The organism is Streptomyces sp. NPDC031479 (assembly GCF_055581065.1).
In genome coordinates this window covers 1-55389 of record NZ_JBVIKC010000007.1, presented here as the reverse complement: position 1 = coordinate 55389, position 55389 = coordinate 1, and the positions used below count along the sequence as shown (strand labels likewise).

Sequence of the window (55389 nt, the reverse complement as noted above, 5' to 3'; positions counted from 1 at the left end):
TACGGCAACGAGGAGGCCGTCGGCCGCGCGATCAGGAGCAGCGGCGTCCCGCGCCACGAGCTGTTCGTCACCACCAAGCTGTGGATCTCCGACGCCGGCGAGGACAGGGCCGGCCCCGCCTTCCACACCTCGCTGCGCAAACTCGGCCTGGACCACGTGGACCTGTACCTGATCCACCAGCCGTACGGGGACGTCTACGGCTCCTGGCGCGCCATGCAGAACCTCCAGCGCGAGGGGCTGGTCCGGGCCATCGGGGTCTCGAACTTCCATCCCGACCGGCTGCTGGACCTGATGGACCACAACGAGATCACCCCGGCGGTCAACCAGGTCGAGACCCATCCCTTCCACCAGCGCACCGGCGATCAGGAACTGATGGCCGAGCGCGGGGTCCAGATCGAGTCCTGGGGGCCCTTCGCCGAGGGCCGGAACAACCTCTTCACCCATCCTGTGCTCGCCCGCATCGCCACCGCGCACGGCAGGTCGGTGGCACAGGTCGTACTGCGCTGGCTGGTCCAGCGGCAGGTCGTGGTGATCCCCAAGTCGGTGCGCCCGGAGCGGATGGCGGAGAACCTCGACGTCTTCCGCTTCGAGCTCACCGCCGAGGACATGGCGGACATCGCGGCCCTGGACACCGGGGCGTCGGTGTTCTTCGACCACCGCGACCCGGCCGTGGTCAGCCGACTCGGCAACGTCACCATCGGCACCTGAGGAACGGCCGGGCGGCCGTCCTCACGGTGCCGGCGCAGGCGCCGGCACGGGGCGGCGCAGCAGGTAGAGCGCCGCCGCGGCGATCAGGACGGCCATACAGGCGATGAACACCAGTCCGGCACCCTCCAGCCCGAGCGGGCCCGTCAGCACCCCCACGCCGATCACCGGCAGCGAGATGCCCGTGTAGGCCACCACGAACAGGGTGGAGATCACCGCCGCCCGGTGGTGCGGCGGGGACGCCCCGGCCACCGCGGACAGGGACCCCCGGAAGGCCAGCCCCTGCCCCACGCCGCCCACCAGCGCACTCAGCACCACCAGCGCCAGCAGGTCCCAGCGCAGCGCCCCCGCGAGCAGTGCCAGCCCCGCGAGGAGTACGGCGCAGCCCAGCGGCAGCGACCGCCGTACGCCCACCCGGCCGACCGCCAGCTGCCCGGCGGTCGAGGCGAAGAAGGCGAGCGCGACGACCAGTCCGCTCACCGCCGGGTCGTGAACGCCGAGGGACCCGGCGAGAAACGCCGGGCTGACCGAGGTGAACACCCCGAACAGCGCGAACCCCACGAACGAGGCGATCGCCGCCGGTCCGAACACCGGCCGCACCTGTGCGGGGAGCCGGAGCCGCTGGGGCCGTACGGTGCTCAGCGGACGCCGCTCCCGTACGGTCTCCGGCAGCCGTGCCAGCACCGCCGCCGAGCCCGCCACCAGCGCCAGGTGCACCCAGAAGGGCAGGTACAGCGGCCAGGGCGCGTACTGCGCGAGCAGTCCGGCGAGCAGCGGACCGCACCCGAGCCCGCCCATGTTGGCGGCCGTCGCCACGAACGTGGCCCGGGAGGTGCCGCCGTGCGGGGCCAGCTCCATCACGAACACCGTCGCCGCGCCGGTGAACAGCCCGGCGGAGAAGCCCGACAGGACCCGTCCCGCGTACAGCCAGCCGAGGCCCGAGGCGCACAGGAAGCAGACGGCGCTGCCGGCAGCGCACGCGAGGCCCGTCCAGAGCACGGGCCGCCGCCCCACCGCGTCCGAGGCGTTGCCCGCCAGCACGAGCACCCCGATGACCGCGAAGGCGTAGACCGCGTACACGACGGTGACGGTCAGTTCGGAGAAGCCGAACTCCTCCTGGTAGAGGCCGTAGAGGGGGGTCGGGAGCGTGGTGCCCGCCATGCACACGGCGAACACGGCCCCGGCGAGCAAGCACTGGCGCCACTGCCGGCGATCACCGTCCATGCCGCCGAAGGTAACCCCGCGCGGGTCCCCGTGCCCGGCGCGCGCCGGGCACGGGGGCAACCGGGGGCGGGGTGACGGGCGTCCCCCTGCGGGGGTGGTGTTCATGACAGAGATGGTCCGACCGGGGTGGCGGCTCGCCACCGTGGCCCTGCCCGGCCTCGCCGCCGGGGCCGTGTACGCAGGGGCGAGCTGGTGCTACGCGGCCTCCTCCGCGCCCTCGGGGGCGGTCGCCGTGGTCGGCGGAGCCGTGCTGATCCTCGGCGTCTGCGCGGCGTACTCCGTGCTCGTCGGCGGCGCCGGCGGCCTCTTCGGGGCGCTGCTGCTGTCCCTGGGGCTGCTGCTGGCCGTGGCGGCGGCCGACCAGACGGCGGCCCGCACTGCCGCCGCCACCTGTGCGGTGCGCGAGGTGCACACCAGGGTCCAGAACTCCGCGGGGGAGGGGGCGCCGCCCACGCGGACGGTGTACCGGCTCGTACTGGACTGCCCGGGGGGCTACCCGGCCGAACTCAAGGAGGACCGGCCCGTCGCCGGGCAAGGACAGCGGATCCGCGTCGCCTTCGACCCGGCGCACCGGGTGTCCCCCGAGCTGGAGGGGCGTACGCGGCCCTGGAAGGCCGGCCTGTGGGGCGCGGCCCTGATCGGCCTCAGTACGGTGATCGCCTGGGCGAAGCGGCGCCCCTGCCGGGAGGACCGGGCCTGACCCGACGCGCCCGGCGCCCCGTCCGCCGCGGGCCGGGTTCATCCGGCCGGCCGCGCAACGGATGCCGCCGGAGCGCCGTCGGTGCAGGCTGCGGGCAGGAGAGCCACCACCGCACAGACGAGGATCCGCCATGTCCCACCACCGGCGCACCGGCGTCATCACCGGGGTCGCAGCCCTGCTGCTCACCGCCACCGCCTGCTCGGGCCTGGGCCGGAGCACGGTCGGCATGCTCACCTTCCGCGGCCACGACTCCCCGGTCGCGCTCTCGTACTCCAACACGAACGTCAACGGCTGCCACCGCATCAACCTGCCGCGCGGCGCCACCCACGTCGAGAACAACACCCTCGTCGACGTCGTCCTGTACCGGACGGAGAACTGCGAGAAGACCGACCGGGCGGACGGCGTCTACGTCGCCACCACCCTCTCGAACGTGACGGCTCCGGTCTCCCTGCCCTGGCGCAGCTTCAGCGTCATCCACTGACGCGCCGTACGGGGTGCCGCCGGCCCCGCCGCGGGGGCGGGGCCGGCGGGACGGTGTCACCAGTAGATGACCACGTACCCGTTGCCGCCGTCCTTGCCGTTGCCACCGGGCCGGGCGGCCTCGCCGCCGGTGCCGCGCTCGCCGCCGTTGCCGCCGGCCACGGTGTTCGGCGGCAGCCCGACGATGCCGTCGGGGGCGACCCCGCCCGTGCCGTTGGAGCTGCCGTTGCCGCCGTTCAGGTTGACCCCGCCGGTGGAGCACCAGCCGGTGCCGCCGGCCCCGCCCGCGCCGTTGGCGCCGTCGACGACCCCGCCACCCGCGCCGCCGCCGCCCCCGCCTCCGCCGGTCGCGTTGAGCAGGAGCGTGCTGTCCGACGAACGGGTCAGCGAGGAGGCGGTGCCCGCGGTGCCGGCACCGCCGGCCGAGCCGGGGCCGCGCGTGGTCGCGGCCGGACCACCCGCGCCGCCGTCGCCGCCGTCGCCGACGTCCACCCCGTACGCGGTCTGCGGGGTCACCTGGACGGCGCACCAGGTGAAGCCGCCCGCACCGCCGCCACCGCCGTTGCCGCCGTTGTAGGCACGGGCAGAGCTGAGTCCGCCTCCGCCACCGCCGCCGCCCCCGCCACCGGCACCCCACGCCTGGACGAACACCGAGGTGACGCCCGGCGGCGGGGTGAAGGTGTTGTCGGAGGTGAACTGCTGCAGCCCGTGGATGACCTGAGGGGGCTTCTTCTTGTCCTTGTCCTTCTCCTTGCCCCAGTCGTCCCCGTCGTCGTCCCTGTTCCCGCCGTGGTCCTTGTCCTTGTCCGACGGGTTCTGCTTGTGCTGGGCGGCGGGCGCCGGCTTCGGGCCCGAGGGCCCCGGCCCGTGGGCGGACGCGGCCGGAGCCATCGCCACCACCTGGCCGGTCAGGGACGCCGCGGCGGCCAGGGAGGCGAGGAGGACCCGGGAACGGACGCGGGGCCGCCTGGTCGTTACGGGATGCTGCTTGAGGTTCATGAGTTCCTTCACCGCCGGCCGCCGAAGGGGCCGCGGGAGTGCGAGGGGACAGGTGCGTGGGCGTCTGGGCTTCCCGTGGGCCGGGCGTCCCCGCCACGCGACGCCCATCCCAGCGGTCCCCGCCCGTGAGCCGCCGTTGGCGGGGCCGGGGCTGTCGACCAGGCAGGTGAGCGGTTCGCCGGACCGGAGCAACGCTGGGCCGGCCGGGGTAGCCGGTGTCACGGAGACGACCGGCCGTCGTTGCCTTGACATGACCGACTTGATGGTGAAGATCCCCGCCGACTGGCTCGCCCGCGTTTTCCTCTCGCTGCGCCGCAGCGCCCTCGACGACGCCCAGGCCGTCGCCGCCGAGCTGTGGCCGTTCACGGAGCAGCCCGGGCAGCGGGTGCCCGTGCCCCGGGCCACGGTGATGCGTACGGAACGGGCCCTGCGGGGGGAACTGGCCCGCGTCGGGGAACCCGGACGCCGCGCCCGCCTGCACGAGGAGACCGCACAGCTGATCAGCGCCCGCCTGGGCACCGGGGACCGCTGACCCTGCGCGGGCTTCCCGGCTCCCGCCCGGGGCCTACCCGGCCGCCCGCCCGCCCCGCGCACCCGCTCCGGGCCGCCGGCCCCAGGCGGTGATCAGCCCGGGTGACAGGGCGGCGCAGTCGGGGGAGTCCAGGTAGCGGACGGCCGCGTCCACGGCGGCGTCGTCCACGAGCCCGGTCGCGGTCATCGCCGTCCGGGCCCGGTCCCAGGTGTCGGCCCAGAAACGGCTGATGGGGCTCCCCGGGAGCAGCGGCGGGACGTGGATCTCGGCGGCCACCTCCGTCAGCCCGGCGGCGCGCAGCAGCTCCGGGTACCGGGGCGTCCAGTCGACGTCGGTGCCGATGGTCGCCCGCAGCCCCTGCCACATGGCGCGCACGGCCCGTGTGTACGGGGTCGCGGGCGCCGCCGCGGTCGTCAGGTCCACGGCATCGCCGAGCACCAGCACCCCGCCGGGGACCAGCAGACGGGCGAAGCGGGAGATCAGACGCTCCCGCTCGGGCAGGTGCATCAGGACGAAACGGGCGTGCACCAGGTGGAAGCGCCCGGGATCGAAGGCGGGGTCGCCGATGTCCGCCTCCAGGGTGGCCAGGCCCGGCTGTGGACGGGAGGCCAGGAAACGGACGTCGCGGTCGACGGCCAGCACGCTCGTCACGCCGGCCCGCGTCAGCAGCCCCCGGGCGACGCTGCCGGTGCCCGCGCCCAGTTCCAGGCAGCTCCAGCCGGGTCCCGCGCCCAGGGCCGTCAGCCGGGCGAGCGTGATGTCGTCGTAGGCGAGCGCGCCGAGGTCGATGCGCTCGCCCTCACCGGCCTGCTCCGGCCGGAACACGGCCGTGCCGTAACGGCCCGGCACGTCGTCACCGGGCCGGGGCCCGTCGCCCGCCGACGCCTGTGCGCCCATGGATCGGTCACCGCCTCCCGCTCACGCCGGCCCGGCCGGCGCGTGGCGCACGGCACCGGGGCCGTGGCTCCAGTATCGGCGGGAGCCGGCGGGGCGGCACGGCGGTCACCCGGGCGTCGCGGGTCGGGCAGGATCCGGACGGGACGGCCTAGCGCGGCGCCGTGTCATCGGCCGGGAAGGCGGGGCCGTGGCCCGGGACGATCACGTCCGCGGCGTCCAGTACCCGCAGCCGGGAACGGAGCAGCACCTCGTGGTCGGGGGCCACCGGGTCCTCGACCGGGCCGTTCGGCCGCCACCACAGGTCGCCCACGAACGCCACGACCCCCGCCTCCGTGCCCGCCAGCAGCGTGATGTCCTCCGCGCTGTGCCCCGGGGTGCGGATCAGCCGCAGGGACGGGGCGAGCTCGTATCCCTCGGCGTCGCGGTCGGTCCACTGGTCGTTCCGGTAGATCGCCTTGTGGTCGTGGACGCGGGCCTCGCCGAACAGGCCGACGTTCATGGTGTTGTCCGGGTGGTGGTGACTGAGCACCACGTCGGTGATGTCGTCGGGGCCGAGTCCCAGCGCGGCGAGCGGGCCGAGGATCCGGTCACGGCCGGCCACCATGCCCGGGTCGACGATCACATGGCGGTCCCCGTCCGTGACGTAGGAGACGGTGGCGGCGACGCCGGGGCCCGTGGAAAGGGTGTAGCCGGTGGTCAGGATCGTGTACGCGGCGCTGCGGCCGAGCGGGGTGTCGTTCATGTGCCCCAGTCTTCGCGAGCCGCCGCACCGCGACGAGTGGCCGTACTGCCACCCATCGCAGGAAACGTGCCAACACGTGGCACACTCTCCCCATGCCGCCCTTCGCGACCGTCGCCGCCTACGCCCCGCCCGGAGTGGGAATGCTCGGGGCCGCGATCGTCTCCGAGGTGTTCGACCTGCGCGGCCAGGGCCTGCCCCCCTTCGACTTCGCCCTGTGCACCGAACGCCCCGGCACGGTGCGCACCGACGTCGGCCTGCCCCTGCTCGTCGAACACGACCTGGAGCGGCTGGCCTCGGCGGACCTGGTGATCGCCCTGCCCTGGGCGGACTTCCGCACCCCGCCCGGTCCGGCCGTGCTCGACGCGCTGGCCCGCGCCCACGCGCGCGGGGCCCTGGTCGCGGCCCACTGCGTCGGCACCTTCGCGCTCGCCGCGGCAGGGCTCCTCGACGGGCTGCGCGCCACCACGCACTGGCGCTTCGCCGGCCTGCTGGCCGGGCGCCACCCCGCGATCAGCGTGGAGGCGGACGCGCTCTACGTCGACGAGGGCCGAATCGTCACCGGTGCCGGCGCCGCCGCGGGCTTCGACCTGTGCCTCCACCTCCTGCGGCGCGAGCACGGTGCGGCGACCGCCAACGCCATCGCCCGCGACCTGGTCCTGCCGTCCCACCGCGACGGCGGGCAGGCCCAGTACCTCGCCACCCCCGTACCCGAGGACTGCCAGGACGAACGCCTCGCCGACGTGCTCGCCTGGGCCCGTACGCACCTCCACGAGCCCCTGCCCGTCGGCGAACTGGCCCGCCGCGCCCTGATGAGCCGGCGCTCCTTCGCCCGCCGCTTCACCGCCGCCACCGGAACCACCCCGCACGCCTGGCTCCTCGGCCTGCGGCTCAGCCGCGCCGAGGAACTCCTGGAGACGACTGACCTGCCGGTCGAGGAGGTCGCCCGCCAGGTCGGCTACGGCAGCGCGGCCGTGCTCCGCGCCCAGTTCGTGCGCCGCCGCGGAGTACCGCCCCGCACCTACCGCCGCTCGTTCACGCGCACCCCGTAGTCGGGCAGGTCGATGTTCTCGGCGGCCTTGCGGGCGATCTTCGCGGCCATGTCCTTTCCCGGCAGGTAGGGCATGAGGCGGTAGTAGCGGTTGAGGAACGCCGCGAGGAAGCGGCTGCCCGGGACCATCAGTTTCGCCACCCCGTCGCCCATCTTCTGGCAGCCCTCCGCGTACGCGCGCATCCGCTCCTCGTAACGGGCGAAGGCGACGTGGTGGTCGCCCGCCGCGGCGGCCAGTTCCCCCGCCAGGACGTACGCGCCTACGAGCGCCAGGCCCGAGCCCATCCCCGACAGCGAGGAGGGGCAGTACGCGGCGTCGCCGACCAGGCAGACCCGGTCCCGCGACCAGGTGTCCATCCGCACCTGAGCGACGGAGTCGAAGTAGAAGTCCGGCGCGCGCCGCATGTCCCGCAGCAGCCGCTCGCATTCCCAGCCGTTGCCGGAGAACTGCTCGGCCAGCACGTCCTGTTGGCGTGCCGCGTCCCGGCGGTCGAGGTCCAGCTCGGGTGAGGCGAAGTAGAAGACGGCCTTGGCCTCGGTGTTGTCGCGGGCGCTGTACATCGCCGCCAGCCGGCCCACGGTGCGGTAGGCGTGGCCCGTGCGGTCGAGGCCGAGGTGGTTGTCGGTGGTGAAGATCGCGCAGTGGACGCCGAGGTGGCGCACGAACCGGTCGTGCGGCCCGAACGCCAGCCTCCGGGTCGTCGAGCGCATTCCGTCGGCCCCGATCACCAGGTCGAACCTGCGGGGCGCGCCGTGTTCGAAGGTGACGTCCACGCCGTCCGCGTCCTGGGTCAGGGAGGTGATCGAGTCCCCGAAGACGTACTCGGTGTGGTCCTCCGTGGCGTCGTGGAGGACCCGGGCGAGGTCACCGCGGAGCACCTCAAGGTCCCCCGCGAACAGGTCGGCGGGGAGGGTGGCGCGGGTCCGGCCGTCGGTGTCCACGTAGCTCATCGAGCCCGTGTGGGTGCGGACGGCGTCGAGTTCCCCGAGGAGGCCCATCCGGTCGAGGACGGACAGGTGGGCCCGGCCGCGGAAGTCGACGGCGTAGCCGCCCTCCCGCAGGGCGGGGGCGCGCTCGACGATGGTCGGGCGGAAACCGTGCCGGTGGAGCCAGTAGGCGAGGGCGGGGCCCGCGACGGAGGCGCCGGAGATCAGGACCGTGGTGTTCTTCTGCGTGTTCGTCATGCGGGTCAGCCTGTACGGGGCGGCTCACCGGGCGCTCACATCCGGCTGACCGCCTCGGTGAGCGGCTCCGGCAGGCCCAGGATGCGCAGCGCCTCCCGGGTGTCCCGGCCGGTGAGCGTCCGGGCGTAATCGGCGGCCTCCCGGGCGCGGTCCCGGGCCGTCACCCCGTCGCCGCGCAGCCCGGCGACGAGGGAGAGGCCGGCGAGGATGCGGACCCGGTTGCCCGCGCTCTTGACCCAGTGCGGGTCGGCGCGTTCCAGGGCCTCGGCGTACAGGCGCTCCGCCCCGCCCGGATCGGCCGCCAGGAGGGCCATGTCGCCGAGTCCGCGCAGGGCGGCGGCCAGGCCCGCCGGGCTGCCGGCGCTCCGGGCCAGGGCGGCGGCCTGCGCGTAGTCGGCGCCGGCGGCCGCCGGATCCGCGTCGACGACGTGGTCGCCCCGGTTGACCAGCAGGTCGGCGCTGTCCTCCAGGGCCCCGAGCTCCTGGGTCAGCGCGAGCGCCTCGTCGGTGAGGGCGACGGCCCGCGCACGGTCCCCCTGCGCGCCCGCGAGGCCCGCGAGTACGTCCAGCGCCAGCGCCCGGCCCCACCGGTCACCCACCGCCCGGAAACCGTCCGCGGCCTCCGCGAAGGCCGCTTCCGCTCCCGCGCCGTCCCCTTCGCCGAGGGGCCCGAACCCCGCCACGTAGCGGGCGGCCGCCCGTACCCACGGGTCGCCGCAGTCGTGTTGGGCCGAGACGAGGGCGAAGGCCTCGCCGGGGTCGCTCTCGGTCGCGTTGCGCATCATCCACGACAGCAGCACCACCGGGTAGCGGCCCGTCCGGCCGCCCGGCCAGGCGGCGGCGAGTTCCCGCCCGGCCCGCGCGCGGTGGCGCCGCCACACGGCCGCGCCGCCGTCCCCGGCCGCGGCCAGCAGCACGCAGACCGCGTACTCCTCGCCGGAGCCCTCCGGCACCTGCGTGCCGACGCCCTCCAGCAACGCGGCGGCCTGCGGGGAGACGGAGGCCCAGACGCCGCGGATCCACAGGTAGGAGGAAGCCGAGGCGAGGAGTTCCAGGCCCGTCTCCCACCGGCCCGCCTCGATGGTCCAGGCCAGCGCCGCGATCAGGTTCCCGTGCTCGGCCGACAGCGCCACGAGCCGGCGCAGCTGATCGCCGCCCCTGGTGTCCGGATCGGCCGCCCGCACCAGGTCCAGGAGGAGCCGGGCGTGGACCCGCCGTACGTCCTCGTCCTCGGCCGCCGCCTCCAACTGCTCGGCGCCGTACGCGCGGATCGTCTCCAGCATCCGGTAGCGGCCGCCCGAGACCTCCAGGAGCGACTTGTCGATCAGGGACTCCAGCGTGTCGCCGTCCGCTCCGCACACCCGCCGCGCCGCGTCGGGCGCCGCGCCGCCGGCGAAGACGGTGAACCGCCGCGCGGCACGCTGCTCGGACTCGGAGAGCAGCTCCCAGCTCCAGGCGACCAGCGCCCGCAGGGTCCGGTGGCGTTCCTCGGCGCTGCGGTTGCCGCGGGCCGCGCCGATCCCGAGCCGGTCGTCCAGCCGGCCCGCCAGGTCCTCCGGCTCCAGCGTGCGCAGCCGTGCCGCCGCGAGCTCGATGGCCAGCGGCAGGTTGTCCAGGGCCGCGCAGATCCGGCCGACCGTCTCCGGGGCGGGAGCCGGCCCCCGCCGCACCGCCGCGGCCCGCTCGGTGAACAGCCGGGCGGCCGCCGTGTCGTCCAGCGGCCGCACCGGCCAGAGGCTCTCCCCGATGACGGCGAGCGGCTCGCGGCTGGTGGCGAGCACGCGCAGCCGCGGACAGGCCGCCAGCAGGCGGGACGCCAGCAGGGCGGCCCCGTCAACGAGGTGCTCGCAGTTGTCCAGCACGAGCAGCAGCGCCCGGTCGGACAGGGCCATGACCAGGCGCTCCACGGGCGTCTGCCCGGTGGGCCCCAGCTGCAGCCCGCTCTCCCGCAGGCCGAGTGCCCCCAGCACCGCCTGCGCCGGATCGGCTCCCTCGCGCACCTGGGCGAGCTCGACGAAGCACACCTCGTCGCCGCTGTCCGCCGCGACCTCCACCGACAGCCGGGTCTTGCCGACCCCGCCGGGGCCGACGAGGGTGACCAGCCGGGCCGCCCGCAGGAGGGAGGACACTTCCTCGACCTCCGTGGCGCGGCCGACGAAGGAGGTCAGCTGGGCCGGGGGAGCGGTGGGGCCCGACGAGGGGCTCGCGCTCAGCAACTCCCGGTGGAGTGCGGTCAGATCGGCCGACGGGTCCGAGCCGAGCTCGTCCGCCAGGTGCCGGCGGGTCTCCTCGAACACGACCAGTGCCTCGCCCTGCCCGCCCTCGGCGGCCAGGGCCCGGATCAGCAGCCCCGCCAGCCGTTCCCGCAGCGGATGACGGCCCACCAGCTCGCGCAGTTCGGCCGCGACCGCCCGGTGTCCGCCGAGCCGCAGCTCGGCCTCGATGCGGTCCTCCAGGGCGGCGAGCCGCCCCTCCTCCAGCCGTGCGGCGGCGGCCCCGGCCGTCCGGCTCTCGGCGAGGTCGGCCAGGGCCGGCCCCCGCCACAGGTCGAGCGCCTCGCGCAGGAGCGGGACCGCCCGCGCGGCGTCGCCGGCGTCGAGCGCCTCCCGCCCCTCGCGGGCCAGCCGCTCGAACCGGCAGGCGTCCACATCTTCCTGACGTATCGTCACCCGGTAGCCCGCACCGGTGCGTTCGATCGCCGCCGGGCCCAGGACCGCGCGCAGCCGGGACACCTGGGAGTGCAGCGCGTGCGTCGACGTCGCCCCGTGCGGGGCCGTCTCCTCGGCCAGCAGGTCGGCCGAGACGACCTCCCCGGGCCGCACGAGCAGCAAGGTCAGCAGCGCCCGCCGGGCCGGCCCTCCCAGGGCGACCTCCGTGCCGTCGTCGTGCCGTGCCAGAGTCTCGCCCAGGATGGAGAAGCGCATGCGGGCGATTATCCACGAGCGGAGATCACCCCAGGGGGCCGAGGTAGGTTCCGCCGGAGACGTCGACGGTCTGCCCGGTCACCCACCGCCCGTGCGGACCCGCCAGGAAACCGACGACGTCGGCCACGTCCTCGGGCTCACCGAGCCGTCCCAGCGCGGTGATCGACTCCAGTGCGGCCACCACCTCGGGAATGGCGGTGTATCCGGCGGTCATGTCGGTGCGCACCGCACCCGGCGCGACCGTGTTCACCGTGATCCCGCGCCGGCCCAGTTCGTTGGCCAGCGAGGGCGCCAGGGCCTCGATCGCCGCCTTGGTGACGGTGTAGCCGATCTGCGTGGTCACCGCGAACCGGCTGGCCGTCGAACCCATGTTGATGATGCGTCCGCCGCCGTTGAGCAGCGCCAGCGCCCGCTGGATCACGAAGAACGGCGTGACCACGTTGACGGTGAGCAGGTTCGCGAACTCCTCCGGGCCGAGCGTGTCGACCGAACTGCCTGAACCCACACCCGCGTTGTTGACCAGGATGTCCAGCCCGCGGCCGGCCAGCCCCTCGGTCAGCCCGTCGAACAGCCGCTCCACGGCGTCCGCTTCACCGAACCGCGCCCGTACCGCGAACCCCTGCCCGCCCGCTTCCTCGATCAGGGCCAGGGTCTCCCGGGCGGCGGACTCGTTGCCGCCGTAGTGGACGGCGACCAGGGCGCCCTCGGCGGCCAGCCGCAGCGCGATCGCCCGTCCGATGCCCCGGGATCCGCCCGTCACCAGTGCCGTCTTGCCGTTCAGCGTGGCCATGGTCCGCTCCCTCGTCCAGTGGCCGGCTCTCGGTCGATCCGGCGACGAGGACCACAGTGGCGACCCGGGCTCACCGCCGGCTCACCGTCCGCTCACCGTGCCCCGGGCGACGGGCCGTGATCGGGGGAGCGGTGCGCACACCGCTCCGCCGGCCGGGGGAACGCCCACATCCGGCCGACCCGGCCGACCGGGTCGGAGCGCCGCGCGTTTTGGCTCGGAACGAGCGGCCGACGCGCCCCGACGACGGCAGACTGGGCAGGTCAGCAGCCCCGTACGAGGAGGACCGCCCGTGCCCGTCCCGATCATCATCGACTGCGACCCCGGGCACGACGACGCCCTCGCGATCATGCTGGCCGCCGCCGACCCCGCGGTCGACCTGCTCGCCATCACCACGGTCGCCGGCAACCAGACGTTGGAAAAGACCACCCTCAACGCCCGCCGCGTCTGCACCATCGCCGGGATCACCGACGTGCCCATCGCCGCCGGGTGCGCACGGCCGTTGCTCCAGCCGCTCGCCGTCGCCGAGGACGTGCACGGCGCGTCGGGGCTGGACGGCCCGCGGTTCCCCCAGCCCACCGTCGACGTGGTGCCCGAGCACGCGGTCGACCTCATCCACCGCATCCTCCTGGAACACCCCGAACCGGTCACCCTGGTGCCGACGGCCCCACTGACCAACATCGCCCTGCTGCTGACGCGCCACCCCGACAGCGCCGCGCGGATCCGCGAGATCGTGCTCATGGGCGGGTCCACCGAACGGGGCAACCGCACCCCGGCGGCCGAGTTCAACATCATGACCGATCCGGAAGCCGCCGACATCGTCTTCCGCAGCGGGGTCCCCCTGACCATGTGCGGGCTCAACGTCACCCACCAGGCCCTCGCCACGCCCGAGATCCGGGCCCGCTTCGACGGCCTGGGCACCGAACTCGGCCGGGTCTGCTCGGAGCTGCTGGCCTTCTTCGCCTCGACGTACAGTCGCCTGTTCGGCATGCCCCACCCCCCGCTCCACGACCCCGTCGCCGTGGCCCGGGTCATCGATCCGGCGATCGTCGGCGTCAAGGACGCGAACGTCACGGTCGAACTGCACGGCCGCTACACGCGCGGGGCCACGGTCGTGGACCTCCACCGCTACCTGGACCGCCCCGTCAACGCGCGCGTCGCCGTGCACCTGGACGCCGAACGGTTCTGGGACCGCATGGTCACGGCCGTCGAGGTCCTCGGCTCCCGCCGCACGACGTAGCGCCGGGACACGGCCGCGCCCCGCACGGGACGGCGGGGTACGGCCGGACCGCCGCGCCGGGATCGGACCTGAGGGCTTTCGCGCGGACCCCTTGACCTGAAGCCCGGTCGAGGTTTTAGGCTCGACGCATTGATCATCATCTGGCGGCAGGGGGACGACACGGTGAATCTCGATACCGGAGCCACGTTCGACCGGGCACTCGTACTGGGCCCGGGAGGGCTGGTGGGTACGGCATGGATGGCCGGGCTGGCCGCTGGACTCGGCCGCGAGGGGGTGGACCTCGGGGACGCCGATCTGACCGTCGGCACGTCCGCCGGTGCCATCGTCGCCGCGATGCTGACCACCCGTCAGGATCTGGATCGGCTCGGCGTCCCGGCGAGCCGGCCCGCTCCGGCGGCCCCGCGGCGCGCGGTGGACCCGGCCGTGATGGCTTCGGTGTTCGCCGTCCTCGGCGATGCCGCGCTGGAACGCGGGGAGGCCCGGCGCCGGGTGGGCCGGATCGCGCTCGACCACGCCGACCCCGACGCCGAGGAGGCCCTGCTCGCGGGGCGCGGCGCCCTGATCGGCGCGAGCGACTGGCCGGACCGGCACTTCCTGGTCACGGCGGTGGACGCGGTCTCGGGCGAACCCGTCGTATGGGACCGCACGAGCGGCGTGCCGCTCGTGCACGCGGTGGCGGCGAGCAGCGCCTTCCCCGGGGCCGAACCGCCCGTCGGCATCCACGGGCGGCGGTACATGGACGGCGCCCTGCGCGCGGGGACGAACGCCGACCTGGCGGCCGGAGCCCGCGCACTGGTCGTCGTCGAACCGCTGGCGCACCTGTTCCCCGGCGAACCGCTGGAGCCGCAGTCGGCAGACGGTACGGGGCGGACCGTCGTGTCCGTCGCCCCCGACCCGGACGCGGTCCGGGTGTTCGGCTCCGACCTGTACGACCGGGCCAACTGGGAACCGGCCTACCGGGCGGGCCTCGGCCAGGCGGCCGCCACCGCCGAACGGCTGCGCGCGGTGTGGGTGCGCGGACAACACGGCTAGGCCGTTCCTCGGCGATCACCTCGCGGCCCGGACGTGAACGGCCGCGAGGTGGTGATCGCGAATCTGGTGGGCACCTGTGGGGGGTGGTCACAATCGACCGGTGCGAGTCACCGCCCTGGTGGTACTGATGGGCGTCAGTCAGAGGGCGGTTGTTCCTGCTCGCGCCGCGCAGTGTTCGCGAGCGGATCGGCCGGACCCCGCTGACCGGATTGGCCCCGGGGCGTAAGCCCGTGGGCTGATGTTGCGCGAGAGGGGTACGTGACAGGGTCGCCCTGTGCCCACGGAATGGCCGTTGCGGCACGGTTGACGATAGGGGGAGGGCTCTTGATCACTACGCCGTTCATCAGCCGGAAGGGCATGACGCGCCGCAGCATGCTGGGAGCCGCGCTGGCCGCCGGGACCGCCGTGCCGCTTGCCGCCGGTGCCGGCCGCGCGTGGGCCGCCCCGGCCGCCCCCGCCGCTGACCCGGCTGCGGCGCGGCTCACGCTGCCCGTGCCGACCGGGCCGTATCCGGTCGGTACGGTCCAGCTCCACCTCGTCGACCGGTCGCGTCCGGACGACATCGCGGGCCCAGGGCACTTCCGCGAGCTGATGGCCACCGTCTGGTACCCCGCCCGTGACGTCGCGCGGTACCCGGTGGCGCCCTGGATGCCGACCGGCGCGTTCCAGGCGTTCCTCGCCGACGTCGGGTTCAGTGATCTGGCCCCACTGGGGCCGCTCACCGTCGGCCGCGTGGGTGCTCCGGTGCGGCGAACGGGCCGACGGCTGCCCGTCGTCGTGTTCTCCCACGGCGCGCACAGCCACCAGGGCGACCACACCGTCATGGTCCAAGAGCTCGCCAGCCACGGATACGCGGCCGTGACGATAGCTCACCAGTACGACACCTACACCGAGTTCCCCGACGGCAGGCTCGCCGTCCCGCTCCGCGACAGGCCGGCACCGACGCTGCCCGGGGACTTCGCCGCCGACGTGCGCTTCGTCCTCGACTGTGTCGAGCAGCTCGCCGCCGGGCGCAATCCCGATGTCGACCACAGGGAGCTGCCGGCCGGGCTGCTCGGCTCCCTCGACCCGCGGCGCATGGGCGCGTTCGGCTGGTCGAAGGGCGGGACGGCCACCGCCTGCGCCACGCTCGCGGACGAGCGCATCCGGGCCGGGCTCAGCCTCGACGGCCCGATGCAGATGAACCCGCCACTGGCCGGCGACTTGGACCGGCCCTTCATGATGATGTCCGCCGCGTTCACCCGGGCCACGACTCCCGAGGCCGCAGCCTTCTGGTCGCACCTGCGCGGCTGGCGGCTGAACATCGAGGCCCAGGGCGCCGTCCACATCTCGTACGGCGACAACGAGGCGCTGTTCCCCCAGGTGGCGAAGCTGTACGGGTGGAGCGGACGGCAGCTTCAGGACGTGATCGGCACCCTCGATCCCGACCAGGCGGTGAAGATCCAGCAGGCGTTCCCGCTCGCGTTCTTCGACGAGCACCTGCGCCACCAGCGGCGGCACCTACTCGATGGGCCGTCCCCTGCCTTCCCGGCGGTGACGTTCCTCCCCTGAGCGCTCGGGGGACGGCACCAGTGGGCAGGAGCGAGGTGGGTCCGGGACCCATGGGTCCCGGACCGATCGGCGGGCTAACATCCGTCGCCGAGGTTGATCCCCGCCGCGGCGGCCGAGTGCACGGCCCAGAGCTGGATCAGCTCCATCGGGATGGCCGGGACGCTGAACCACACGGTGGTGCCGGCGAGCAGTCCGGGCCAGGTCTGTCCGAGTCGGAGGCCGTACCGGCCGCGCAGTCGCCTCGCGAGGAGCACGCACACCGCCACCGCTGCCACGCCGAGGGCCGCTCCGGCCCAGCCTGCGGCGTACTCCGTCGTCGGGAAGGGCAGGTGCCGGCAGGCTTCCCGCTGCCGGTCGGCCCACTCGTGCTGTATCTCCTGCGTGTGCAGGGAGGTTGCCACCCCGGCCGCGATCAGGAGCGGCACCATGACTGCCGCCGTCACGGTGCCGAGGGTGACGGCGCACCGGCTTGCGGGGTGGTCGCTCGTGGCGGGGGACGGGGAGGTTGGGGTGGTGGCCATCAGTGCCCATCCGGTTCCGGTCGCACACCGCTTCAACGCCGAGGCGGAGGCCCAGCCGTGGTGCGCTTCGGCCGCCGTATCGCTCGAATCAAGAGACTTGCGGAGGTTCGCCAGTGCCCTTCGCGGCGGCCGACTCTGCACTTCCGCCCTCTGCCGCACGTAGTACGTCTTGATATCTGCGTCCACGAAATCCCTCATGAGCGGTTTTGAGGAACACCCTAACCTCGACTGCGTGTTCAGTTCACCGGCGACGGGACGGAGCCTCATCCCGATCGGTGGACACGTCGACCGGTCGGGGAACCCGTGCGCAGGGCTTCCCGCCCGACATGAGGGTGAGCAGTCAACGAAACGCACATCGCATGCCCGTCAGAGACCCACCCGCCAGAGACCCGTACGGCTCCACTGCATCCACGGCCCGCGAGAAGTCGCACCACCACCTCGTCGGACCACTCCTCCCGCCACACCGTCGGCCGCCGTCGGGGTCGATGAAGCCGCATCCCTGCGGGGCAGGTGCTTCCTCGGCAGCCCGCCAGGACAAGGCGACCACCCTGCGCCGACGCGGCGCACCCCGGCGGCCGGCCTGGCCGCATGAGGCCAGGCACCTCCGTGCCACCCCGAACCTCTGGAACACCCCCGGGCCCGGACGACATGATCCTCTCAACGGCGCAGCAGTGGAGCGCCGGGGGGAACCGGGCCGGCGCCGATGGGCGCGCACCTGGAGCGCCACGTCATCACGGGTCAGTGCCCTGCGCACACGTGGCCCGTCTGCGTCCGAAATATGGGGGATTGTCATGTCTGTTCGCCGTCGACTGACCACGCTCGCGTCGGTCACCGCCACCGTGGCCGTCAGCTCGTCCGTGCTGCTGTCCCTGGGCACCGTCCCGGCCTCCGCCGCCAGCGTGGCGACCTGGGACAAGGTCGCCCAGTGCGAGAGCTCCGGCAACTGGGGCATCAACACCGGCAACGGCTACTACGGCGGCCTGCAGTTCTCGGCGTCGACCTGGCGGGCCTACGGGGGTACGGCCTACGCGGCCTACGCCCACCAGGCCACCAAGAAGCAGCAGATCCTGATAGGCGAGAAGGTCCTCGCCGGACAGGGCCCGGGCGCTTGGCCGAGCTGCGGCCGCCTCGCCGGACTCGGCAGCGACCACGCCGACCCCTACCCGGACGCGCCGACCCCGCCGGCCCCCGCGCAGTCGTGGAAGGCGCAGGTGCTGATCGGCTCCGGCAACGGCATCTACCACGCCACCCGCTTCGACAACGGCACCTGGACCCGCTTCGGGGACGTCGACAGCCAGGCGAGCGCCGTCCCTGGTGGGGTGCGCACCATCGCCGAGGCGGGCATCAACGGCGACACCCACGTCCTGGCCGTGAGCAACGAGGGCAGGCTGTACCACACCATCCGCAACGCGGACCGCACCTGGGGAGCCTTCGGGGACGTCCACGCGGCCGCCGGCGCGCTGCCCAACGTGACGCAGGTGGCGGCCGTTTCGTCGGGTACGGAGCTCCAGGTCGTGGTGGTGGCGGACGGGAAGGTCTACCACACGGTCCGCCGCGCGAACGGGACGTGGGCGCCGTTCGGGGCCGTCGGGAACCCGGGCGGGGCGCCGGTGACGAAGGTGGCGGTCTCCCAGACGGGCACCGACACCCAGGTGGTCGCGGTCTCGGGCGGCTCCCTCTTCCACACGGTCCGGCACGCCGACGGGACCTGGACGACCTGGGGCAACGCCTCCGCCGAGACCGGGGTTTCCGGCGTCGATGACGTGGCCGTGGCCGGTACCGGTGGTGACCTCCAGCTGGTGGTCACCACCGAGGGTGGCGCCAAGCGCTACCACGGGGCGCGCTTCGCCGGCGGCCAGTGGGTCCTGAACGACCTCTCCGCCGTCGTCCCGGCCGGCGTCACCGTCACGGACGTCGCCGCCGCGGCCGTCGACAACGAACTCCAGGCCGCCTTCGTCACCACCGACGGCCGCGTCCTGCACACCCTCCGCCACACCGACGGGACCTGGACGGGCGCCGCCCCCATGGACCTGAACGGCGTCGGCGGCGACCACACCGGCGTGTCCATCACCGCCACCTTCAACTGACCAGCGCACGACACCCGCGACACCCCTGACACATCCGAGGAGCCACCATGTCCACCATCACCCGTCGTGCGCTGACCTCCGCCACCGGCCTCGCCCTGGCCGCCTCCGGCCTGGTCGCCTTCGCCGCCTCCCCGTCCTACGCCGCGGGGCCCGCCTACGAGATGCCCTTCAGCTGCAACCAGGCCTGGCTGGGCAACACGTACAGCGGCCACAGCCCGTCGATCCAGTCCATCGACTGGACGCACGGCAGCACCACCGCCAACCAGCCCGTGCTCGCCAGCGCCGACGGCGTCGTCAGCACCGCCACCACCCTCACCAACCCGGACGGCTCGTACCGCAGTTACGGCAAATACGTGGTCATCGACCACGGCAACGGCTCGACGACCCTGTACGCCCACCTCAACGGCTACGACGTCAGCGCCGGAACCCGCGTCGTACGCGGCCAGAAGATCGGCATAGTGGGCAGCACCGGCAACTCCTCCGGGGCCCACCTGCACTACGAGCAGCGCTACAACGGCACCGTCAAGCAGTCCGTCTTCGACGGCGCCCCCTTCCAGATGGGCTCGACGCTCACCAGCCGCAACTGCTCCGACACCACGACCCCGCCGGCTCCGACCGGCCAGTGGCGGGCGCAGGTCGTGGTCGAGTCCGGCGGCGGGCTCTACCACGCGGTCCGCAACGCGGACCGCACCTGGACCGGCTTCGGCGACGTCCAGGGCGTCACCGGCGAGGTTCCCGGCGGGGTGCGCACCACCGCCGAGGCGGGCATCAACGGCGACACGCACGTCCTCGCCGTGACCAACGAGGGCAAGCTCTACCACTCCATCCGCTTCGCCGACCGTTCCTGGTCGGACTTCGGCGACGTGTCCGGCGAGGCGGGAACACTCGGCAACATCACCCAGGTGGCGGCGGTCTCCTCGGGCACCGAGGTGCAGGTCGTGGTGGTGGCGGACGGGAAGGTCTACCACACGGTCCGCCGCGCCAACGGGACCTGGGCGCCGTTCAGCGCGGTCGGCAACCCGGGCGGGGCCCCCGTGACCAAGGTGGCCCTGTCCCAGACCGGCACCGACACCCAGGTCGTAGCCGTCTCGAACGGCTCCCTCTTCCACACGGTCCGGCACGCCGACGGTACCTGGACGACCTGGGGCAACGCCTCCGCCGAGACCGGGGTTTCCGGCGTCGACGACGTGGCCGTGGCCGGTACCGGTGGTGACCTCCAGCTGCTGGTGACCACCGAGGGTGGCGCCAAGCGCTACCACGGGGCCCGTTTCGCCAGCGGCCAGTGGGTGATGAACGACCTCTCCGCGGTGGTCCCGGCCGGCGTGACGGTCACGGACGTGGCGGCCGCGCAGGTGAACAACGAACTCCAGGCGGCCTTCGTGACCACCGACGGGCGGGTTCTCCACACGATCCGCGCCGTGAACGGCACCTGGTCGCCGGCCGCCCCGGTCGACCTGACGGGCGTCGGCGGCACCCGCACCGGCGTCTCCATCACCGGCACCTACAACTGACGCGGCACCAGCACCCCGCCCCCCTTCTTCTTCCGGACTTCCTTCCACAAAGGACACCCACCCCATGTTCAAGACCCCGAAGTCGGCCCGCGTCCGTTCCTTCCTGCTCGCCACCGCCCTTCTCGCCCCGGTGCTGGGGATGGCCTCGGCGGCACCCGCCGCGGCGGACGCCCCCTCGGTCGCCGACATAGCCCGCTCGCAGGTCGGCAACGACTGCACCCCCTACTACGGCTGCATCTACCCGAACGCCTGGTGCGCGGAGTTCTCCCGCTGGGTCTGGAAGCAGGCCGGCGCCAACACCTCGGGCCTCAACGCGGCAGCCGCCTCCTTCTACAGCTACGGCCAGCGCAACGGCACGCTCCACACCAGCGGCCCCCAGGTGGGCGACGCCGTCCTGTGGGACGACGACGGTTCGGTCAGCGGAGAGGCCAACCACGTCAGCCTCGTGGTCGCGGTCTCCTCCGACGGCTCGCAGATCCAGACCGTCGGCGGCAACGAGAGCCACAGGGTCTCCGCCAAGGGCTGGTTCAACTGGCGTACGTACGTCAACCCGGGCGCGGGCCGTGCCCTCGCCTTCGTCTCCCCGGTCGGTGTCCCCGGCACCCCGCCCCCGAACACGACCCCGCCGGCTCCGACCGGCCAGTGGCGGGCGCAGGTCGCGGTCGAGTCCGGCGGCGGGCTCTACCACGCGGTCCGCCAGGCGGACCGTACCTGGACCGGCTTCGGCGACGTGCAGGACGTGGCCGGCGAGGTTCCGGGCGGGGTGCGCACCACCGCCGAGGCGGGCATCAACGGCACCACGCACGTCTTCGCGGTCAACAACGAGGGCAAGCTGTACCACACCGTCCGGCTGGCGGACGGGACCTGGGCGGGCTTCGGCGACGTGCACGGTGAGGCCGGCCCGCTCGGCAACATCACGCAGGTGGCGGCGGTCTCCTCCGGTACCGAGGTGCAGGCCGTCGTGGTGGCGGACGGGAAGGTCTACCACACGGTCCGCCACGCCGATGGGACGTGGGCGCCGTTCGGGGCCGTCGGGAACCCGGGCGGGGCGCCGGTGACGAAGGTGGCGGTCTCCCAGACGGGCACCGACACCCAGGTGGTCGCGGTCTCGGGCGGCTCCCTCTTCCACACGGTCCGGCACGCCGACGGTACCTGGACGACCTGGGGCAACGCCTCCGCCGAGACCGGGGTTTCCGGCGTCGACGACGTGGCCGTGGCCGGTACCGGTGGTGACCTCCAGCTGGTGGTCACCACCGAGGGTGGCGCCAAGCGCTACCACGGGGCCCGTTTCGCCAGCGGCCAGTGGGTGATGAACGACCTCTCCGCGGTGGTCCCGGCCGGCGTGACGGTCACGGACGTGGCGGCCGCGCAGGTGAACAACGAACTCCAGGCGGCCTTCGTGACCACCGACGGGCGGGTTCTCCACACGATCCGCGCCGTGAACGGCACCTGGTCGCCGGCCGCCCCGGTCGACCTGACGGGCGTCGGCGGCACCCGCACCGGCGTCTCCATCACCGGCACCTACAACTGATCCGGTACTGCTGATCCGGACCGACCACGGGCCCGGGACGACCACCGTCCCGGGCCCGTTCCCGTGCGCCTCAGCCTAGGCCGTCTCTTTCGGATCTTGCCTGGCCCGACACGATCCGGACGAGACGGCCTAAGCCCTGTCGGGCCGTTCCTGGTCGACGAGCACGCCGCCGGCCCGGGTGACGGCGTCCAGCGTCTCCGGGTCCAGGCCGCAGGAGCGCGAGAAGCGGGTGCCGCGGAGGCGGCCGCCCAGCACGGTCCGCGACAGGATCTCGCCGCTGCGGAAGTCGCACACCCACAGCTCGCCCATCTTCGTCGCCACGAGGAGCCGGTCGCCCCGCTCGGAGCACCACAGTGAACGGGTGCCGCCGGGCACCTTCAGCACCCAGCGGGCCTCCAGGGAGGAGGACACCCGCATGCTCCACCCGAAGAGCCGGTCCTGGGCGGCCAGGGCCAGCAGCCTCGACGAGGCGCGGAAGGCGAAGGCGTCCACCAGGCCGTCGCCCGGGACCATGATCGGCAGCCCCTTGCTGTCGATCCTGGCCTCCTGGCCGGCGGCGTCCACGATCGCCACGGCCCGGCCGTCCAGCATGAGCAGGGCGTTGTCGCCGGACGCGCTGATGTACGTGTCGGCGGCCTCCCGGGAGTGTTCCTCCCCCTTGAGCGTGCGCCAGTGGCCCTCGGCGTTCTCGTCGGCGACGGCGTAGCGCAGGGAGTCCTCGGTGTAGACCAGGGCGCTGATGCCGTGCCGGCCCGCCAGGAAGCTGATGATCCAGTGCCGTAGGGCGGGGAAGGGCACCTCCGCGACGGGGCGGCCCGCGGCCGGCTCCGTCAGCCGCAGGCACTTGCCCGCGAAGTCCCACTCCACGAAGGCGTGCCGGCCCTTCCAGATCACCGGGGAGTGTTCCTGCGTGGCGGCCGTCCTGCCCATCACCCGGCCCGTGCCGGCCTCCACCAGCAGTCCGCCGTCCGTGTCCCCGCACCACCAGGTCGTCGCGTCCCAGTGGTCGACGGCCGCGGGGCCGGAGCCGCCGCCCGCCGCCAGCCGGCCGGGAGGGGAGTCCACCCGGCCGTCGGGCCAGTGGAGCACCTCGTTCCCGGAGGCGATGACCACCGCTCCGCTGGGGTGGAACAGGCCCCGGCGCGACCGGCCGTCGTCCAGCAGGTTCCCGTCCCCGAGCCGGGCACCCGTGAGATCGGCCCCGGACAGGTCCGCACCCTCCAGGTCCGCCCGGGAGAGGTCGGCCCCACGCAGGTCCGCGCCCGCGAGGGAAACCCCGACCCCCCACTGCCGGGGCGCGAACCCCGCCAGATCGAGCCCCGCCAACCGCGTGCGCTCCAGGCTGCCGCCGCACAGGACGAGCAGGTTCAGGCAGTTGCCCGCCAGGTTGCCCGCCTCCGCCTCCAGTCCGGCGGTCGAGCCGGCCAGGGCGAGCAGCCGCTCCCGGTGGTCCGGGCACTCCCGCACCATCGCGGACAGGAACTGGTACACCGCCTCGTCGCGCCCGAACGCCCCGAACGTGGTGCCCAGCGCCTCCACCGGTTCCGCCACGAACTCGCCGAGGGGCGGGAGCGTTCCGTCCTCCGCGCGCGCCGCGAAGTACCGGGACCACGTCCACTCGCGCGTCACCGCCTCCGCCGCCCCGGCCGCCGGGATCACCTTCATGAAGTCGCCGCTCAGCAGCCCCAGTTCGGCCGCGAACTTCAGGGCCACCAGGAACTCCAGCAGCGACTTGTGCGAAGGCCCGTAGTCACCCTCGGCGTTGCGCACCAGCATGCCCTGGTTGCGCATGTCCTGCTCCCAGTAGTCCAGGTCCTTGGCGCTCTGCACGGTGGACCCGAAGCAGGACCGCAACCGGTCCGGGAAGTCACGGTAGTTGAGGGTGAGCCGGTTGGTGGAGAGCATCTCCCAGGCGACTTCGCACAGGAAGAGCAGCTTGTCCCCGCGCGAGGTGAACGTGCGCTCCGCGCTGACGTCGCGGTCCATCTTGCGCTGCACGGCGTAGAGGTAGATCCGGGCCAGGTCGATCTCGGCGCCCTGCTCGATCTCCGGGAGCGCGTCGATCACCAGCTCGGACATGAGGGGGCGCCCCATCAGCTCGCGCACCTCGTCATGGGCCATCACCATGCGGACCTTGTCCTCGGACAGGTCGTGGCGGAGCATCCGCTCGATCTGCTCGTCGTCGAAGCGGACCAGCTCGACGATGTCGAAGTTGGGGCCGTCCTGGGGCACCTTGGATCCGAGCGCGGACGCGCTGACCTTCGCGCCGAAGAGGTTGCGCGCCTCCTGGGCGTTGCGGAAGTGCTCCTGGCGGCTGCTGAGCAGCACCTTGGAGCCGGGGTCGACGGCGTTGGCCAGTTCCCAGAAGTTGGCGACGACCGTGTTGCGGTCGGCCCGCGCGGCCATCTCGTCGAAGCCGTCGAAGATGAGGAGCAGCCGTCCCATGCGGTTCAGGACGCGGAAGACGTCGTAGCTCCGCAGGTCGATCTTGTGCTTGTTGAAGAAGAACTCCGAGAGCAGCCCCTGCACCGTGGTCTGCTTGGCGTAGTCGCGCAGCGGGATCAGCAACGGTATCCGGGGCCTCGGCACCCCCCGGCGCCTGGCGTCGCGCCAGCCGCGCGCCATCTCGCCGGCCAGGTGCAGGGCGAACCACGACTTGCCCATCCCGAACTCGCCGAGGACCGACAGGTGCCGCTTCGCGGGCTCCTGGAGCCAGCCCGCCACGTAGTCGTCCAGCCCGCCGTCCCGCCAGTGGTAGAGGCTGGTGTCCAGGGGCCGCCCGGTGGCCGGGTCGATCTCCTCCTTGCTGCAGGAGATGGGCACGTAGCGGGTGTCGATGCCGCGCCGGCGCACCTCCTCCTCCACCCAGGCGATGTAGGGCTCGAAGTTTGCTTCGAGGTCGACGAGTTCGTCGAAGGAGTAGCAGAACAGCACGTCACCGCTGTCCGCGGCCCGGCGGCGGGCGGCCTCGCTGACCCTGAGCCGGGCCAGCCCCCAGCCCTCCAGGGCCCCTTCGGCGGCGACCAGTTCGCCGACCAGCCGCATGTGGTGCGGCAGGAGTTCCCCCTCGACGCAGAGCACCACGGTCCGGTCGAAGCGCCCGGGGCGGCGCTGGGGGATGTCCACCAGCAGGGCGACGCACCCGCCGGCCGCCTCCCACGTGCGCCGGATCTCGTAGCCGACGGCGGTGAACCACTCGTGGACGTCGTCCATCAGGCGCTGCGCGGGAGAGAGTTCGGAACGGCCCGGTTCGGTACGGGTGCGGTGGCTCTCCTCCTCGACCCGGGTCTGGCTCACCCGTTCCAGGAACACGTCGAGCTTCTGCTCCAGCCGTGCCTCGTGCGGTGCCCGGCTGCGGTCCACGAGGCCCTGGAACGCCGCTGTGAACCCGTCGACGTGCTCCTCGAACCCGTGGCCGAGATGCCCGAACTCGGCCGTCTCCCGGTTGCGCTCCACGGCTTCCGCCGCCTCCGCGCGGAACGCGGCCCAGTCGCCTTCCGAGAAGGAGCGCCGGAAGGACTCCAGGACGTAGGGGTTCCGGAAGAAGGCGAGCACGGGCTCCGGGCGGCCGAGGCAGTACTCGATCAGCGCGTGCGCGTAGAGGCTGCCGAAGTCCTGCGGCGGCACCGTGGGGTTGAGCCGGACCGCCCGCAGGGCCCGCAGCACCGCCTCCTTGCGCAACGCGCCGTCCGCCAGCGGTTTGGACGCCAGCTTGCCCAGGATCCCCGCGGCCGCCGTGACGATCTCCATCGCTATCGCTCGCCCCCGAACTCCGTTGTCCGTCAGCCCCCTCGGGGAAGCCTAGCGGCCCCAGACGCCCGGCAGCGGGTCAACGGGCTCACCCGGCGACCGGGTACATCAGGCCGCGCCGCCCCTCCGGCGAGGTCAGCCACTCCAGCTTCTCGGCCGTTTCGGTGCCCGGCAGCGGGGTGTGGAGCACGATCGCCAGGTCGGGGCGGGCGGGGACGCGCAGCTGGGTCGATTCCACGTGGAGCGTGCCGACGACGGGATGCTCCATGCGCTTGCGCAACAGGCCGCCCGGCCGGACGTCCCGCTCCGTCCACAACTCGGCGAACCGCGGACTCAGTTCCCGGACCTCCTCCACGACCGCCCGGAACCCCTCGTCCCGCGGATGCTCCGAGCAGGCGGCCCGGAACTGCGCCACCACCTCGCGGGCCACCTCCTCCCAGTGCCCCGAGCGGGCCCGGTAGATGGGGTCCGTGAAGAAGGCGATCAGGCAGTTCTGCACGATCTCGGGCCGCATCCCGAACACCAGGGCGGCGGCGTCGTTGTACATCACCGTGTTCCAGTACACGTCCATGATGTGCGCCGGGAACGGCATCCAGGCGTCGATCAGCCGCTTCAGGCCGTCGCACATGTCCCGGTCGCCCGGCTCGACTTCGAGGGCGGGCGGATTGAGCCCGGCCAGTACGTACAGGTGCCGGCGCTCGGCGCTGGTCAGCTTGAGGACCCGGCTCACCGAGTCCAGGACCTGCGAGGACACCGAGATGTCACGGCCCTGCTCCAGCCACTGGTACCAGGACACCCCGACCCCCGCCAGCACGGCGACCTCCTCCCGGCGCAGCCCCGGAGTGCGGCGGCGGGCCCCGCCGTCCGGCAGTCCGGCCTCCATGGGCGAGATCCGCGCGCGCCGGTTCATCAGGAACGCGCGCAGCTCGCTCCGGCGGTGATCGTCGATCGGCGTGGCCACTGGTATTCCCCCTGTCGGCTGCCTGGTGGTGGCGACAACAGGATAAGTTCCCGCTCTTCACGGGCATTCCCGCGCGGCGAAGGTGGTGTCCATGACGATCGATACACAGACGGCGGTCAGCGCACCGTACACGGTGGCGCCCGAGGGCCACCGGCTCACCGGGCGGGCCCGGCTCGTCCTCTTCGTGCTCTGCGCCGCCCAGTTCATGGTGGCGCTCGACTTCTCGGTCCTGAACGTGGCCCTGCCCGTCCTCGGCAAGGACCTGGGCCTGAGCCGGTCCGCCCTCCAGTGGGCGGTTACCGCCTTCGCCCTGCCCTCCGGCGGCTTCCTGCTCCTCTTCGGCCGGATCGCCGACCTGTACGGGCGCAAGAGGCTCTTCCTGACCGGCCTGGCCCTCTTCGGCGGGGCCTCGCTGCTCGCCACCCTCGCCTGGGACCCCGCCTCCTTCCTGACCGGACGCGCCCTCCAGGGGCTGGGCGCGGCGGTGGTTGTGCCGACCGGCATGTCCCTGCTGACCACGACCTTCCCCGAGGGCCCGCTGCGCGACAAGGCGCTCGGCATCTCCGGCACCCTGCTCTCCCTCGGCTTCACCGTCGGCATGGTGCTCGGCGGCGTCATGACCGACACCCTCGGCTGGCGCTCCACGATGGGCCTGCTCGCGGCGGCTGCCGTGGCCGTCCTCTGCCTCGCCCCCCGGCTGCTGCCCGAGTCCCGCACCCCCGAGCGGCCGCGGCTGGACGTGCCGGGCGCCGTCACCGTCACCGGCGGTCTGCTCGCGCTGATCTACGGCCTGTCCACCGCCGCCGAGCGCGGCTTCGGCGGCACGGACGTCCTCGTCTCGCTGGTGGCCGGTGTCCTGCTGCTCGCCGCGTTCGTGGTGGTGGAATCGAAGGCGCACGCGCCGCTGGTCTCCCTGCCGATGCTGAAGCGCGGCACCGTCGCCTGGGGCAACATCGGCGGACTGGTGACCTTCTCCATGATGTCGACGGTCGTGTTCGTCCTGACGCTGTACCTGCAGGAGACCCTGCGCCTGTCCTCGTTCCTGACGGGGCTGGTCTTCGGCGTCCAGGGCGTCGCCTCCGCCGTCGCCGGCTCCTACGCCCCCCGCTTCATCGGCCGCTTCGGTGCCCGGCGCACCCTGGTCGGCTCGCTGCTCGGCCAGGGCGTGTTCACCGCCGCCCTGCTGGCCGTGGGCACGGAGTCGGGTGCCCTGGTCGCCACCGTCGCCGTCTCGGTGGCGAGCATGTGCCACCTCGGCGCGATCATCTCCTACGGGATCATCGTGACCAGTGGTGTGCCGGACGCGCAGCAGGGGCTGGCGACCGGCCTGGTCACCACCACCCAGCAGGTCGGTCTGACCGTCGGCATCCCGCTGCTCGGCGTCCTGGCCACCACGGGGACCTCGCTCTTCGACGGGGTCCGGACGGTGCTGGCGCTCGACGCCGCCCTGGTGACGGTGGTGGCGCTGCTGGTCGCCGTCGGCCTCGGCCGACGCACGAGGTGACCGGGCTCCACCACCCCCGCGAGGGCCTCGACCGGGGCGGGGAGCGCCGCGTGCCGAACGGCGTCGCGTGCGCTCCCCGCCCCGGTCCATGAGGTCCTACGGGTGTGTACGGGTCATCCGCCGGGCTGGAGGACGCCGTTGACGGTGAGCCGGTAGGGGGCGGGGGCCAGGACCGTCTCGGTGGGCTCGTAGTGGTCGACGATCGCCGCGACCGTTTCTGCCCTGGTGTCCAGCAGGCGGCGCAGTTGCTCCCGGCCCAGCGACGCGTGGTGGTCGGCGTCGAGGGGCACGTCGGCGGCCCAGGCCTGCTTGTGGTCCGCGGTGTAGGCCACGAGGCGGAGGCTGATCCCCGGGATCCGCTTGATCTGGTAGGAGCTGATGGTCTGCCAGCCGGTCAGGGTCGAACCGTCGGAGACCGGGGTGGCGCCGGCCCTGAGGTTGTCGATCCACAGGCCCGGCCGGGTCACGCTGCTGTCGGTCACATAGCGGAAGGCCACCAGTACGGTCCGGCCGGCGAGGTCGGAGAGGTCGATCGTCTGGTGGGTCCAGCCGCCCGAATCACCGTTGAATCCCGGTGCCAGCGCGACGATGTCGGCGGCGGCGTCCGGGAACGCGGTGGTCATCCCGGCGCTCCGGCGGGAGGTGAAGGTGGCGCCCCCGTCGGTGGACACCTGCACGGCACCGATGTCGTAGCCGGGCTCGATGTCCCAGCGGGCGTCGAAGGAGAGGGTGGGGTCGGCCGGGTCGACGGTGACCGACCGCACGATGCTGCGGTCGACGCTGACCTCGTCGCCCAGCGGGCCGGAGTAGAGGGCGGGGTCACCGGCGGCGTGGCCGTCCGGATCGACGCTCCACTCCACCGGGCGCGTCGGGTAGACGGCCGGTGCGTCGAAGCCCAGGGAGCGCAGCTCGCCGGCCTTGAGGTACCCGCCCGCGCCGTCGCGCAGGCGTACGTAGTCGGCGCCGTTGGAGGGCGCGCCGGGGCGGGAGTAGGCGAACGGCGTGTCGAAGTTCACCGTGGAGTGGAGCGCCTCCGCCCGGAAGCGGCCGGCCCCGGAGTGCCCGGCCAGACGTGCGCCGTCGTCGAGGACGCCGTCGAGTGCCGCCGTGGTGGACCAGTCCTTCAGGAGGTCGAAGGGGGTCTCCTTGGCGTGGTGGCGGGCCAGGGTCCTGGAGAGCCGGTCGAAGCCGGAGCCGCCGCCCGCGAACAGCAGGTCCTTGACGAAGCCGGGTCCGTAGCGCTCGTTGAGCGTGTGGATCATGATCTCGGCGCCGCCGTAGTCACAGAGGAAGCTCTGGCCGGGATCGGGCCAGACGGAGAGGGAGTTCTCGGGGCCGCCGTTCCGGTCGCCGTACGGGTCGGTGTATCCGGGGGGCATCATCGCGTTCTGGCGGCCCTGGAAGCATCCGACCTTCAGGTTCTTCAGGGCGTCCTCGCGGCGGTCGTCGTAGCCGACCAGCCACCTGGCCCATTCGGCCGTTCCCTCGATGATCCAGTTGGGGCCGGAGACGTCCTCGGCCCTGCTGTGCCAGATCGCGTGGTTGTACTCGTGCGCGAGGAGGCCCTCGATGTAGTGGGGGAGGGGGAAGCCCTCCCAGACGCGGCACAGGTCCGGGCCGAGGGACGGGGGCTTCGGGCCGACCATGGTCTTCCACCCCGCGGCCTCGATGACGACGAAGTTGCGGTCGACCGCGTCCACGGCGTCCGAGAGGAACTCGCCGCCCGACGCGATGTTGTCGACGAGTACGACGAGCCGGCCGCCCGGCCCGCGCCAGGCATCCGCCGGAATGCTCGGGTCCAGCAGTTCCGGTTTGGCGTTGCTCCCGTCACGCGGGGTCGGGGAGCCGAACACCCGGCCTTCGCGCGGGCGGATGACGTGCTCGAACTGTTCGGCCACGTAGCGCAGCTGCCGGTCGGTGACGACGAGGTCGTCGGCGTTGGAGCTGCTGCAGTCGTCGCTGTCGACCCGCATGTCACCGGTCCGCACCCAGAGCTCGACGTGCGGGGAGACCTCGCGCAGCTCGAACTCGCGCAGCACGGTCTGGAACGACCAGTCGATGGTCGGCCACGTGCGGCGCGTGCCGACGGTCGCGTCCCCGCCGTAGCGGCCGGTGCGCGCCTGCTCGTGGATCCGGGGGGACTTGCGCCACTGCCGGTGTACGGAGTGGGTGCGGGACGGTCCGTCGGACCGCTGGTGGGCCGGTTTGTCCGGTGGGCTGCCGGGGCCCGGGTGCCCGTACGCGGGCGAGACCCCCAGGGACAACGCGAGTGCGGCCAGGAGGGCGGTCAACCACGGGACGTGTCGACACACTCCGGCCTGGAGGGGCTGGCGCATCGGATCTTCTTCCAAAGAAGCGGATGATGCGTCAACGTAGCGAAACCGTGGCGCTGACCAGGGGATCTCGCGCGAGGCGTGTCGGGGCCGGACCGCCGGGCCGGGCCGCGCAGGCCCGCGGCTCCGGTCCGGGGCCGGGCCTCACGGACGGGTCTTCAGGCCGTCCAGGGTGAGGTCGAGCAGGCGCTCCGCCCGCTCTCGCTGTCCGGGGCTCGCCGAGGTGAGGGCGATGCCTTCGAGGGCGGCGCCGATGTCGGCCGGGCCGATGTCCGTGCGGATCGTCCCGGCGGCCACGCATGCGTCCATGAGGGAGCCCAGGGCGGCGTGGATCATTTCGCGGCTGTGGCCGTACGGGCTGTCGCCCGTGGCGGCGATGGCGCGCAGGGCGTCGATCATGCCGTACTTGGCGGTCACGTAGTCGAGGAAGAGGCGTGTCCAGGCGCGCAGGGCGTCCAGCGGCGGTTCCGTCGCCAGCAGGGCGGGGGCCGCGTCGCACAGCCGGGCCACCTCGTTGCGGTAGACCGCCTCGACCAGTGCCTCGCGGGTGGGGAAGTTGCGGTACAGCGTGGCGCTGCCGACTCCTGCCTCTTTGGCGATGCGCTCCAGGTGGGCGTCGAGCCCCTCCGTCGCGAATAGGCGCACCGCGGCCGTGAGGATCTTCTCCCGGTTGCGCCGTGCGTCGGCCCTCAACGGCCTTGGTGCTGCCTCGGACATCAGCGCTCGCCATCCCCTCTCAGGTTGTCCGCCTTGCTAAGTGGGGGCGTGCCCACTTAGCCTGAGGCAAGTGGGGGCTCCCCCACTTCCACTGTAGGCCAAGGCGCGGGCGCAGGCATCGGCCGAGGCGTCGGCCTGCGCGCACCCCTCACGGAAGGACCGGCCATGTCAGGCATCGAGGGCAAGGTCATCGCACTCACGGGCGCCAGCAGCGGCATCGGGGAGGCGACGGCGGTCCATCTCGCCGAAAGGGGCGCCCACCTGGTGCTCGGAGCCCGGCGGGAGGACCGGCTGAACGCGGTGGTGGACCGGATCACGGCGCGGGGCGGATCGGCCGTCGGGGCCGTGGTCGACGTGTCGCGCCGGAGGGACCTCGAACGGCTGACCGGCGTGGCGCTCGACCGTTTCGGCCGGCTCGACGTCCTGGTCTCCAATGCCGGCACCATGGCGGTCTCGCCGTTGGACGAGTTGCGCCAGGACGACTGGGACGCCATGGTCGCCACTCACATCACGGGCCTGCTGAACGGCATCGGGGCGGCGCTGCCCGTCTTCCGGCGGCAGCGCTCCGGTCAGTTCGTCAACGTCGCCTCCACCGCCGCCTACGTGGTCAAGGCTCCCCAGACGGTCTACGCGGCCACCAAGACGGCCGTGAAGGTCCTGACCGAAGGGCTGCGGCAGGAGGCCGGCCCCGACCTCCGCGTCACCCTGGTCTCGCCCGGCTTCACCCACACGGAGGGCGTGGGCAAGGGGGCGAGCCCCGAGGTGGCGGCGGCGATGACCCGGCAGCGGGACGAGATCGCCATGCCGCCCTCCGCCATCGCCTCCGCCATCGGTTATGCGATCGGGCAGCCCGACGGCATCGACGTCAGCGAGATCGTCGTCCGTCCCACGGCGCAGGCCTGACGGCCGGCCCGGAGCGGCGGCCCGCCTCCCGGGAGGTCACCCCGCGTTGACGCGGGCGCTGACCCACTCCAGGGACGGCGGGATCTCGCGCCGCCAGGTGTTGAAGTTGTGGCCGCCGTGGTCGAGGGTGATCGACGAGACGTGCGCGGGGGCCTTCACCTTCCGGATGAACTGCTGCGTCGGCTTGAGGTTCGGCTCACCCTGCAGGGAGCTGGTGACCAGGAAGGAGGACTTGCCCTGCGGCAGGTGGTCCAGGCTCCACAGCAGGTCCGCCCGCTTCTCCTCCTCCTTGTTGCCGTGGAACAGGTCGCCCGAGTCCGCGTCGATCTCCGGCTTGTAGTCGGCCGACAGGCCGACCCCGGCCGCGTAGCGCTCGGGGTGCTCCAGAGCGATCTTGAGCGCGCAGTAACCACCCGTGGAGTCGCCCATGATGGCCCAGCTCGACGGCACGTTCTTCACCCGGTACGTGCCCGACACGGCCTGCGGGAGGTCGGTGGCGAAGTAGGTCTCGCTCTGCGGCCCCCCGGGGACGTCCACGCACTGGGTGTTGCGGGTGGGGATCACCGACGGCCGCATCATCACGAGGACCATCGGCTGCGTCTTCTTGTGCTTGGCCAGCTTCCAGGCCGTCTTCGGGTAGTCGAGCCCCTTGATCAGGTTCTCCGACGTGCCCGGGAAACCGGTGAGGACCACGGTGGCCGGGAACGTCCTGTGCTCGTTGCCCTTCTGGAAGTACTCGGGCGGCAGGTACACGTAGGCGGACGTGGCGGTCTTGGACCGCTGCCCCTGGATGGTCACCTTCTCGATCACGCCGCCCACGCGCGGCGTGGCGCCGCCGGGCACGTCGACCGGCTGCCGGCCGAGGATCTTCACGCCCGACGCGTCACCCTGACCCGGGTCGAGCGCCGGCGGTGCCTGCGCGTGCCCGGCCAGCTCGGCCCATGAGCCGTAGATCAGGAAGCTCCGGTTGGCCGCCAGTCCGATCGAGGCCACGAGCAGCAGCTGGAGCACGACGACCAGCGCGACCCGGCCGAACACCTTGCGCGGGCCGCCCTTCGACAGCCGTGGCCACAGCCAGACCGTCAGGGCGAACAGCAGGAGCGTGCACAGCAGGGCCAGCACGAGGGGGGCACCACTCGTCAGCTTCATGGATCGGTGAAACCTTCTGTCGGCTATCGGTCAGGACCCGCGGGTCCGTCGGCCCGCGTCGGCGTGCCAACCAGGGAGAGGGCAGAGCGGAGCAAAAGGTTGCGGACCTTGAGGTGATCTTCGAACACCCGCTCCCGGAACCCGGCGTAACGTGGGCGTGAACTCACTTGCGCACGACTTGTTATGGGAAGGAATCCATCCATGCAGGAGCATTTCGACGTCGTCGTCCTCGGGGCCGGCCCCGGCGGATACGTTGCCGCCATCCGTGCCGCCCAGCTGGGCCGCAGCGTCGCGGTCGTCGAGGAGAAGTACTGGGGCGGCGTCTGTCTCAACGTCGGCTGCATCCCCACCAAGGCGCTCCTGCGCAACGCCGAGCTGGCGCACCTGTTCACCCACGAGGCCAAGACCTTCGGCATCAAGGTGGACGGCGAGGTGTCCTTCGACTACGGCGAGGCGTTCCGGCGCAGCCGCCGGGTCGCGGACGGCCGGGTCAAGGGCGTCCACTACCTGATGAAGAAGAACGGGATCACCGAGTTCGACGGCCGGGGCACCTTCCTCGACGACCGGACCCTGCGGGTCGCCGAGGCGGGCGGCACCACCCGGGAGATCTCCTTCGACGACTGCATCATCGCCACCGGCGCCACCCCGAAGCTGCTGCCCGGCACGCGGCGCAGCGACCGCGTGGTCTCGTACGAGGAGCAGATCCTCGCCGAGGACGTGCCCGGGTCCATCGTGATCGCGGGCGCCGGCGCCATCGGCATCGAGTTCGCGTACGTCCTGCACAACTACGGCGTGAAGGTCACCATCGTCGAGTTCCTGGACCGGATCGCCCCGCTGGAGGACGCGGACGTCTCCGCCGAACTGGCCAAGCGGTACCGCAAGCTGGGGATCGACGTCCTGACCTCGACCCGCGTCGAGTCGATCGACGAGTCGGGCCCGCAGGTCCGGGTGACCGTCACCGGTGCCGACGGTGCGACGAAGGTGCTGGAGGCCGACAAGGTGCTCCAGGCCATCGGCTTCGCGCCGAACGTCACCGGCTACGGGCTGGAGGCCACCGGCGTACGGGTCACCGAGCGCGGCGCCATCGATGTCGACGGCCGCTGCCGCACCTCGGTTCCGCACATCTACGCCATCGGCGACGTCACCGCCAAGCTGATGCTCGCGCACACCGCCGAGGCCATGGGCGTCGTCGCCGCCGAGACCATCGCCGACGCGGAGACGATGGAGCTGGACTACCCGATGATCCCGCGGGCGACCTACTCCCAGCCGCAGATCGCGAGCTTCGGCTGGACCGAGGCGCAGGCGAAGGAGAAGGGCTTCGACGTCCGCGTCGCCAAGTTCCCCTTCACCGCCAACGGCAAGGCGCACGGCCTCGGTGACACGGCCGGCTTCGTGAAGCTGATCAGCGACGCCACGCACGGCGAGATCATCGGTGCCCACCTGATCGGCCCCGACGTCACCGAACTCCTGCCGGAGCTGACGCTGGCGCAGCAGTGGGACCTGACGGTGCACGAGGTCGCGCGCAACGTCCACGCGCACCCGACCCTCGGCGAGGCCGTCAAGGAGGCCGTCCACGGACTGGCCGGCCACATGATCAACTTCTGAGTCCCGCCGCGGACCGCTCCCTCGGCGAAGGGGGGGGCGGGCCGCCGGCGCGCCGGGCGTGGTCAGAACGCCGAGTGGGTGAACCAGAGGTCGAGCAGGGCGGCGTCCCCGGTGCTCTCCACGCCCGGCGCCGTGCGCGCGGTGCGGCCGTAGAGGACCAGCAGCAGATCGGCGGCCGGCGCGCTGACGGTCGCGTCGGTGGCTTCGGCCCCGGCGACGTCCTCCGCCCCGTCGGCGACGAGGCCGAAGCCGTCGGGCCGCAGGCGGACCAGCCACGAGCCGTCCGTGTCGGTGCACCGGAAGCGGATCGTCCGGCCCGTTCCGCGCAGCCGGGCCACCCCGGGCGCGAACGGGGTGGCGTAGGGCAGGTTGACGAGGAACTCGTCGACGCCGTCCCGCGCGAGCGGGGCGTCGACGGAGGACGCGAGCCCCAGGGCGCGCTCCGCGTCGACGCGGTGGACCAGGGTCTCGAACAGCATCCGGCGGATCCAGAACCGGGCGTGGCCGTCGGCTCCCCAGACCCACATGGGCGCGTCGGGGTCGGTCGCGGCGAACACCTCGGCCGCCTCGGCGGCGCCGGCGGCCAGCCAGTCGGCGTAGTCCTCCTCGCGCTCGGGAAGGCGCAGGTCCACGTCGCGGCTCGTCGGGCGTTCCTGCACCTTCTGGAGCAGCAGCGCGGAGAACCAGCGGTGCACGCCCCCGCAGTGCCGGACCAGGTCGGCGAGGGTCCAGCCCGGGCAGGTGGGTACGGGGGCCGTCAGGTCGGCGCCGCGGACCAGGTCCACGAACCGTGCGGTCTGCGCGGCGACGGCCGCCGCGTGATCGGGCTGCTCGGCTGTGCTCATCGGGTGGTGCCTTCCTGACCTGGGGGTTCGCCTCTTCCGGCACTCTTTCACAGGGCCCGGGAGGTGCGGGCACGGGGGGCGTCAGGGGTGTGGGGACGTCAGCAGGCCCGTTCGTACTCGACCTGGTCGAGGGGGTTGCCGTCGCCGAAGTCGTGGGGGCGCGAGGCGCCGGTCTCGGTGAAGCCGCACTTGACGTAGAAGCGGCGCGACTGCGGTGTGCCGCGCAGCGTCCACAGGTGCACCCGGGCGAATCCGTCCTCGCGCAGCCGGCTCAGGGTCGCGTCCATCAGGGCGGTGGCGATGCCGCTGCCCCAACCGTCGGGGTGGCCGTAGACGGAGAAGATCTCGGCGAGGCCGGCCCGGTCGGGGGAGGGGGCGAAGAAGCTCAGGGCCAGCGGGCGGCCGTCGAGCGCGGCGAGCAGGACCGTCTCGGAACCCCCGCCGACCCGCGCGTGCCAACGGTGTCGCCGCTCCTCCACCGCCCGTGCGGCGAAATCGGGGGCGAAGAAGGGCGCGTAGACGGCCTCCCAGGCCGCGGCGTGGATCTCACCGAGTACGGTCCCGTCGGGCGGGCCCGCGCGACGAATTTCGATCATGCGGAGAGCCTACAGGGCAACGGGCCGCGCACGCGGGGATGTTGAGGGCGCCGCCTCGCACTGCCTCGCCTCGCCCTGACGTCGCCGCACGCCGGGCTACGGCGCCTCGTGGAGCCGCGTCAGCAGGGCGATCAGCTGCCGCTGTTCGTCCGGGTCCAGCGGAGCCAGCAGCGCCGCGTTGGCGGTGCCGGCGAGCCGTGCGCAGCGGGCGAGGGTCGCCCCGCCCTCCGGGGTGACCGTGACGGCGTTCTTGCGGCGGTCGGCGGGGTCGGGGGTGCGCAGGACGAGTCCGCCCTGCTGGAGGTGGTTGAGGAGGCCCACCATGTCCTTCGGGTCGACCGCCAGGAGGCGGCACAGGTCGGCCTGGGCGACGGGTCCGTGTTCGGCGGTCGCGGCCAGGACCGCGTGGTGCATGAGGCCCAGCCCCTCGGCGGAGAGGGCGTCGGCGACCAGTCCGCGGCCGCGTGCCGCGACGCGGCCGACGAGCCAGGTCGGCAGGGACCGGATGTGCGCGAGGGGGGACGTCATGGAGCCAGCCTAGCGAAAGCCGTTGGACATCCCCACGATTTTCGGCTTATCGTTGGGGCATCCAATGAATCCGGATCGGGGAGGTCCTGTGCTGCGCATCCGTCACGAGGTCAACGGCGGCCCCGAGGTGCTGTTCGCCGAACACGTCGACCGGCCCGTCCCGGGCCCCGGTGAACTGCTGGTCCGGGCCGGGGCCGTCGGCGTGACGCTGCCCACCGTGCGCAAGGTCAGGGACGGCGACGGGCCCGTTTCCTTCGGCGGCGAGATCGCCGGAGAGGTCGTCGCCACCGGCCCGGGGGTGAGCGGCTTCGCCGTCGGGGACCGCGTCACCGGACTGTGCTTCACCGACGCCTACGCCGAGTTCGCGGTCCTGGGTGCCGCACTGGCCTCCCGCGTCCCCGACGGCGTCAGCGCGGTCCAGGCCGTCGCGCTGGTGCGCAGCGGCCTCGTGGCCCGCGGCGCCCACGCGGCCGCCCGCGTCGAGCCCGGCGAGTCGGTCCTCGTCACCGCCGCGGCCGGCGCGGTGGGCGGCCTCGCCGTCCAGTACGCCAGGGCCGCCGGGGCCGGGCGCGTCGTCGCCGCCGTCAGCAGCGCCGACAAGGCCGATTTCGTCCGCGGCCTGGGCGCGGACCGGGTCGTCCTGTACGAGGACGCCGACTGGGGAGCCCCGTACGACGTGGTCCTCGACGGCGTCGGCGGAGACCTGCTCGGCCCCGCCGTCCGCGCCCTCGCCACCGGCGGCCGCATCGTGGCGTACGGCTCGGGCGGCGGTACGGTCGAGGCCTACGAGCTGCTCGTCCGCGGCGCCTCGATGATCGGCTTCCAGATGCGGGCGATCGCCTTCGGCAAGCCCGAACTCTACGAGCGCTGGCAGCGCGAACTCTGGGAGCTGCACGCGGCGGGCACCCTGCGCCCCGCCGTCCACGAGGAGATCCCGCTCGCCGAGGCGGCCCGTGCCCACGCCGTCATCGAACAGCGCCGCAACCTCGGCAAGGTGGTCCTGGTCCCGTAGCGGACGGACGGGTCGCCCGGCGCGGCTCCCTCCGCGGCCCGGCCGGCTCGGCCGTCCGGGGGGACACGCCGCCGCCCCGGAGGCGGTGCGTGCCGCGCCTACGACGGCGTCCGCGGGCGGTGTGGAACGGTTCGAGCCGGTCACGCAGAGCAGCGATCGGAAGGACTTCCCATGTTCAGAACGGTGTTCATCGCCGGCGCGGCCGCGGCCCTCGCCGCCTCCGCCCTCACGCCGTCCGCGGGGGCCGCCACCGCCACCGCCCCGGCCCCCGCACCCTCCGACAAGATCACCATCGACGTGGTCCAGGTCAACGGCTCCGGCTGCCGGCCCGGCAGCGCCACCGTCGCGGTCTCCCCCGACAACACCGCCTTCACGGTGGCCTACAGCGAGTACACGGCGCAGGTCGGCAAGGACGCCAAGGCGACCGACTTCCGCAAGAACTGCCAGCTCGGCCTGAGCGTGAACGTTCCCCAGGGCTACACCTTCGCCATCACCCAGGCGGACTACCGGGGCTTCGCCAGCCTGGCGCCCGGTGCGAGCGGCGAGCAGAGGGCCAACTACTACTTCCAGGGCATGTCCGAGACCGCCCGCCGCAGCCACACCCTGCGCGGCCACTACCAGGACAACTGGCAGGCCACCGACCAGGTCGCGATCGAGGCCCTCGTCTACCACCCGTGCGGGGCGAAGCGGAACCTCAACATCAACACCGAGCTGATCGCGCAGGCCGGCACGTCCGACACGGCCAACACCACCAGCTTCCTGACGATGGACTCCACCGACGGCAGCATCAACACCAAGTACCACTTCACCTGGAAGGCCTGCCCGCAGCGCTGAGCCGCAGCCGCGGCCGATCGGGTGGCGGGGCGCAACAGGCACTGTCCGGCCGCGCGAGGGCGATGTCCGGCCACGTCTGCGCCGCGTCACGCCGGCTCCGCCGTCCCGCCCCACCCCGGGCTTACGATCTCGACGGACGGTCCCCTCCCGTGACCGCTCCCACCCCGCATCCGTGGAGGTCAACCGTGTTCCGGACGGCCGCAGGACACCGCAGTCAGCGCAGCAGTCTCCGTATCCGCGCCACGGCCGGCCTCGCCGCCGCGGCGGGCGTGTTCCTCGCCGCGGGCTGCTCCTCCGGCGGCAGCGGCCCGGGGGAGGCGGCCGGAGGCGTCCCGGTCGTGGAGAAGGGCAAACTGACCACCTGCACCCATCTGCCCTATCCGCCCTTCCAGTTCGAGCAGAACGGCAAGGTCGTCGGCTTCGACGTGGCCCTGATCGACCTCGTCGCCCGGAACCTGAAGGTCGAACAGAAGATCCTCGACACCCCGTTCGAAAACTTCAAGACCGGGGCCTTCCTGAACTCCGGCCAGTGCGACCTCGCCGCGGCCGGCATGACGATCACCGACGAACGCAAGAAGAACGTGGATTTCTCCGTCCCCTACTTCGACGCGACCCAGGCCCTCCTCGCGAGCAAGAAGAGCGGTGTCACCACGCTCGCCGAGCTCAAGGCCAAGGGCGGGAAACTGGGCGCGCAGGCGGAGACCACCGGGGAGAGCTACGCCAAGGCACAGGGGTTCAACCCGGTCTCCTTCGAGAGCTCGGACGCGGTGCTGAACGGACTGCGCACCGGCCAGGTCGACGCGGTCGTGATCGACTACCCCGTCGTCCAGGGCTGGCTCAAGGACAAGGCGAACGCCGCCGAGTTCGTCCTGGGCCAGAACATCGACACCGGAGAGAAGTACGGCTTCTCGGTGAAGAAGGGCAACGCCGCCCTCCTCGCCGCGATCGACAAGGCGATCACCACCGCCAAGGCCGACGGCACCTACAAGAAGCTCTACGAGCAGTGGATCGGCCCCCTGCCCCAGGCCACGTCGTGACCTCTCGGCTGACCCGGCGCCAACGGCGCCGGGTCTGGCAGTGGATCCAGTACGCGGTTTTCGTGGCCGTGCTGGTCCTGGTGGTCGTCCTCGCAGACTGGGGCCGGCTGGCGAACCAGTTCGCGCAGCCCGGCCTGGCCGCCCGGCTCTTCCCGGACATCATCACCGTCGCCCTGCGCAACACGGTGGTGTACACCTTCTCCGGATTCCTCTTCGGCCTCGTGCTCGGCCTGGTCGTGGCCATGATGAGGCTGTCCTCGGTGGGCCCCTACCGGTGGGTCGCCGGTGTCTACATCGAACTGTTCCGGGGCCTGCCCGCGCTGCTCATCTTCATCTTCGTGGGCGTGGCGGTGCCGCTCGCCTTCCCCGGCGCCGAGATCCCCGGAGGTATCTACGGCAAGGTCGCGCTCGGCCTCGGGCTGGTGGCGGCCGCGTACATGGCGGAAACGATTCGGGCCGGCATCCAGGCCGTGCCCAAGGGACAGATGGAGGCGGCCCGCTCGCTGGGCTTCTCGCACGCCCGCGCCATGGCCTCGGTGATCATCCCGCAGGCCTTCCGGATCGTGATCCCGCCGCTCACCAACGAACTGGTCCTGCTCTTCAAGGACTCCTCCCTGGTGCTCTTCCTCGGAGTGACACTGGAGCAGCGGGAACTGACGAAATTCGGCAGGGACCTCGCCAGCGAGACCGCCAACTCCACCCCGATCCTGGTCGCGGGTCTGTGCTACCTCCTGGTGACCGTGCCGCTGAGCTTCGTGGTGCGCCGCCTGGAAGCCCGTGCCGACAAGGCCACGTGAGGAAGACATGCCACAGCAGACACCACCGGCGGACGCGGCGCCGGCGGACCGCCCGGAGATCGAGATCCGTGACCTGCACAAGTCCTTCGGCGACAACCACGTCCTGCGCGGCATCGACCTGGACGTCGCCCCCGGCGAGGTCGTCTGCGTCATCGGGCCATCCGGCTCCGGCAAGTCGACGCTGCTGCGCTGCGTGAACCTGCTGGAGGAACCGAGCCGGGGCACCGTCCACGTCGGCGGTACCGAACTCACCGACCCCGACGTCGACATCGACGCCGTCCGCCGCCGCATCGGGATGGTCTTCCAGCAGTTCAACCTCTTCCCGCACGTGAACGTCACCGGCAACCTCACGCTGCCGCAGCGGCGGGTGCTGGGCCGGGACAAGGTCCGGGCCGCCGAGGTCGCCCGGGAGAACCTGGAACGGGTCGGTCTCGCGGACAAGGCGGGCGCCTTCCCGGCCCAGCTGTCCGGCGGACAGCAGCAGCGCGTGGCGATCGCCCGGGCCCTGTCGATGGGGCCGGAGGTGATGCTCTTCGACGAGCCGACCTCGGCGCTCGACCCCGAACTCGTCGGCGAGGTCCTCTCGGTGATGCGGCTGCTCGCCGGCGAGGGCATGACCATGATGGTCGTCACCCACGAGATGAGCTTCGCCCGGGAGGTCGCGGACCGCGTCGTGTTCATGGACGGGGGAGTGATCGTCGAGCAGGGGCCGGCGGCGCAGGTGATCACGCGCCCGGCACACGAGCGGACCAGGAACTTCCTCGACCGGATCCTGGACCCCGCGGCGGCCGAGCCGCCCGTCGGCGACGGCGAGGGTGACGGAGAAGCCACCGCCACGTAGCGGGCGACGACCCCGGTCCGCTCCGGCCGCCCGCGGCACGAGGGTCTTGTCGTGGTGTGACGAGATGCCGTTGGGTGCGTTCGGGTGGGGCGGAGCGCGGTGCGCAACCGGGAGCACAGAGTGATGAGTCCTCGCGTTCGGTCATGACATTGGAGGTCCGATGGACACGCAGCCCACGTACGCACTGTCGTCGCGGACGCCGCGATGGGCGCTCGACCCCTACCGGTTCCCCGGGCTGGTGGGCCTCGATGTGGACGAGGCCCACCCCGACGCCGTCGCCCCGACGTCCGGGATCCACGAGCCGTGGATCACGGCGGGCACCCGGCGCGGCCGGTGGACCGTGGCCACCGTCGCCAGGGCCGGATCCCCGGCGTCGGCCTCGCCGGGGAGCTGACCGGCGTCGAACGGCCGCACCGGCCGTCGCGGCCCACGGACGGGCCTTCGACGAGGATCCTCCCGCGGGCGTCCTCGTAGGCGTTGGCGAGGTGCAAGGCGAAACCCCGGCCGATCCCGAACCAGCGCACCTGCCCGTCGGCCGAGGCCAACGTGGTGGATCAGGTAGGTGCGGTCACGCGCGCTCGGCCCGCTCCTTCAGCCGGGCGAGCCACTGCACGAGGGAGTCGCGGAGCGCCTGCCGCAGCAGCTCCGGCGAGGCCTCCACGGGCGCCCCGGACCAGGACTCCTCGGTGCGGACCGTGACGGCGCCGTCCGCCTCCTCGAAGGTCCACACGTGTACGCCGTCGATCCCCTGGGCCGGGCCGCCCCAGACGATGCGCGCGCCGGGGACCAACTGCAGGACGGTGGAGGTGATGTCGAGGCCGTGGGTGAGCCACCGGAAGGTGGCGCCGGGGGTGAGGGGGCCGTCCAGCGCGGCCCGGGTGACGTCCGGGTTCCAGTCGGGCCAGGCGTCGATGTCGGTGTGCAGGCGCCAGACGGTGTCGAGGGGGGCGTTGACGGTGGCGGACAGCCGTACGACGGCCGGCGCGCTCTCGTCGATCGTGACGCGGGGGGTGGGCTCGGGCCGCTGGATGCGTTCGGTGCTCATGACGGGTGACGCTCCTTCTCTATATGTGTGGTTAACCACTCACTCTTTGCCCCGCAGGGACGGCGACCCGACCTCTGGTGGGCCGCCGTCCTGGGGGAGCCGGCTGTCAGTAGTGCCGGATGCCGGCGGTCAGGGTGCGCGTCCAGGGCGCGTCGACCGCCCCGGCGTCCATCGACACCACCAGGTGGCAGAGCATCCCGACGGCGAAGAACTCCTGGATCTGACGGTCGTCGCCGCCGGAAGCCCCGCGTACGTACTCGACCGTACGGGCGTAACCGGCCCGCACGGCCTCGCGGACGGCGGGCTCGGAGACCGCGGCGGCCTGGGCGTGCAGCTGGACCAGCATCAGATCCTTGTCGCTGATCAGATGGGCGTACGCGTCGCCCATCGCGGAGAGCACGGCCTCCGGCGAGCTGCCGCGCGCACCGGCCGCGCCGGCCTCCAGGCTGGCCCGCACCCGTACGAAGCAGTGGTCCACGACCGCCACGAACAGGGCTTCCTTGTTGGGGAAGAGCCGGTAGACGTACGCCTGCGAGATCCCGGCGGCCTTGGCGACCTCCGTGGTCGTGGTGCCGAAGTACCCCCGCGCGGCGAACGCTCCGATGGCGGTGCGCAGCACCGTCTCGCGGCGTTCCTCCGCGGTGGACAGCTGGCGTTGGCGTTCCGATTGCATGTGAGTACTCAATCACTCACACTTTTTGGGTGTCAACCCCTCGGGTCACCTGATGGCCGGCGCTTCCCGCGCGTGGACGGCCACAAGGAGCAGCTCCGCTGATCGAGTGATTAGATCGATACGACCGGGTATGCGGCACGTGCGGAGATTCTTCCCGTGGTCCGTCCCCGCGCATCCAGCGTGTGCCACGACGGGCGCCGAGCCTCCGCACGAGCGACCGCCCGCCGGGCCCCGCGGCTGGCGGCGGCACCGACGGGCCGATGTGACAGCCGGTCTCCGCCGGCAAGGAAGCAGGCTCACATGGTTGATCGTCTCAAGGCATCGGGGCTGGTGGGCGAAGTGTCCGCCGAATTCGCCGGCACGATGGTCCTCATCCTCTTCGGCTGCGGCGTCGTGGCCCAAGTGGTCGCGGGCGGCGGACTCACCGACCCGCCCGGCGGCCTCGGAAACCACGACAGCATCGCGTGGGCCTGGGGCCTGGCCGTCACCCTGGGCGTGTACGTCGCGGGGCGCATGAGTGGTGCCCACCTCAATCCGGCGGTCACCGTCGCGCTGGCTGCCTTCAAGGGTTTCCCGTGGAAGAAGGTGGCACCCTACGTGCTGGCGCAGTTCGCCGGCGCGTTCGTGGCCGCCCTCATCGTGCGGTGGAACTACACCGAGGCGCTGGCCAAGTACGACCCCACCCACACCATCAAGTCGCAGGGCGTCTTCTCCACGCTCCCGGCGAACGGCAACCCGAACCTGCCGGTCACCGAATGGGGCGCGCTACGGGACCAGATCATCGGTACGGCGCTCCTGCTGCTGCTCATCCTCGCGGTCACGGACCTGCTCAACAACCCGCCCGGTGCCAACCTGGCGCCGTTCATCGTGGGACTGATCGTCGTCGCGATCGGGATGGCCTGGGGCACGAACGCGGGGTACGCGATCAACCCGGCCCGTGACTTCGGTCCGCGGCTCGCCAGTTTCCTCACCGGTTACGGAGGGGCCTGGCGAGATCAGTACGGGAACTTCTACTTCTGGGTGCCCATCGTCGGCCCGCTGGTCGGAGGCCTGATCGGAGCGGCTCTGTACAGGTTCTTCATCGGCCAGTTCCTGCCGACCGCCGAGGCCGAGCCCGAGGGCGTCGTTCCGATCACCGAAGAACCCTGACCCTCAGCCCGACGTCATCCCCCGCCCGGGGCGGCGAAACCGCCCCGCCGCGGGACGGGCTCTCCCCCCAAGAGAGGCGGCACCACCATGGCGGACTTCGTCGGCGCGGTGGACCAAGGCACCACGAGCACCCGGTTCATGATCTTCGATCATGCGGGCAACGAGGTCGCGAAGCACCAGCTGGAGCACGCACAGATCCTTCCCAGGTCGGGATGGGTCGAGCACGACCCGGTGGAGATATGGGAGCGCACCAACTCGGTGATCCAGAACGCGCTCCGGCACGGAAACCTCTCCCCGGCCGACCTGGCGGCCATCGGCATCACCAACCAGCGCGAGACGACCGTCGTCTGGGACCCGCGCAACGGCCGCCCGTACTACAACGCCATCGTCTGGCAGGACACCCGCACCGACTCGATCGCGGCCGCGCTCGACCGCTCGGGCCAGGGCGACGTCATCCGCCGCAAGGCCGGGCTGCCACCGGCCACCTACTTCTCCGGCGGGAAGATCCAGTGGATCCTGGAGAACGTGGAGGGCGTCCGCGAAGCCGCCGAGCAGGGACACGCGCTCTTCGGCAACACCGACTGCTGGGTCCTGTGGAACCTCACCGGGGGCCCCGACGGAGGCATCCACGCCACCGACGTCACCAACGCCAGCCGGACCATGCTGATGGACCTGGAGAGCCTGGACTGGGACGACGAACTCCTCGGCTTCTTCGGGATCCCGCGCGCGATGCTCCCCGCCATCCACTCCTCCTCGCACCCCACCGCCTTCGGCGTCACACGCAGCTCCCGCCCCCTGCGGGCGGCGATCCCGATCACGGGCGTGCTCGGCGACCAGCAGGCGGCCACCGTCGGGCAGGTCTGCTACGCGCCCGGCGAGGCCAAGAACACCTACGGCACCGGCAACTTCCTCGTGCTCAACACGGGCAACGAGTTGGTCCATTCCGAGCACGGCCTGCTCACCACCGTGGCCTACCGCTTCGGCGACGAGCCCGCGGTGTACGCCCTGGAGGGCTCCATCGCCGTCACCGGCTCGGCCGTGCAGTGGCTGCGCGACCAGATGAAGATCATCACCGATGCCGCGGAGAGCGAGCGCCTGGCCCTTACGGTCGAGGACAACGGCGGCATGTACTTCGTGCCGGCCTTCTCGGGCCTGTTCGCGCCCTACTGGCGCTCCGACGCCCGCGGCGCCATCGTCGGCCTCGCCCGCTACAACGACAGCGGACACCTGGCGCGCGCCACCCTGGAAGCCATCTGCTACCAGAGCCGCGACGTCGTGGAGGCCATGGAACAGGACTCCGGGGTACACCTGGACGTACTCAAGGTCGACGGCGGAGTCACGGCCAACGACCTGTGCATGCAGATCCAGGCGGACATCCTCGGGGTACCCGTCAGCCGCCCCGTCGTCGCCGAGACCACGGCCCTCGGCGCCGCGTACGCGGCCGGACTGGCCACCGGGTTCTGGCAGGACACGGACGAGCTCCGCACGCACTGGCAGGAGTCCAAGCGGTGGGAGCCCCAGTGGTCCGAGGACAAGCGGGCCGAAGGCTACGAGGGCTGGAAGAAGGCGGTCGCGCGGACCCTGGACTGGGCGACCGTCGAATAGCCGCGGGGAAGCGGGCACGACCGGAAACCTCCGCCCGTGCCCGCGGTCCCGTCCACCGGTCCTTCTCCGGGCCGTCCTCCTCCGGGCCGTCCTTCTCCGGGCCGTCCTTCTGCGGGCCGTCCTCCTCCGTCCGGACCGTCCGCCCCGGCGCTCCGGACGTCACCCCCGTCCGCCGGCCTCCGGCACCCGTGCCCCACGGCCGCCCTCGCGGGACCCGCGCCCGTACGACGCCGCCAGGTGGCGGGCGAGGGAGAGGGCGGCGAGGAGGGCCACGAGCCCGCACACGCCCGGCCAGCCGGCCCGGTCGTAGACCCGCACGCCGGCCCACGAGCCGACGCTGCCGCCCAGGTAGGCGCAGGTCATGTAGGCGGTGTTGAGCCTGCTGCGGGCGTCGGGACGCAGGGCGAAGACCCGGGCCTGGTTGGCGACCGTGCCGCACTGCATCGCGACGTCCAGCAGCAGCGTGCCCACGACCAGCGCGACCGCCCCCGCCGTCCCGCCCAGGGCGCCCGCCACGAGGACCGCGGCCGCGACGATGACCCCGAGCAGGCACACCAGGTTCACGGGATCGGAGCCCCCGCGGTCCACCAGACGCCCGGCGAGCGGAGTGCAGGCCATGGTCACCGCCCCGACCAGGGCGAGCATGCCCACCGCCTCCCCGCCCAGACGGTAGGCGGGACCGGCGAGGAGCAGGGCCACACAGGTCCAGACGGCCGAGAAACCACCGAAGACGGTCGCCTGGTAGAGGCAGGAACGGCGCAGTTCGGGCTCGGTGCGCAACAGGCGCAGGCACTCCGCCAGCAGCACCCGGTACGGCCGGGGCGGCGGCGGGGCCGTGACCGGCAGGGCGCGGACGAGGACGAGGGCGAGCAGCAGCACCACGACCGCCGCTGCCAGGTAGGGGGCACGCCAGCCCAGCCGCTCGCCGAGCGTGCCGCTGAACGTACGGGCCAGCAGCATCCCGCCGATCGACCCGCTCAGCAGGGTGCCCATCACGGCCCCGCGGCGGTCGGGGGCCACCATCCCCGCCGCCAGCGGGGCGATCAGCTGGGCGGCCACCGTGGTGACGCCGACGCAGGCGGCCGCCGCGACCAGGGCCGGCAGGGCGGGGGCGCACCCCGCGGCGAGGAGGCCGAGCCCGGAGAGGAGGAGCAGGGTGACGATGAAGGGCCGGTACGGGATCCGGTCGCCGAGCGGTACCAGCAGGAGGATCCCGGTCGTGTAGCCGATCTGCGTGGCGGTCACCACCAGCGCCGAGGCATCGGGCGTCGTGCCGAGCCCGGCGGCGACGAGCGGGGTGATCGCCTGAGGGAAGTAGACGTTGCCCACGCCGACGGCGCAGGTCAGGGCCAGGAGCAGCACCGTGCGGGGACCCAGGGTGGTCCCGTCACCCATGGGCCGCCGCACGGCGGTCCCCCCGGTGACGATCGCCGGTTCCCGCGTGGGAGTCGGAGGTGTCATGCGGGGAAGTCCACGGCACGGGGCGCTGCGCGCCAATCGATGTAGCGTATGGCTTGATGATCAGCTACGAACTGGGCGTCGAGGACCTGGCGGACACGCGGTTCGCGATCTCGCCCCTGCACGAGACCGTGCTCAGCCTCCGGGTGCTGCGCGACCCGGGACTGTCCGCGCTGCACCTGCCGTGGCGCCGGACCGTCCTCGGCCGGCTCGGCGGGCTCGACACCGGCCTGCTGATGTCCGTGGTCGCGTCGCGGCGCACACTGCCCGACTTCCTCACGCCGCGTCCCGCGTGCTTCGAGCCGGCCTTCGAGGACGAACTGGCCGTCGTGGGCCGGACCGGCCCCGCCACGGTCCGGCGCGACCTGCTGGCCACGCACGCCCCGGACCCGCTCCCCGACGAACTGCGCGCCGCCCGCGCCGCCGACGACGCATCCGTCCTCGCGCTCCGCGACGCCCTGTGCGACCTGCTGCGGCGGTACTGGCAGGTCGCCGTCGAGCCGGTGTGGCCGCGGATGCGGCTGCTGCTGGAGGCCGACATGACGTACCGCGCGCGGCAACTGGCCGTGGGGGGCGCCCGCCTGCTGTTCGCCGACATGCACCCGAACCTGCGCTGGCACGACGGCGTGCTGCACATCGGTCAGATGGTCAGCCGGTATCACGCCCGCGCCTCCGGGCGGGGGCTGCTGCTCGTACCGTCCGTGTTCGCGAACAAACCCGCACCACCGGTCGGCGCGGACGAGGCGCCCATGATGTCGTACCCGAGCCGCGGGCTGGCGACCCTGTGGGCCCCGGAGCCCCTCCCCGACCCCTCCGCCCTCGTGTCCCTGCTCGGCGCGTCCCGGACCCGGCTGCTGGGGCTGCTCGACGCGCCGCTCCCCACGGTCGAGATCGCCCGCCGCACCGGGGTCACCCCGAGCGCGGTGTCGCAGCACTTGCGGGTGCTGTACGCGACCGGACTCGTGACCCGGGCGCGCGACGGACGGCACGTCCTGTACCGCCGCAGCCCCCTGGGCGATCAGCTGACCGGCGGCGGCTGAACCCCGGGGTGCCCGCCCTCCGGCGTGTCAGCGGCCGTGGGCGGGCAGCAGGGCGAGGGCCTGGCGGAGGTTGTACTCGGCTATGCCCCGCATGGCCTCGCGGTCCGGGAAGTCGCCGTCGAGGAGCCGCAGCGGTCCGGCGACGAGGGACAGGCGCATCGCCAACGCGTAGAAGTCCAGCCTCCGTTCGTCGAGCCCGGAGCCGTTCAGGCGCCGGTAGTGCTCGGCGAACCGGATGCGCAGGAACGCGTGCTCCCACTCGACGTCGAAGAACATCAGGCCCTCGATGTCGATGAGGACCGGCTGCCCGTCCCCGTCCACCAGGACGTGGTCCGGTCCGAGCTCCCCGTGGACGAGACCGTACTGCGCGCGCGGGGGCACGGCGGCCGCCAGCCGGCGCACCTCGTCCTCCAGACGGGCACCCGCGCGGGCGATCCGGGCGTCGCGCGAGGCGGCTTCGGCGAGGTCGGCGAGCGCCCGGCCGAGGACGACCTCCTCGCACGAACGGCCGTGGGCGGTACCGCCGTCGTCGAGCAGCGCGACCTTTCCGAAGCCGGGACCCGAGTGGCGTCGCAGCACGTCGAGCACCCCGGCGAGCCGGGCGAGGGCCGTCTCCGCGCGGCGCGGATCGCCGTCGAGCAGCGCTTCGAGGTTCTCGCCGGGTACGTCCTCGACCACGGCGATGTCGGCCGGGCACCACCGCCCGCTCCGGTCGGCCAGATGCACGCGGGGCGTACGGACCCCGAGGGCCTCCAGACGCCTGTGGGCCGCCTCGAACAGCTCGATGCCGGAGGCGGGCGCAAGGGGGTCCGCCAGGCGGTCGGCGGCCCCGCCGTGCGCGGTGGGCCAGTAGTTCTCGCCTTCGTCCCAGACGTAGACGACGGCGGTGGAGCCGTCGTCGAATCCCAGCCGGTACACGCCCTTCTTGCTGCCGCCCCGAAGCCGCGACACCCGGTCGAGCCGCTGCCCGCCTCCCAGGGCCGCACGCGCGGCCTCCGCCAGATGCTCACGCCGGACGACCCCGCGCATCACGTCCATGACGTACCTCTCCTCCCCGCGTGCCGTCAGGCCAGAGGTTCGGCCGCGAGCCGGACGACCACGGCGGGGCCCGCCCGGAACACCGGGCTCGCCGCATCGGCTTCGACCATGTGCGCGGTGGCGTCGTGGGCGGCGAGCGCCTCCTGGGAGGACCACCGCTCGATGAGGACGAAGCGGTCCGGCTCCCCGCTCACCTGGTGCATGTCGTACCGCAGGCACCCCTCCTCGGCGCGGACGACCGGCGCGAGGCGCTCGAACGCGGCGATCTGCTCGGGCCCGCGTCCCGGAAGGGTGGTGATGTGTATGAGGAGTTGCACCGGTTCCGACATGTGCTGCAGCGTACCCGCCGGGTGATCGACGACGGCCGTCGGCACGGTGGTGCGCCCGCGGCAGGCGAAACGGCGGCGTAACAGGGGCCGTCTACCGTCCTCGGGATGAACATGACGGCGCACACGCACCCGGCCGGCGCGACGACGAGGATCCGGCCCGGCACCGAGGACGACCTCGCCGGACTTACCCGGATCTACAACCACTACGTCACCGCCACGCCGGTCACCTTCGACACCGAGCCGTTCACCCCGGAACGGCGCCGGCCGTGGCTGCTGGACCATCCCGCCTCCGGCCCGCACCGGCTCCTGGTGGCCGAGGAGGGCGGGAAGCCGCTCGGCTACGCCACCAGCGGCCCGTTCCGCCCGAAGCGGGCCTACGCGACCTCCGTGGAGACCAGCGTGTACCTCGCGCCCGAATGCACGGGACGCGGCATCGGCAGCCTGCTCTACGCGTCGCTCTTCGAGGTGCTGGAGCAGGAGGACGTCCATGTGGCGCTGGCCGGCGTCACCCTGCCGAACGCGGCGTCCCAGCGGCTCCACGAGCGGTTCGGCTTCCGCCCGGTCGGCGTCTTCGAGGAGGTCGGCCGGAAGTTCGACAGGTTCTGGGACGTGGCCTGGTACCGGAAGCCGCTGCGTCCCGGCCCCTCGTGATCCACCTGACCCGGCCCCGGTGAAGGGGGGCGGCCCCGCCCCGGGGCCGGCCCGGGTCAGGGGAACGGGTGCGGGTGGAGCGGGAGTTCGTCGTGGCGCAGCGGACCGGGGGCGCGGCCCAGGCGGTGCGGGACCTCCAGGAGACGGGGCAGCCCCCGGGTACGGCGGTTGACGTGCCCGAAGGTCATCGGCAACGCCCCCGGCACCACGGCCTTGGCCGTGTACAGGCCGAGGCGCTCGCGCACGCCCGGCTCGTCCTGCCCGACCACGATCACCTCCAGACCGGCCCCCGCCAGGCGGCGTACCGTCACGTCGAGCAGCGCGGACAGGTCCGTCACCGGTTCCGGTGCGCCCGGCCAGGCCTCCCGCCACGGGGTCGGCCGGTCGTCGCCGAAGAGGACGTCCGTGCGCGGCCGGGCCTCCGGGAGACCGTAGAGGGCGGTGTGGTCGCTCAGGTCTACCACGAGTTCGGGCCGCTCCAGCATGGCGCGCAGCCGCAGCGGATCGAAGGCGTCCGGCTCGGCCCGCAGCCGCTGACCGGAGTGGAAGAGGTTCGTCACCGTCTCCACCACGGCGGAACGGATCGCCCTACGCGGATCGTGGTGCGCCCCCGCGGCCAGGAAGACCTGCGGCGCCGCCGACCGGGGACGGGTGTGCCGGGCGATCGCGACGACCGCCGGGACGCCGAAGTCGTTCGTGGCGTCCAGCACCGTGAGCCGGTAGCCGGCCAGCTCCGCCCGGTCGGCGAGGTGCAGCACTTCGAGGTCCTCGTCCGGCAGCGCGATCCGGCGCAGCGGCGTCCTCCCGTACCACGCCATCAGGAACGCGTCCCGCTCGGCCACCTCGAACAGCCCGTACAGGGCCGCCTCCTGCGGGCTGTTGCCCAGGCCGCAGCCGCTGGAGCACTCGTAGACGACCCGCGGCCGCCCCGGACCGGGATCCCAGTACGCGACGTGCTCGGGCACGGCTGCCGGACGCCCTCGGGTGAGTGACCAGCCGTGCACCCAGTCGAGCTCCAGCCCCGGTGTGTACGGCACGGTCGGCGAGGCGGGATGACCGTGGTGGGCCGGATCGGGCAGCCCCAGCCGCTCCGGGTCCACGGCCCGCTCCGGCCCCAACTCCGCGTAGGAGGCCCGCAGTACGGTGCGGCGCCCCTGCGGGCTCATCCCGGACAGCCGCTCGACCGCCTCGAAGAGGGCCACCCGTTCGCTGCCGTCGTAGTCGGTGGCACGCCCGTACCCGCCGTCCGGCAGGTCCCGGCCCAGGGTGACGTAGGCACTCGTGAGGCTGTGCGCGGAATCCTCGGTGCGCACCACCCGGTGGACCGGGCCGAACCGCTCGTCGTACAGCTCGGCGCGCAGAGCGGCCCGGTCCGTACGGGAGTTGGACCCCCGCAGCACCTCCGGGTCCGGCAGCGGCTGCGGTGCCCACCGGGGGCGGGCCGCCCCGGCGGCGTCCTCGGGCAGCGGCAGGCACACCGCGCACCCGCCGACCGGGCGGAAGGTGTGCCCGGACCAGGTGGCGTGCCCGCCGTGCAGGATCCGTACGTCCGCGCCGGCGCCCGGGGCCGGAGCGGGGCGCCCCAGCAGCTCGGCGGCCAGTGCGACCACGGCGTCCACCAGGGCGGGGGAGGGGCGGCCCGCCAGCCGCAACCCGGGGCTGTGCCACGGGACGCGGCCGCCGATGGTGGCGAGCCTGCGGTACTCCGTGCAGGAGACGCAGCCCACCGCGCCCGGCCGCAGTACCGGGCCCACGACCGTCAGCGCCCCGTCGCAGCGCACCGGGAGCAGGGTCACGGGGTGGTCGAGGGCGTGCCGCGACAGCGCGGCGGCGTCCTCCAGGGTCCACTCGTCCAGGACGACCACGGCCCGGCCCGCCGCGGTCTCCAGGGCCCCGCGCGCGTCGAGGACGGTCAGCCCGGCCGCCGCGAGGGCCGCACCGAGCGGGGTGCGGGCGACGGAGGGCGCCGACGGGGTCGTCACCGCGATCCCCCTTCCGTGTCGGTGCCGACGCCGTCCGGGGCGTCGAGCACGGTGAAGCCGCAGCCGCGCAGCGCGGTCACGAGAGTGCGGGCCCGCGGCCCGGCGGGCTCCCACGGGAAGGCGCGCAGGCCCGTCAGGCGGAACAGGGTGGCGTGCAGAGCGGCTTCGTGCCCGGCGACCCGGGCCCACCATCCGGCGGGCCAGCCCTCGTCCTCCCAGGGCGCCGGATCCACGCCTGCCGTCGCGAGCGGACACAACTCTCCGCCGGGCGAGGTGATGTGACGGACCGCCGGCTCCGCTGCCCCGGCCTGTACGCGGACCACCGCGGCCAGGGCCGCGAAGGCGGCCGCATCGCCCGCGGTGGCCTCCACCGCCTGCCCGAGCAACGGCCCTCGTGCCCTCCCGACCGCGCGCACCTCGGCCCGGTACGCCGTGCCGCCCGCGTCGAGCCCCGTCACGGTCAGCTCCGCCCGCACCCCGAGGCGCCGGGTGAGGACGGACCACCAGTGGCGGGCCTGGCGATGCCCGCCCCCGTACCCGTCGCCGTACCCGTCCCGGCACGCGCTCCCCGTACCGGGCAGCCCCACCGCGGCGCGGCGCAGCGCCCGCCCCACGGCGTGTCCGGGGCCCGCGCCCACGACGGCCCCGGGCCGCTCCGCCCCCAGCCGCAGCTCCGCCGCACGGCACAGGGCGTCGAGCCGGGCGAGGTCGGCGCGCCCGGCGCCGGCCGTCAGCCGCCCGCCGCCGGGGGCCGCGCAGCCGGCCAGCGCCACGGGAAGCTGCGGCAGCGATCCGGCCAGCGGAGCCGGCAGCACGCCGAGGCGCGCGTCGCCCAGCGCGGCCACGCCGGCCAGGGCCTCGTCGAGGGTGGCGGGCGGCGGAGCCGGGTCGAGCGGGCCCCCGAGCCAGGGGTGGTAGGCCGCGTGCGCCGGGTCCTGTCCGGCGACCAGGGCCGAGGGGAACCGGGCCGGGCGCCCCGGATCGCCGGGGTCGTCCGCCGATTCCGGATCGGGCAGCCCGGTGACCGCGCACAGCAGCCGCTGTACGGCCGCGCCCGCGACGAGGGCGGTCAGGGCGGGTGGCGCGGCGGCCGTGGTGGGTGCCCCCGGGGCGGGGGAGTCGTGGAACCCGTTGCCGCCGCCGCCCTTGCCGTTCCCGTTCCCGTTCCCGTTCCCGATCCCGAGCCGCTCCGCGAGCGCGGCCGTGTCGGTTCCGGCCCGCGCGCGGGCGCCGACCGGGGTCACGAACGCGCCGTCCGGGTGGACGGCGGCCCCCACCGCCCGTTCGGTGCCGTCGGCGAGGGTGGCCGTGAGCAACACCGGGCCTCCTGCCGACGTCCCGGCCCCGGGCGCGTACCGGGCGGCGCCGACCCCGGCGTGCGCCAGGGCCCGTAGCGCCGCCGTGACGAGGGCTCCGCCCGGACCGGCCGCGCGGACCTCCACCCGGGCGGCGGCGAGCGCGGCCGCCGCGTCGGCGGGACGGGCGGCGACCTTGAGGAGCCAGTCGTGGGCGGGGCCGGCGGCCGGCAGGGCGACGTCCTCGACCAGCATCCCGTGCGCGTGGAGCTGCCCGATCAGCGTGCACAGCGCACCGCGCAGCGGCGTACCGGCCCCCGTGCGGGCCGCGAGGTCCGCCGCGCCCCCCGTGCGCAGGGCGTCTTCCACCATCCGCCACAGTGCGGGAAGCGCGGGGCTTCCCTCCAGGGTGATGCTGGTGATCCAGCCGCGCAGGTGCAGGCCCCGCGCGAGGGCCGAGGCGGTGACACCGGGCCGCAGCCGCCAGTGCCGCAGCGAATCCAGCGCGTCGGGTGCCCCGGTACCCCCGGTCACCCCGGGCGCCCCCTGCAGCGCGGCGGTCATGAGGCGCACCCCTCCCGGTAGGTCTCCACCACGACCTCGACGGCGCGCGTCGCCCGCCGTCGGCCTCCGGGAGCGGGCAGTGCCTCCTCCAGCACCAGTCCGTCGGGGTGACGGGCCAGCCACTTGTCGAGGCACCGCAGGTGCAGGGCGTTGCCGAGGTCGACGAACTGCGGCTTCGGCGGCGCCGGCCGGGCCGGCGCGCCGTCCTCCGCCCCGCCGGCGCCCGCCGGCGCGCCGAGCGGCGGGTGCAGGAACAGCTGGTCGGGGACGCCCAGCAGGGCCCGCCAGCGCGCGGCGGCCTCGAAGGGGACCTCGGCCCCGGCGGCGGCCAGTTCGCCGCGCAGGGCCGCCACCGTGCCGGCGGCCAGCTTCCAGCGGCGGCGCCGGAGCACGACGTGCCGGTGCCGCAGCCGGGGAGTGCGGACCAGCTGCCCGCCGGGCACCTCGGTGACCCGGCGGGGCACCAGCGAGGCGAAGGAGACGACCCCCTCCGGGTGGTCGTGGACCAGGGGGGCGCAGCGCGTGGTGAGCAGGCCGGTCACCAGCAGACCCGGATAGAGGACGTCCAGCGGCTCGCCGGTGTCGCGCAGCCGCAGCCGCACCTGGTCGTCGGTCTCGTCGTGGAAGAGCTCCACGTCGGAGTCCGCGATCGGCGGCCGGCCGCCGTCCGTGGTCCCGGCGGGGCCGTGCTCCTCCGCGACGACCTCGTCCGGCACGAACCGCGGCTGCAGGTTCGCGTTGAAGCCGTGGACCGGACGGAACTGCACCGGCCGGGCCCCGGGTCCCAGGCCGCGCACGACCTCCTCCGCGACCGCGGCGGTCGCCCCCGGGTCGAGCAGGCCGAGGAACCGGCTCCCGACCCGCCCCCAGCCGCCGTAGGTGTGGTTCACGCACAACAGGCCGCGCTGGGCGTCCCGTTGGACGAAGTGCGCGTACGACAGCGGGCGCGACGCCGCCCAGCCCGGCAGCCGCGCGGCGAAGGCCCCGACCAGCTCGGGAGGCAGCACCACATCGGCGTCGGGATCCTCCGGGGATCCGGTGCGGGCCGACACTTCGGCCCCGAACGCCGCCCGCAGCCGGACGAGTTCGGCCGCGCGGGTCGGCAGCGCGGTCAGGTCTCCGTCCGGGGGGAGCAGCGCGTTCCGGACGGTGTCCTCCCAGGCCTCCACCGTCTCCTTGCCGAAGTCCCAGACGGGGTGGCAGACCCCGCCCCGGCCGTACCGGGCCACGAAGCGGTCCCGCAGGGCCCGCCGCGCCAGGTGTCCGAGATCGAACAGCTCCGCCAGGGCGCCGACTTCACGCAGTGCCTCGTGGTCGTCGGCGGTGAACAGGGCGTCGGGGGGCACCGGCCGCCACGCCCCCACCCCCCCCCCCCACCCAGGCCCCCCCCCCAAAAAAGGATTTGAGCCAACGTCTTCAAGTTCACCTCTTCGACCAAGCTCGGATCGGCCT

At 73.3% G+C, this 55389-nt stretch carries 48 protein-coding genes (1 of these 48 only partly in view); 24 read left to right on the top strand and 24 right to left on the bottom strand.

Features of this window, described 5'->3' with window-relative positions; all coding sequences use genetic code 11:
• Positions 1–708 carry the 3' portion of an aldo/keto reductase gene (locus ACZ5D2_RS10625; protein ID WP_371680509.1) on the top strand. Its footprint begins 141 nt before the window's first position, so 708 of the gene's 849 nt are visible here — the last part of the coding sequence; its start codon lies off the left edge, out of view; it ends in the stop codon at positions 706–708.
• A 21-nt stretch (positions 709–729) separates the two neighbouring features.
• Here ACZ5D2_RS10625 and ACZ5D2_RS10620 read toward each other — a convergent pair whose 3' ends face one another.
• A complete protein-coding gene (locus ACZ5D2_RS10620; RefSeq protein WP_468928612.1) occupies positions 730–1929 on the bottom strand; it encodes an MFS transporter in 1200 nt (399 codons plus the stop codon).
• A gap of 103 nt (positions 1930–2032) precedes the next feature.
• Here ACZ5D2_RS10620 and ACZ5D2_RS10615 point away from each other — a divergent pair, with 103 nt between their 5' ends.
• Together ACZ5D2_RS10615 and ACZ5D2_RS10610 are read left to right on the top strand one after the other, a co-directional pair.
• Entirely contained in the window at positions 2033–2629 is a 597-nt protein-coding gene (locus ACZ5D2_RS10615) for a hypothetical protein (protein ID WP_371680511.1), read from the top strand.
• A 130-nt stretch (positions 2630–2759) separates the two neighbouring features.
• A complete protein-coding gene (locus ACZ5D2_RS10610; RefSeq protein WP_266846052.1) occupies positions 2760–3110 on the top strand; it encodes a hypothetical protein in 351 nt (116 codons plus the stop codon).
• Positions 3111–3166: 56 nt separating this feature from the next.
• Here the strand turns inward: ACZ5D2_RS10610 and ACZ5D2_RS10605 are convergent, their stop codons facing one another.
• Entirely contained in the window at positions 3167–4108 is a 942-nt protein-coding gene (locus ACZ5D2_RS10605) for a hypothetical protein (RefSeq protein WP_468928609.1), read from the bottom strand.
• Between the two features lie 250 nt (positions 4109–4358).
• Here ACZ5D2_RS10605 and ACZ5D2_RS10600 point away from each other — a divergent pair, with 250 nt between their 5' ends.
• Positions 4359–4640, top strand: a complete 282-nt coding sequence (locus tag ACZ5D2_RS10600; RefSeq protein ID WP_371680513.1) for a hypothetical protein — start codon at positions 4359–4361, stop codon at positions 4638–4640.
• A gap of 33 nt (positions 4641–4673) precedes the next feature.
• Here the strand turns inward: ACZ5D2_RS10600 and ACZ5D2_RS10595 are convergent, their stop codons facing one another.
• Entirely contained in the window at positions 4674–5537 is an 864-nt protein-coding gene (locus tag ACZ5D2_RS10595; protein ID WP_371680514.1) for a class I SAM-dependent methyltransferase, read from the bottom strand.
• Between the two features lie 148 nt (positions 5538–5685).
• Entirely contained in the window at positions 5686–6279 is a 594-nt protein-coding gene (locus tag ACZ5D2_RS10590) for an MBL fold metallo-hydrolase (protein ID WP_371680515.1), read from the bottom strand.
• Between the two features lie 92 nt (positions 6280–6371).
• Here ACZ5D2_RS10590 and ACZ5D2_RS10585 point away from each other — a divergent pair, with 92 nt between their 5' ends.
• Positions 6372–7328: a GlxA family transcriptional regulator gene (locus tag ACZ5D2_RS10585; RefSeq protein ID WP_371680516.1), complete on the top strand. Its 957-nt coding sequence runs from the start codon at positions 6372–6374 to the stop codon at positions 7326–7328.
• Here the strand turns inward: ACZ5D2_RS10585 and ACZ5D2_RS10580 are convergent.
• Genes ACZ5D2_RS10580 through ACZ5D2_RS10570 form a run of 3 tightly spaced genes read right to left on the bottom strand, consistent with a single transcriptional unit; the run spans position 7298 to position 12226 of the window.
• A complete protein-coding gene (locus tag ACZ5D2_RS10580; protein WP_371680517.1) occupies positions 7298–8512 on the bottom strand; it encodes an FAD-dependent monooxygenase in 1215 nt (404 codons plus the stop codon). The genes ACZ5D2_RS10585 and ACZ5D2_RS10580 overlap by 31 nt on opposite strands.
• A gap of 35 nt (positions 8513–8547) precedes the next feature.
• On the bottom strand, positions 8548–11436 hold the full coding sequence (locus ACZ5D2_RS10575) for a BTAD domain-containing putative transcriptional regulator (RefSeq protein WP_468928606.1): 2889 nt from the start codon (positions 11434–11436) through the stop codon (positions 8548–8550).
• 25 nt (positions 11437–11461) lie between these two features.
• Positions 11462–12226, bottom strand: coding sequence for an SDR family NAD(P)-dependent oxidoreductase (locus tag ACZ5D2_RS10570; RefSeq protein ID WP_468928604.1), 765 nt, complete (start codon positions 12224–12226; stop codon positions 11462–11464).
• Positions 12227–12515: 289 nt separating this feature from the next.
• Here ACZ5D2_RS10570 and ACZ5D2_RS10565 point away from each other — a divergent pair, with 289 nt between their 5' ends.
• The 3 genes from ACZ5D2_RS10565 (at position 12516) to ACZ5D2_RS10555 (ending at position 16046) form a co-directional block, all read left to right on the top strand.
• Positions 12516–13463, top strand: coding sequence for a nucleoside hydrolase (locus ACZ5D2_RS10565; RefSeq protein WP_468928602.1), 948 nt, complete (start codon positions 12516–12518; stop codon positions 13461–13463).
• A gap of 129 nt (positions 13464–13592) precedes the next feature.
• Positions 13593–14495 (top strand): patatin-like phospholipase family protein, encoded by a 903-nt coding sequence (locus ACZ5D2_RS10560; protein WP_468928600.1) that lies wholly within the window; start codon positions 13593–13595, stop codon positions 14493–14495.
• Between the two features lie 324 nt (positions 14496–14819).
• The gene (locus ACZ5D2_RS10555) at positions 14820–16046 is read left to right on the top strand and encodes an alpha/beta hydrolase family protein (protein WP_468928598.1); all 1227 of its coding nucleotides are present in this window, start codon (positions 14820–14822) and stop codon (positions 16044–16046) included.
• A gap of 74 nt (positions 16047–16120) precedes the next feature.
• Here ACZ5D2_RS10555 and ACZ5D2_RS10550 read toward each other — a convergent pair whose 3' ends face one another.
• On the bottom strand, positions 16121–16567 hold the full coding sequence (locus tag ACZ5D2_RS10550; RefSeq protein ID WP_371680523.1) for a hypothetical protein: 447 nt from the start codon (positions 16565–16567) through the stop codon (positions 16121–16123).
• A gap of 791 nt (positions 16568–17358) precedes the next feature.
• Between ACZ5D2_RS10550 and ACZ5D2_RS10545 the strand changes: the two genes are divergently transcribed.
• The 3 genes from ACZ5D2_RS10545 (at position 17359) to ACZ5D2_RS10535 (ending at position 21696) form a co-directional block, all read left to right on the top strand.
• Entirely contained in the window at positions 17359–18654 is a 1296-nt protein-coding gene (locus tag ACZ5D2_RS10545; protein WP_371680524.1) for a transglycosylase family protein, read from the top strand.
• Positions 18655–18701: 47 nt separating this feature from the next.
• Complete coding sequence (locus tag ACZ5D2_RS10540; protein ID WP_371680525.1) at positions 18702–20165, top strand: M23 family metallopeptidase; 1464 nt, start codon at positions 18702–18704, stop codon at positions 20163–20165.
• Positions 20166–20229: 64 nt separating this feature from the next.
• Positions 20230–21696, top strand: a complete 1467-nt coding sequence (locus tag ACZ5D2_RS10535; RefSeq protein ID WP_371680526.1) for a CHAP domain-containing protein — start codon at positions 20230–20232, stop codon at positions 21694–21696.
• Positions 21697–21825: 129 nt separating this feature from the next.
• Here ACZ5D2_RS10535 and ACZ5D2_RS10530 read toward each other — a convergent pair whose 3' ends face one another.
• A complete protein-coding gene (locus ACZ5D2_RS10530) occupies positions 21826–25446 on the bottom strand; it encodes an NACHT domain-containing protein (RefSeq protein WP_371680528.1) in 3621 nt (1206 codons plus the stop codon).
• An 88-nt stretch (positions 25447–25534) separates the two neighbouring features.
• The gene (locus ACZ5D2_RS10525; RefSeq protein ID WP_371681390.1) at positions 25535–26356 is read right to left on the bottom strand and encodes a helix-turn-helix transcriptional regulator; all 822 of its coding nucleotides are present in this window, start codon (positions 26354–26356) and stop codon (positions 25535–25537) included.
• A gap of 142 nt (positions 26357–26498) precedes the next feature.
• On the opposite strand from ACZ5D2_RS10525, the gene ACZ5D2_RS10520 reads away from it, so the two are divergent.
• Positions 26499–27911, top strand: a complete 1413-nt coding sequence (locus ACZ5D2_RS10520) for an MFS transporter (RefSeq protein WP_371680529.1) — start codon at positions 26499–26501, stop codon at positions 27909–27911.
• Positions 27912–28024: 113 nt separating this feature from the next.
• Here the strand turns inward: ACZ5D2_RS10520 and ACZ5D2_RS10515 are convergent, their stop codons facing one another.
• Positions 28025–30247 (bottom strand): choice-of-anchor J domain-containing protein, encoded by a 2223-nt coding sequence (locus tag ACZ5D2_RS10515; RefSeq protein ID WP_371680530.1) that lies wholly within the window; start codon positions 30245–30247, stop codon positions 28025–28027.
• Positions 30248–30388: 141 nt separating this feature from the next.
• Positions 30389–30961: a TetR/AcrR family transcriptional regulator gene (locus ACZ5D2_RS10510; RefSeq protein WP_371680531.1), complete on the bottom strand. Its 573-nt coding sequence runs from the start codon at positions 30959–30961 to the stop codon at positions 30389–30391.
• Positions 30962–31126: 165 nt separating this feature from the next.
• Here ACZ5D2_RS10510 and ACZ5D2_RS10505 point away from each other — a divergent pair, with 165 nt between their 5' ends.
• The gene (locus ACZ5D2_RS10505) at positions 31127–31864 is read left to right on the top strand and encodes an SDR family oxidoreductase (RefSeq protein WP_371680532.1); all 738 of its coding nucleotides are present in this window, start codon (positions 31127–31129) and stop codon (positions 31862–31864) included.
• Between the two features lie 36 nt (positions 31865–31900).
• Here ACZ5D2_RS10505 and ACZ5D2_RS10500 read toward each other — a convergent pair whose 3' ends face one another.
• Positions 31901–33013 carry an alpha/beta hydrolase gene (locus ACZ5D2_RS10500; protein ID WP_371680533.1) on the bottom strand — a complete coding sequence of 371 codons (1113 nt, stop codon included), beginning with the start codon at positions 33011–33013 and terminating at the stop codon, positions 31901–31903.
• 201 nt (positions 33014–33214) lie between these two features.
• On the opposite strand from ACZ5D2_RS10500, the gene lpdA reads away from it, so the two are divergent.
• Positions 33215–34618, top strand: a complete 1404-nt coding sequence (gene lpdA / locus ACZ5D2_RS10495; RefSeq protein ID WP_371680534.1) for a dihydrolipoyl dehydrogenase — start codon at positions 33215–33217, stop codon at positions 34616–34618.
• A 62-nt stretch (positions 34619–34680) separates the two neighbouring features.
• Here the strand turns inward: lpdA and ACZ5D2_RS10490 are convergent, their stop codons facing one another.
• The 3 genes from ACZ5D2_RS10490 to ACZ5D2_RS10480 form a co-directional block, all read right to left on the bottom strand.
• Entirely contained in the window at positions 34681–35463 is a 783-nt protein-coding gene (locus ACZ5D2_RS10490; protein WP_371680535.1) for a maleylpyruvate isomerase family mycothiol-dependent enzyme, read from the bottom strand.
• 98 nt (positions 35464–35561) lie between these two features.
• Positions 35562–36059: a GNAT family N-acetyltransferase gene (locus tag ACZ5D2_RS10485; protein WP_371680536.1), complete on the bottom strand. Its 498-nt coding sequence runs from the start codon at positions 36057–36059 to the stop codon at positions 35562–35564.
• A 96-nt stretch (positions 36060–36155) separates the two neighbouring features.
• Complete coding sequence (locus ACZ5D2_RS10480; protein ID WP_371680537.1) at positions 36156–36587, bottom strand: MarR family winged helix-turn-helix transcriptional regulator; 432 nt, start codon at positions 36585–36587, stop codon at positions 36156–36158.
• A gap of 88 nt (positions 36588–36675) precedes the next feature.
• Between ACZ5D2_RS10480 and ACZ5D2_RS10475 the strand changes: the two genes are divergently transcribed.
• From ACZ5D2_RS10475 to ACZ5D2_RS10450, 6 genes are all read left to right on the top strand, one after another.
• A complete protein-coding gene (locus ACZ5D2_RS10475; RefSeq protein WP_371680538.1) occupies positions 36676–37599 on the top strand; it encodes a quinone oxidoreductase family protein in 924 nt (307 codons plus the stop codon).
• A gap of 171 nt (positions 37600–37770) precedes the next feature.
• Positions 37771–38433 carry a DUF4360 domain-containing protein gene (locus ACZ5D2_RS10470; RefSeq protein WP_371680539.1) on the top strand — a complete coding sequence of 221 codons (663 nt, stop codon included), beginning with the start codon at positions 37771–37773 and terminating at the stop codon, positions 38431–38433.
• Between the two features lie 233 nt (positions 38434–38666).
• Complete coding sequence (locus ACZ5D2_RS10465) at positions 38667–39470, top strand: ABC transporter substrate-binding protein (RefSeq protein ID WP_371681391.1); 804 nt, start codon at positions 38667–38669, stop codon at positions 39468–39470.
• Entirely contained in the window at positions 39467–40267 is an 801-nt protein-coding gene (locus ACZ5D2_RS10460; RefSeq protein WP_371680540.1) for an amino acid ABC transporter permease, read from the top strand. The genes ACZ5D2_RS10465 and ACZ5D2_RS10460 overlap by 4 nt, the downstream gene beginning before the upstream one ends.
• A 7-nt stretch (positions 40268–40274) precedes the next feature.
• Complete coding sequence (locus ACZ5D2_RS10455) at positions 40275–41108, top strand: amino acid ABC transporter ATP-binding protein (protein WP_371680541.1); 834 nt, start codon at positions 40275–40277, stop codon at positions 41106–41108.
• A gap of 160 nt (positions 41109–41268) precedes the next feature.
• Entirely contained in the window at positions 41269–41502 is a 234-nt protein-coding gene (locus ACZ5D2_RS10450) for a hypothetical protein (protein ID WP_371680542.1), read from the top strand.
• Positions 41503–41676: 174 nt separating this feature from the next.
• Here ACZ5D2_RS10450 and ACZ5D2_RS10445 read toward each other — a convergent pair whose 3' ends face one another.
• Complete coding sequence (locus ACZ5D2_RS10445) at positions 41677–42153, bottom strand: SRPBCC family protein (protein ID WP_468928590.1); 477 nt, start codon at positions 42151–42153, stop codon at positions 41677–41679.
• A 106-nt stretch (positions 42154–42259) separates the two neighbouring features.
• Positions 42260–42826 (bottom strand): TetR/AcrR family transcriptional regulator, encoded by a 567-nt coding sequence (locus ACZ5D2_RS10440; protein ID WP_371680544.1) that lies wholly within the window; start codon positions 42824–42826, stop codon positions 42260–42262.
• A gap of 300 nt (positions 42827–43126) precedes the next feature.
• On the opposite strand from ACZ5D2_RS10440, the gene ACZ5D2_RS10435 reads away from it, so the two are divergent.
• Both ACZ5D2_RS10435 and glpK read left to right on the top strand, forming a co-directional pair.
• The gene (locus ACZ5D2_RS10435) at positions 43127–43975 is read left to right on the top strand and encodes an MIP/aquaporin family protein (RefSeq protein ID WP_371680545.1); all 849 of its coding nucleotides are present in this window, start codon (positions 43127–43129) and stop codon (positions 43973–43975) included.
• A gap of 87 nt (positions 43976–44062) precedes the next feature.
• On the top strand, positions 44063–45580 hold the full coding sequence (glpK, locus tag ACZ5D2_RS10430; RefSeq protein WP_371680546.1) for a glycerol kinase GlpK: 1518 nt from the start codon (positions 44063–44065) through the stop codon (positions 45578–45580).
• A gap of 159 nt (positions 45581–45739) precedes the next feature.
• On the opposite strand, the gene ACZ5D2_RS10425 is transcribed toward glpK, so the two are convergent.
• Complete coding sequence (locus ACZ5D2_RS10425) at positions 45740–46975, bottom strand: MFS transporter (protein ID WP_371681392.1); 1236 nt, start codon at positions 46973–46975, stop codon at positions 45740–45742.
• A 122-nt stretch (positions 46976–47097) separates the two neighbouring features.
• On the opposite strand from ACZ5D2_RS10425, the gene ACZ5D2_RS10420 reads away from it, so the two are divergent.
• Entirely contained in the window at positions 47098–48078 is a 981-nt protein-coding gene (locus tag ACZ5D2_RS10420) for an ArsR/SmtB family transcription factor (protein WP_371680547.1), read from the top strand.
• 27 nt (positions 48079–48105) lie between these two features.
• Here the strand turns inward: ACZ5D2_RS10420 and ACZ5D2_RS10415 are convergent, their stop codons facing one another.
• Together ACZ5D2_RS10415 and ACZ5D2_RS10410 are read right to left on the bottom strand one after the other, a co-directional pair.
• Positions 48106–49107 (bottom strand): phosphotransferase family protein, encoded by a 1002-nt coding sequence (locus ACZ5D2_RS10415; protein ID WP_371681393.1) that lies wholly within the window; start codon positions 49105–49107, stop codon positions 48106–48108.
• A 35-nt stretch (positions 49108–49142) separates the two neighbouring features.
• Positions 49143–49445 (bottom strand): putative quinol monooxygenase, encoded by a 303-nt coding sequence (locus ACZ5D2_RS10410; protein ID WP_371680548.1) that lies wholly within the window; start codon positions 49443–49445, stop codon positions 49143–49145.
• A 111-nt stretch (positions 49446–49556) separates the two neighbouring features.
• On the opposite strand from ACZ5D2_RS10410, the gene ACZ5D2_RS10405 reads away from it, so the two are divergent.
• Positions 49557–50096: a GNAT family N-acetyltransferase gene (locus tag ACZ5D2_RS10405; protein WP_371681394.1), complete on the top strand. Its 540-nt coding sequence runs from the start codon at positions 49557–49559 to the stop codon at positions 50094–50096.
• Positions 50097–50152: 56 nt separating this feature from the next.
• On the opposite strand, the gene ACZ5D2_RS10400 is transcribed toward ACZ5D2_RS10405, so the two are convergent.
• From ACZ5D2_RS10400 to ACZ5D2_RS10390, 3 genes are read right to left on the bottom strand one after another with little or no spacing between them, the layout of a single operon-like run.
• Entirely contained in the window at positions 50153–52078 is a 1926-nt protein-coding gene (locus tag ACZ5D2_RS10400) for a TOMM precursor leader peptide-binding protein (protein ID WP_371680549.1), read from the bottom strand.
• Positions 52075–53937 carry a hypothetical protein gene (locus tag ACZ5D2_RS10395; protein ID WP_371680551.1) on the bottom strand — a complete coding sequence of 621 codons (1863 nt, stop codon included), beginning with the start codon at positions 53935–53937 and terminating at the stop codon, positions 52075–52077. The genes ACZ5D2_RS10400 and ACZ5D2_RS10395 overlap by 4 nt, the downstream gene beginning before the upstream one ends.
• Complete coding sequence (locus tag ACZ5D2_RS10390; protein ID WP_468928585.1) at positions 53934–55283, bottom strand: hypothetical protein; 1350 nt, start codon at positions 55281–55283, stop codon at positions 53934–53936. Before ACZ5D2_RS10390 ends, ACZ5D2_RS10395 begins: the two co-directional genes overlap by 4 nt.
• Positions 55284–55389 lie beyond the last annotated feature (106 nt).

What these genes read in the sequence shown, in the direction of transcription:
- ACZ5D2_RS10620 (WP_468928612.1), bottom strand. Translation starts at nt 1,929, where the DNA reads ATGGACGGTGATCGCCGGCAGTGGCGCCAGTGCTTGCTCGCCGGGGCC.
- ACZ5D2_RS10615 (WP_371680511.1), top strand. Translation starts at nt 2,033, where the DNA reads ATGACAGAGATGGTCCGACCGGGGTGGCGGCTCGCCACCGTGGCCCTG.
- ACZ5D2_RS10610 (WP_266846052.1), top strand. Translation starts at nt 2,760, where the DNA reads ATGTCCCACCACCGGCGCACCGGCGTCATCACCGGGGTCGCAGCCCTG.
- ACZ5D2_RS10605 (WP_468928609.1), bottom strand. Translation starts at nt 4,108, where the DNA reads ATGAACCTCAAGCAGCATCCCGTAACGACCAGGCGGCCCCGCGTCCGT.
- ACZ5D2_RS10600 (WP_371680513.1), top strand. Translation starts at nt 4,359, where the DNA reads ATGACCGACTTGATGGTGAAGATCCCCGCCGACTGGCTCGCCCGCGTT.
- ACZ5D2_RS10595 (WP_371680514.1), bottom strand. Translation starts at nt 5,537, where the DNA reads ATGGGCGCACAGGCGTCGGCGGGCGACGGGCCCCGGCCCGGTGACGAC.
- ACZ5D2_RS10590 (WP_371680515.1), bottom strand. Translation starts at nt 6,279, where the DNA reads ATGAACGACACCCCGCTCGGCCGCAGCGCCGCGTACACGATCCTGACC.
- ACZ5D2_RS10585 (WP_371680516.1), top strand. Translation starts at nt 6,372, where the DNA reads ATGCCGCCCTTCGCGACCGTCGCCGCCTACGCCCCGCCCGGAGTGGGA.
- ACZ5D2_RS10580 (WP_371680517.1), bottom strand. Translation starts at nt 8,512, where the DNA reads ATGACGAACACGCAGAAGAACACCACGGTCCTGATCTCCGGCGCCTCC.
- ACZ5D2_RS10575 (WP_468928606.1), bottom strand. Translation starts at nt 11,436, where the DNA reads ATGCGCTTCTCCATCCTGGGCGAGACTCTGGCACGGCACGACGACGGC.
- ACZ5D2_RS10570 (WP_468928604.1), bottom strand. Translation starts at nt 12,226, where the DNA reads ATGGCCACGCTGAACGGCAAGACGGCACTGGTGACGGGCGGATCCCGG.
- ACZ5D2_RS10550 (WP_371680523.1), bottom strand. Translation starts at nt 16,567, where the DNA reads ATGGCCACCACCCCAACCTCCCCGTCCCCCGCCACGAGCGACCACCCC.
- ACZ5D2_RS10545 (WP_371680524.1), top strand. Translation starts at nt 17,359, where the DNA reads ATGTCTGTTCGCCGTCGACTGACCACGCTCGCGTCGGTCACCGCCACC.
- ACZ5D2_RS10540 (WP_371680525.1), top strand. Translation starts at nt 18,702, where the DNA reads ATGTCCACCATCACCCGTCGTGCGCTGACCTCCGCCACCGGCCTCGCC.
- ACZ5D2_RS10535 (WP_371680526.1), top strand. Translation starts at nt 20,230, where the DNA reads ATGTTCAAGACCCCGAAGTCGGCCCGCGTCCGTTCCTTCCTGCTCGCC.
- ACZ5D2_RS10530 (WP_371680528.1), bottom strand. Translation starts at nt 25,446, where the DNA reads ATGGAGATCGTCACGGCGGCCGCGGGGATCCTGGGCAAGCTGGCGTCC.
- ACZ5D2_RS10525 (WP_371681390.1), bottom strand. Translation starts at nt 26,356, where the DNA reads ATGAACCGGCGCGCGCGGATCTCGCCCATGGAGGCCGGACTGCCGGAC.
- ACZ5D2_RS10520 (WP_371680529.1), top strand. Translation starts at nt 26,499, where the DNA reads ATGACGATCGATACACAGACGGCGGTCAGCGCACCGTACACGGTGGCG.
- ACZ5D2_RS10515 (WP_371680530.1), bottom strand. Translation starts at nt 30,247, where the DNA reads ATGCGCCAGCCCCTCCAGGCCGGAGTGTGTCGACACGTCCCGTGGTTG.
- ACZ5D2_RS10510 (WP_371680531.1), bottom strand. Translation starts at nt 30,961, where the DNA reads ATGTCCGAGGCAGCACCAAGGCCGTTGAGGGCCGACGCACGGCGCAAC.
- ACZ5D2_RS10505 (WP_371680532.1), top strand. Translation starts at nt 31,127, where the DNA reads ATGTCAGGCATCGAGGGCAAGGTCATCGCACTCACGGGCGCCAGCAGC.
- ACZ5D2_RS10500 (WP_371680533.1), bottom strand. Translation starts at nt 33,013, where the DNA reads ATGAAGCTGACGAGTGGTGCCCCCCTCGTGCTGGCCCTGCTGTGCACG.
- lpdA (WP_371680534.1), top strand. Translation starts at nt 33,215, where the DNA reads ATGCAGGAGCATTTCGACGTCGTCGTCCTCGGGGCCGGCCCCGGCGGA.
- ACZ5D2_RS10490 (WP_371680535.1), bottom strand. Translation starts at nt 35,463, where the DNA reads ATGAGCACAGCCGAGCAGCCCGATCACGCGGCGGCCGTCGCCGCGCAG.
- ACZ5D2_RS10485 (WP_371680536.1), bottom strand. Translation starts at nt 36,059, where the DNA reads ATGATCGAAATTCGTCGCGCGGGCCCGCCCGACGGGACCGTACTCGGT.
- ACZ5D2_RS10480 (WP_371680537.1), bottom strand. Translation starts at nt 36,587, where the DNA reads ATGACGTCCCCCCTCGCGCACATCCGGTCCCTGCCGACCTGGCTCGTC.
- ACZ5D2_RS10470 (WP_371680539.1), top strand. Translation starts at nt 37,771, where the DNA reads ATGTTCAGAACGGTGTTCATCGCCGGCGCGGCCGCGGCCCTCGCCGCC.
- ACZ5D2_RS10455 (WP_371680541.1), top strand. Translation starts at nt 40,275, where the DNA reads ATGCCACAGCAGACACCACCGGCGGACGCGGCGCCGGCGGACCGCCCG.
- ACZ5D2_RS10450 (WP_371680542.1), top strand. Translation starts at nt 41,269, where the DNA reads ATGGACACGCAGCCCACGTACGCACTGTCGTCGCGGACGCCGCGATGG.
- ACZ5D2_RS10445 (WP_468928590.1), bottom strand. Translation starts at nt 42,153, where the DNA reads ATGAGCACCGAACGCATCCAGCGGCCCGAGCCCACCCCCCGCGTCACG.
- ACZ5D2_RS10440 (WP_371680544.1), bottom strand. Translation starts at nt 42,826, where the DNA reads ATGCAATCGGAACGCCAACGCCAGCTGTCCACCGCGGAGGAACGCCGC.
- ACZ5D2_RS10435 (WP_371680545.1), top strand. Translation starts at nt 43,127, where the DNA reads ATGGTTGATCGTCTCAAGGCATCGGGGCTGGTGGGCGAAGTGTCCGCC.
- glpK (WP_371680546.1), top strand. Translation starts at nt 44,063, where the DNA reads ATGGCGGACTTCGTCGGCGCGGTGGACCAAGGCACCACGAGCACCCGG.
- ACZ5D2_RS10425 (WP_371681392.1), bottom strand. Translation starts at nt 46,975, where the DNA reads ATGGGTGACGGGACCACCCTGGGTCCCCGCACGGTGCTGCTCCTGGCC.
- ACZ5D2_RS10420 (WP_371680547.1), top strand. Translation starts at nt 47,098, where the DNA reads ATGATCAGCTACGAACTGGGCGTCGAGGACCTGGCGGACACGCGGTTC.
- ACZ5D2_RS10415 (WP_371681393.1), bottom strand. Translation starts at nt 49,107, where the DNA reads ATGCGCGGGGTCGTCCGGCGTGAGCATCTGGCGGAGGCCGCGCGTGCG.
- ACZ5D2_RS10410 (WP_371680548.1), bottom strand. Translation starts at nt 49,445, where the DNA reads ATGTCGGAACCGGTGCAACTCCTCATACACATCACCACCCTTCCGGGA.
- ACZ5D2_RS10405 (WP_371681394.1), top strand. Translation starts at nt 49,557, where the DNA reads ATGACGGCGCACACGCACCCGGCCGGCGCGACGACGAGGATCCGGCCC.
- ACZ5D2_RS10395 (WP_371680551.1), bottom strand. Translation starts at nt 53,937, where the DNA reads ATGACCGCCGCGCTGCAGGGGGCGCCCGGGGTGACCGGGGGTACCGGG.